General features: G+C 62.2%; 53 protein-coding genes, 1 tRNA gene and 1 pseudogene (1 of these 55 cut by a window edge). 31 read left to right on the top strand and 24 right to left on the bottom strand.

The genetic code is table 11. From position 1 onward, the window contains the following. Nucleotides 1-614, bottom strand: the beginning of a protein-coding gene (locus ACP7AL_RS16495) for a DEAD/DEAH box helicase (protein WP_425992901.1). 1,396 nt of this gene lie to the left of the window's left edge; the window shows 614 of its 2,010 coding nt (coding positions 1-614); it begins with the start codon at nt 612-614; its stop codon lies off the left edge, out of view. Nucleotides 615-865: 251 nt separating this feature from the next. Here ACP7AL_RS16495 and ACP7AL_RS16490 point away from each other — a divergent pair, with 251 nt between their 5' ends. Then, nucleotides 866-1,282: a DUF1236 domain-containing protein gene (locus tag ACP7AL_RS16490; RefSeq protein ID WP_425992899.1), complete on the top strand. Its 417-nt coding sequence runs from the start codon at nt 866-868 to the stop codon at nt 1,280-1,282. Nucleotides 1,283-1,349: 67 nt separating this feature from the next. Here ACP7AL_RS16490 and ACP7AL_RS16485 read toward each other — a convergent pair whose 3' ends face one another. The 3 genes from ACP7AL_RS16485 to ACP7AL_RS16475 all read right to left on the bottom strand — a co-directional run bounded on the left by ACP7AL_RS16485 (nt 1,350) and on the right by ACP7AL_RS16475 (nt 5,093). After that, nucleotides 1,350-2,150 carry an FAD binding domain-containing protein gene (locus ACP7AL_RS16485; protein WP_425992897.1) on the bottom strand — a complete coding sequence of 267 codons (801 nt, stop codon included), beginning with the start codon at nt 2,148-2,150 and terminating at the stop codon, nt 1,350-1,352. 17 nt (nt 2,151-2,167) lie between these two features. Continuing rightward, entirely contained in the window at nt 2,168-4,522 is a 2,355-nt protein-coding gene (locus tag ACP7AL_RS16480) for a xanthine dehydrogenase family protein molybdopterin-binding subunit (RefSeq protein WP_425992895.1), read from the bottom strand. Nucleotides 4,523-4,607: 85 nt separating this feature from the next. After that, complete coding sequence (locus ACP7AL_RS16475; RefSeq protein ID WP_006023062.1) at nt 4,608-5,093, bottom strand: (2Fe-2S)-binding protein; 486 nt, start codon at nt 5,091-5,093, stop codon at nt 4,608-4,610. Nucleotides 5,094-6,503: 1,410 nt separating this feature from the next. Between ACP7AL_RS16475 and ACP7AL_RS16470 the strand changes: the two genes are divergently transcribed. The 5 genes from ACP7AL_RS16470 to ACP7AL_RS16450 all read left to right on the top strand — a co-directional run bounded on the left by ACP7AL_RS16470 (nt 6,504) and on the right by ACP7AL_RS16450 (nt 12,597). After that, nucleotides 6,504-8,006 (top strand): MFS transporter, encoded by a 1,503-nt coding sequence (locus tag ACP7AL_RS16470; protein ID WP_425992892.1) that lies wholly within the window; start codon nt 6,504-6,506, stop codon nt 8,004-8,006. 47 nt (nt 8,007-8,053) lie between these two features. Further along, complete coding sequence (otsB, locus tag ACP7AL_RS16465; RefSeq protein WP_245258812.1) at nt 8,054-8,818, top strand: trehalose-phosphatase; 765 nt, start codon at nt 8,054-8,056, stop codon at nt 8,816-8,818. Continuing rightward, nucleotides 8,815-10,653, top strand: a complete 1,839-nt coding sequence (locus ACP7AL_RS16460; protein ID WP_425992890.1) for a glycoside hydrolase family 15 protein — start codon at nt 8,815-8,817, stop codon at nt 10,651-10,653. Before otsB ends, ACP7AL_RS16460 begins: the two co-directional genes overlap by 4 nt. A 268-nt stretch (nt 10,654-10,921) precedes the next feature. Further along, a complete protein-coding gene (locus ACP7AL_RS16455) occupies nt 10,922-12,418 on the top strand; it encodes an alpha,alpha-trehalose-phosphate synthase (UDP-forming) (RefSeq protein ID WP_425992888.1) in 1,497 nt (498 codons plus the stop codon). Between the two features lie 89 nt (nt 12,419-12,507). After that, nucleotides 12,508-12,597 (top strand) — tRNA-Ser (locus tag ACP7AL_RS16450). A gap of 4 nt (nt 12,598-12,601) precedes the next feature. On the opposite strand, the pseudogene ACP7AL_RS16445 reads toward ACP7AL_RS16450, so the two are convergent. Continuing rightward, nucleotides 12,602-12,786, bottom strand: a pseudogene (locus ACP7AL_RS16445) (recombinase family protein); the annotation flags it as partial. 293 nt (nt 12,787-13,079) lie between these two features. Here ACP7AL_RS16445 and ACP7AL_RS16440 point away from each other — a divergent pair. Next, the gene (locus ACP7AL_RS16440; RefSeq protein ID WP_425992886.1) at nt 13,080-14,111 is read left to right on the top strand and encodes a sensor domain-containing diguanylate cyclase; all 1,032 of its coding nucleotides are present in this window, start codon (nt 13,080-13,082) and stop codon (nt 14,109-14,111) included. A gap of 42 nt (nt 14,112-14,153) precedes the next feature. On the opposite strand, the gene ACP7AL_RS16435 is transcribed toward ACP7AL_RS16440, so the two are convergent. Further along, on the bottom strand, nt 14,154-15,176 hold the full coding sequence (locus tag ACP7AL_RS16435; protein ID WP_425992884.1) for a YheT family hydrolase: 1,023 nt from the start codon (nt 15,174-15,176) through the stop codon (nt 14,154-14,156). 22 nt (nt 15,177-15,198) lie between these two features. Here ACP7AL_RS16435 and ACP7AL_RS16430 point away from each other — a divergent pair, with 22 nt between their 5' ends. Both ACP7AL_RS16430 and ACP7AL_RS16425 read left to right on the top strand, forming a co-directional pair. Next, on the top strand, nt 15,199-15,654 hold the full coding sequence (locus tag ACP7AL_RS16430) for a hypothetical protein (RefSeq protein ID WP_425992882.1): 456 nt from the start codon (nt 15,199-15,201) through the stop codon (nt 15,652-15,654). A gap of 198 nt (nt 15,655-15,852) precedes the next feature. Then, nucleotides 15,853-16,581 (top strand): outer membrane protein, encoded by a 729-nt coding sequence (locus ACP7AL_RS16425; protein WP_425992880.1) that lies wholly within the window; start codon nt 15,853-15,855, stop codon nt 16,579-16,581. Between the two features lie 108 nt (nt 16,582-16,689). On the opposite strand, the gene ACP7AL_RS16420 is transcribed toward ACP7AL_RS16425, so the two are convergent. Beyond that, nucleotides 16,690-17,820, bottom strand: a complete 1,131-nt coding sequence (locus ACP7AL_RS16420) for a zinc-binding dehydrogenase (protein WP_425992878.1) — start codon at nt 17,818-17,820, stop codon at nt 16,690-16,692. Nucleotides 17,821-17,979: 159 nt separating this feature from the next. Between ACP7AL_RS16420 and ACP7AL_RS16415 the strand changes: the two genes are divergently transcribed. From ACP7AL_RS16415 to ACP7AL_RS16385, 7 genes are all read left to right on the top strand, one after another. Continuing rightward, complete coding sequence (locus ACP7AL_RS16415) at nt 17,980-18,891, top strand: LysR family transcriptional regulator (RefSeq protein ID WP_425992876.1); 912 nt, start codon at nt 17,980-17,982, stop codon at nt 18,889-18,891. Between the two features lie 198 nt (nt 18,892-19,089). Continuing rightward, complete coding sequence (locus ACP7AL_RS16410; protein ID WP_425992874.1) at nt 19,090-20,136, top strand: ABC transporter substrate-binding protein; 1,047 nt, start codon at nt 19,090-19,092, stop codon at nt 20,134-20,136. Between the two features lie 20 nt (nt 20,137-20,156). Continuing rightward, on the top strand, nt 20,157-20,864 hold the full coding sequence (locus ACP7AL_RS16405) for an isochorismatase family protein (protein WP_006023050.1): 708 nt from the start codon (nt 20,157-20,159) through the stop codon (nt 20,862-20,864). A gap of 53 nt (nt 20,865-20,917) precedes the next feature. Next, on the top strand, nt 20,918-21,310 hold the full coding sequence (gene rutC, locus ACP7AL_RS16400) for a pyrimidine utilization protein C (RefSeq protein ID WP_006023049.1): 393 nt from the start codon (nt 20,918-20,920) through the stop codon (nt 21,308-21,310). 2 nt (nt 21,311-21,312) lie between these two features. Further along, nucleotides 21,313-22,092 carry an ABC transporter permease gene (locus ACP7AL_RS16395; RefSeq protein ID WP_425992871.1) on the top strand — a complete coding sequence of 260 codons (780 nt, stop codon included), beginning with the start codon at nt 21,313-21,315 and terminating at the stop codon, nt 22,090-22,092. Nucleotides 22,093-22,138: 46 nt separating this feature from the next. Continuing rightward, entirely contained in the window at nt 22,139-22,981 is an 843-nt protein-coding gene (locus ACP7AL_RS16390) for an alpha/beta fold hydrolase (RefSeq protein ID WP_024920252.1), read from the top strand. Further along, complete coding sequence (locus ACP7AL_RS16385; protein ID WP_006023046.1) at nt 22,981-23,778, top strand: ABC transporter ATP-binding protein; 798 nt, start codon at nt 22,981-22,983, stop codon at nt 23,776-23,778. Before ACP7AL_RS16390 ends, ACP7AL_RS16385 begins: the two co-directional genes overlap by 1 nt. Before the next feature lie 28 nt (nt 23,779-23,806). Here the strand turns inward: ACP7AL_RS16385 and ACP7AL_RS16380 are convergent, their stop codons facing one another. Further along, nucleotides 23,807-24,706, bottom strand: a complete 900-nt coding sequence (locus ACP7AL_RS16380) for a LysR family transcriptional regulator (RefSeq protein ID WP_425992869.1) — start codon at nt 24,704-24,706, stop codon at nt 23,807-23,809. Between the two features lie 94 nt (nt 24,707-24,800). Here ACP7AL_RS16380 and ACP7AL_RS16375 point away from each other — a divergent pair, with 94 nt between their 5' ends. From ACP7AL_RS16375 to ACP7AL_RS16360, 4 genes are all read left to right on the top strand, one after another. Beyond that, complete coding sequence (locus ACP7AL_RS16375; RefSeq protein ID WP_425992867.1) at nt 24,801-25,775, top strand: NAD(P)H-dependent flavin oxidoreductase; 975 nt, start codon at nt 24,801-24,803, stop codon at nt 25,773-25,775. 70 nt (nt 25,776-25,845) lie between these two features. Further along, nucleotides 25,846-27,036 carry an ABC transporter substrate-binding protein gene (locus tag ACP7AL_RS16370; protein WP_425992865.1) on the top strand — a complete coding sequence of 397 codons (1,191 nt, stop codon included), beginning with the start codon at nt 25,846-25,848 and terminating at the stop codon, nt 27,034-27,036. A gap of 65 nt (nt 27,037-27,101) precedes the next feature. Next, nucleotides 27,102-28,622, top strand: coding sequence for an acyl-CoA synthetase (locus ACP7AL_RS16365; protein WP_425992863.1), 1,521 nt, complete (start codon nt 27,102-27,104; stop codon nt 28,620-28,622). Nucleotides 28,623-28,766: 144 nt separating this feature from the next. Further along, nucleotides 28,767-29,540, top strand: a complete 774-nt coding sequence (locus ACP7AL_RS16360) for a sulfite exporter TauE/SafE family protein (RefSeq protein ID WP_006023041.1) — start codon at nt 28,767-28,769, stop codon at nt 29,538-29,540. A gap of 12 nt (nt 29,541-29,552) precedes the next feature. Here the strand turns inward: ACP7AL_RS16360 and ACP7AL_RS16355 are convergent, their stop codons facing one another. Further along, nucleotides 29,553-31,673 (bottom strand): molybdopterin-containing oxidoreductase family protein, encoded by a 2,121-nt coding sequence (locus tag ACP7AL_RS16355; RefSeq protein WP_425992860.1) that lies wholly within the window; start codon nt 31,671-31,673, stop codon nt 29,553-29,555. A 207-nt stretch (nt 31,674-31,880) separates the two neighbouring features. On the opposite strand from ACP7AL_RS16355, the gene ACP7AL_RS16350 reads away from it, so the two are divergent. Next, nucleotides 31,881-34,211, top strand: coding sequence for a xanthine dehydrogenase family protein molybdopterin-binding subunit (locus ACP7AL_RS16350; protein WP_425992858.1), 2,331 nt, complete (start codon nt 31,881-31,883; stop codon nt 34,209-34,211). A 157-nt stretch (nt 34,212-34,368) separates the two neighbouring features. On the opposite strand, the gene ACP7AL_RS16345 is transcribed toward ACP7AL_RS16350, so the two are convergent. Continuing rightward, the gene (locus ACP7AL_RS16345; protein ID WP_425992856.1) at nt 34,369-35,244 is read right to left on the bottom strand and encodes an SDR family oxidoreductase; all 876 of its coding nucleotides are present in this window, start codon (nt 35,242-35,244) and stop codon (nt 34,369-34,371) included. A 76-nt stretch (nt 35,245-35,320) separates the two neighbouring features. Here ACP7AL_RS16345 and ACP7AL_RS16340 point away from each other — a divergent pair, with 76 nt between their 5' ends. From ACP7AL_RS16340 to ACP7AL_RS16330, 3 genes are all read left to right on the top strand, one after another. Next, nucleotides 35,321-35,587 carry a DUF7662 domain-containing protein gene (locus ACP7AL_RS16340; RefSeq protein ID WP_425992854.1) on the top strand — a complete coding sequence of 89 codons (267 nt, stop codon included), beginning with the start codon at nt 35,321-35,323 and terminating at the stop codon, nt 35,585-35,587. 141 nt (nt 35,588-35,728) lie between these two features. Beyond that, nucleotides 35,729-36,928 (top strand): ABC transporter substrate-binding protein, encoded by a 1,200-nt coding sequence (locus ACP7AL_RS16335; RefSeq protein ID WP_006023036.1) that lies wholly within the window; start codon nt 35,729-35,731, stop codon nt 36,926-36,928. Nucleotides 36,929-37,065: 137 nt separating this feature from the next. Beyond that, nucleotides 37,066-37,479 (top strand): DUF1496 domain-containing protein, encoded by a 414-nt coding sequence (locus ACP7AL_RS16330; RefSeq protein ID WP_425992852.1) that lies wholly within the window; start codon nt 37,066-37,068, stop codon nt 37,477-37,479. Between the two features lie 3 nt (nt 37,480-37,482). Here ACP7AL_RS16330 and ACP7AL_RS16325 read toward each other — a convergent pair whose 3' ends face one another. Further along, nucleotides 37,483-37,653 (bottom strand): WSC domain-containing protein, encoded by a 171-nt coding sequence (locus ACP7AL_RS16325; RefSeq protein ID WP_425992850.1) that lies wholly within the window; start codon nt 37,651-37,653, stop codon nt 37,483-37,485. 137 nt (nt 37,654-37,790) lie between these two features. On the opposite strand from ACP7AL_RS16325, the gene ACP7AL_RS16320 reads away from it, so the two are divergent. Continuing rightward, nucleotides 37,791-38,960, top strand: a complete 1,170-nt coding sequence (locus tag ACP7AL_RS16320) for a mandelate racemase/muconate lactonizing enzyme family protein (RefSeq protein WP_425992848.1) — start codon at nt 37,791-37,793, stop codon at nt 38,958-38,960. 27 nt (nt 38,961-38,987) lie between these two features. On the opposite strand, the gene ACP7AL_RS16315 is transcribed toward ACP7AL_RS16320, so the two are convergent. After that, nucleotides 38,988-40,211 (bottom strand): polyhydroxyalkanoate depolymerase, encoded by a 1,224-nt coding sequence (locus tag ACP7AL_RS16315; protein WP_425992846.1) that lies wholly within the window; start codon nt 40,209-40,211, stop codon nt 38,988-38,990. 187 nt (nt 40,212-40,398) lie between these two features. On the opposite strand from ACP7AL_RS16315, the gene ACP7AL_RS16310 reads away from it, so the two are divergent. The 4 genes from ACP7AL_RS16310 (at nt 40,399) to ACP7AL_RS16295 (ending at nt 44,390) form a co-directional block, all read left to right on the top strand. Next, complete coding sequence (locus tag ACP7AL_RS16310) at nt 40,399-41,052, top strand: glutathione S-transferase family protein (protein WP_006023031.1); 654 nt, start codon at nt 40,399-40,401, stop codon at nt 41,050-41,052. Nucleotides 41,053-41,330: 278 nt separating this feature from the next. Then, entirely contained in the window at nt 41,331-42,482 is a 1,152-nt protein-coding gene (locus ACP7AL_RS16305) for a hypothetical protein (RefSeq protein ID WP_425992843.1), read from the top strand. Between the two features lie 143 nt (nt 42,483-42,625). Beyond that, nucleotides 42,626-42,982 carry a nuclear transport factor 2 family protein gene (locus ACP7AL_RS16300; protein WP_425992841.1) on the top strand — a complete coding sequence of 119 codons (357 nt, stop codon included), beginning with the start codon at nt 42,626-42,628 and terminating at the stop codon, nt 42,980-42,982. Between the two features lie 145 nt (nt 42,983-43,127). Further along, entirely contained in the window at nt 43,128-44,390 is a 1,263-nt protein-coding gene (locus tag ACP7AL_RS16295; protein WP_425992839.1) for an MFS transporter, read from the top strand. Here ACP7AL_RS16295 and ACP7AL_RS16290 read toward each other — a convergent pair whose 3' ends face one another. Next, nucleotides 44,391-44,909 (bottom strand): VOC family protein, encoded by a 519-nt coding sequence (locus ACP7AL_RS16290; RefSeq protein WP_425992837.1) that lies wholly within the window; start codon nt 44,907-44,909, stop codon nt 44,391-44,393. A 56-nt stretch (nt 44,910-44,965) separates the two neighbouring features. Beyond that, on the bottom strand, nt 44,966-45,514 hold the full coding sequence (locus tag ACP7AL_RS16285; protein WP_425992835.1) for a carboxymuconolactone decarboxylase family protein: 549 nt from the start codon (nt 45,512-45,514) through the stop codon (nt 44,966-44,968). A gap of 196 nt (nt 45,515-45,710) precedes the next feature. Here ACP7AL_RS16285 and ACP7AL_RS16280 point away from each other — a divergent pair, with 196 nt between their 5' ends. Next, entirely contained in the window at nt 45,711-46,895 is a 1,185-nt protein-coding gene (locus ACP7AL_RS16280) for an acyl-CoA dehydrogenase family protein (RefSeq protein ID WP_425992833.1), read from the top strand. Nucleotides 46,896-47,022: 127 nt separating this feature from the next. Continuing rightward, nucleotides 47,023-48,162 carry an acyl-CoA dehydrogenase family protein gene (locus tag ACP7AL_RS16275; protein WP_425992831.1) on the top strand — a complete coding sequence of 380 codons (1,140 nt, stop codon included), beginning with the start codon at nt 47,023-47,025 and terminating at the stop codon, nt 48,160-48,162. 68 nt (nt 48,163-48,230) lie between these two features. Here the strand turns inward: ACP7AL_RS16275 and ACP7AL_RS16270 are convergent, their stop codons facing one another. The 10 genes from ACP7AL_RS16270 to exbB form a co-directional block, all read right to left on the bottom strand. After that, complete coding sequence (locus ACP7AL_RS16270) at nt 48,231-49,280, bottom strand: amino acid ABC transporter substrate-binding protein (RefSeq protein WP_425992829.1); 1,050 nt, start codon at nt 49,278-49,280, stop codon at nt 48,231-48,233. A 55-nt stretch (nt 49,281-49,335) separates the two neighbouring features. Continuing rightward, complete coding sequence (locus ACP7AL_RS16265; protein WP_006023022.1) at nt 49,336-49,929, bottom strand: L,D-transpeptidase; 594 nt, start codon at nt 49,927-49,929, stop codon at nt 49,336-49,338. 141 nt (nt 49,930-50,070) lie between these two features. Continuing rightward, the gene (locus tag ACP7AL_RS16260; RefSeq protein WP_006023021.1) at nt 50,071-50,202 is read right to left on the bottom strand and encodes a hypothetical protein; all 132 of its coding nucleotides are present in this window, start codon (nt 50,200-50,202) and stop codon (nt 50,071-50,073) included. 7 nt (nt 50,203-50,209) lie between these two features. Next, nucleotides 50,210-51,223, bottom strand: a complete 1,014-nt coding sequence (gene cydB, locus ACP7AL_RS16255) for a cytochrome d ubiquinol oxidase subunit II (protein ID WP_425992827.1) — start codon at nt 51,221-51,223, stop codon at nt 50,210-50,212. A gap of 5 nt (nt 51,224-51,228) precedes the next feature. After that, nucleotides 51,229-52,632 (bottom strand): cytochrome ubiquinol oxidase subunit I, encoded by a 1,404-nt coding sequence (locus ACP7AL_RS16250; RefSeq protein WP_425992825.1) that lies wholly within the window; start codon nt 52,630-52,632, stop codon nt 51,229-51,231. Nucleotides 52,633-52,745: 113 nt separating this feature from the next. Next, a complete protein-coding gene (locus ACP7AL_RS16245; protein WP_006023018.1) occupies nt 52,746-53,303 on the bottom strand; it encodes a thioredoxin family protein in 558 nt (185 codons plus the stop codon). Nucleotides 53,304-53,318: 15 nt separating this feature from the next. Next, nucleotides 53,319-54,014 (bottom strand): cytochrome c biogenesis CcdA family protein, encoded by a 696-nt coding sequence (locus ACP7AL_RS16240; RefSeq protein ID WP_024920272.1) that lies wholly within the window; start codon nt 54,012-54,014, stop codon nt 53,319-53,321. 158 nt (nt 54,015-54,172) lie between these two features. Further along, complete coding sequence (locus ACP7AL_RS16235) at nt 54,173-54,925, bottom strand: energy transducer TonB family protein (RefSeq protein WP_425992822.1); 753 nt, start codon at nt 54,923-54,925, stop codon at nt 54,173-54,175. A 20-nt stretch (nt 54,926-54,945) separates the two neighbouring features. Continuing rightward, nucleotides 54,946-55,377 (bottom strand): TonB system transport protein ExbD, encoded by a 432-nt coding sequence (gene exbD, locus ACP7AL_RS16230; protein WP_006023015.1) that lies wholly within the window; start codon nt 55,375-55,377, stop codon nt 54,946-54,948. A gap of 4 nt (nt 55,378-55,381) precedes the next feature. Then, nucleotides 55,382-56,299 carry a tonB-system energizer ExbB gene (gene exbB, locus ACP7AL_RS16225; protein ID WP_425992819.1) on the bottom strand — a complete coding sequence of 306 codons (918 nt, stop codon included), beginning with the start codon at nt 56,297-56,299 and terminating at the stop codon, nt 55,382-55,384. Between the last annotated feature and the right edge of the window lie 160 nt (nt 56,300-56,459).

Raw genomic sequence — 56,459 nt, 5'->3', positions numbered from 1 at the left:
CGGAAGGGGTTGTTCTGATATTGCTTGGTGATGGAGAGAATCGTGCGCGGCAGGGTCGCGGAGAACAGCAGCGTGCGGCGGGTGTCCGGCGTGGTCTCGAGGATGAATTCCATATCCTCGCGGAAGCCGAGATCGAGCATCTCGTCGGCTTCGTCGAGCACGACGGCTTTCAGTTCGGAGACGTCGAGGCGCTTGCGGCGGATGTGATCGCACAGCCGTCCCGGCGTACCGACCACGATGTGGGCGCCGGCCTCGAGTTCGCGCTTCTCGCGCTGCGGGTCCATGCCGCCGACACAGGACACGACCCGCGCACCGGCATAGGCGTAAAGCCATTCCAACTCTCGATGAACCTGCAATGCCAGTTCGCGTGTCGGCGCAACGATCAGGGCGAGCGGCGCACTAGCTCTCGGCAGGCGGTCGGCATTGCCCATCAGGTCGCTCGCGATCGCGAGCCCGTAGGCGACGGTCTTGCCCGAGCCGGTCTGGGCCGACACCAGAAGATCGCGGCCGATGGCATCTGGCGCGAGGACGGCGGTCTGGACCGGCGTTGCATCGGTGTAATTGCGCTCGGCCAGGGCGCGGGCGAGCGGGAGACTTGCGGACAGGGATTTCACGTTGAGACCTTGGCTGGCGTTGCCGCCATGAATGAGAAACGCCTCAATGCACGCACGACGCGCGCATCCGGCAGTTTCAAAGAAATCGATGAATTGGGGGTGCTTTAGGCCAGTTTTGGTCAAAGAGCCATCAATAAGTGCGGTGTCTGCCATCGGAATAAGGCCATTCCGCGATCTCGCTGCGCCGGGAGGAACTATTCGGCTGTGGGCTACTTGTGCTCCCCGAGAATTCTTAACCGGGAGATTTAGATATGAAGAGAACCATAGTTGCTTTGGCGATGATTTCTGCGAGCGCGCTTATTCCGGCCGCAGCCTCGGCTCAGGGTGTGCCGGGCGGCGTCGAACGCGGGGCTCGCGAGGGCGAACGCGTGGGCGGGCCGGTCGGGGCGATCGTCGGCGGGACCGTCGGTGGTGTTGTCGGCGGCGTGGCCGGCGTTCTCGGTGTCGATCAGCGCCCGCGCTTCCGCAGTTACGTGGTCGAGCAGCGTCGCCCGTCTTACCGGTATCAGAACGACCTCGCCGTCGGTGTCGTTCTTCCAGAAGAAGGCGTGACCTACTACGACGTCCCAGAGGAGTATGGCGTCCGCGATTATCGCTACACGGTGGTGAACGACCGCACGGTGCTGGTCGATCCGCGGACCCGGCGCGTGGTTCAGATCGTCGAGTAAGCTCCATCTCTCGTAAAAAACAGAAAGGCCGCCTCGCAGGGCGGCCTTTATTTTGCAGACGGACTTGTCAGCCCGCCGCGGCAACTGCGCGCTGCGCCATCACCTTGATGAGGTTGGCGCGGTAAGTGGCCGAACCGTGGATGTCTTCCATCAGCCCGTCAGCCGAAATCGTCACGCTGTCGATCGCGCCAGGGGACCAGTTGGCTTTCAGTGCCGCCTCGATGGCCGGGACGCGCATCACGCCGTTCTGTGACGCTCCGGTCGCGGCAACGCGCACGTCTCCCGATTTGGTCTTGGCGACGAAAACGCCGGTGAGTGCGAAGCGCGAGGCCGGATGGCGCATCTTCGAATAGGCCGCCGTTGCCGGAATCGGGAACGAGACTTCGGTGATGATCTCGCCGTCCTCCAGCGCCGTGGTGAACAGGCCCTGGAAGAAATCGTCGGCCTTGATGCTGCGCTTGTTGGTTTTCACCGTGGCGTCGAGCGCCACCACGGCTGCGGGATAGTCCGCTGCCGGATCGTTGTTGGCGATCGAGCCGCCGATCGTTCCGCGATAACGAACCGCGGGATCACCGAGCACCGAGGTTAGATGCACGATGGCGGGGATTGCCTTCTTCGCATCCGCGCTGGTGAGGATGTCGTAGTAGGTCGTCGCGGCCTTGATGACGAGCGCGTCGGCGGTGGCCGATACGCCGACCAGCGCAGGGATGCGGGCGAGGTCGATCACATCCGACGGCTGGGCGAGGCGCTGCTTCATCACCGGCAGCAAGGTGTGGCCGCCGGCGAGATACTTCGAATCGGAGCCCTTCTTGAACAGGGCCACGGCGTCATCGACGCTTGAAGGACGGTGATAGGTTGTCTCGTACATGATGCGTCTCCCCGTCCTTACTCTGCGGCCTGTTGCTGATGAATGGCGTGCCACACCCGGTCGGGCGAGGCCGGCATTTCGAGCTTGTTGTTTCCAATGGCGTCGGTGATCGCGTTGATCACCGCGGGTGTTGAGCCGATGGCGCCGGCTTCGCCGCATCCCTTGATGCCGAGCGGATTGCTCGGGCACGGGGTCATGGTGTGCGACACCTTGAACGAGGGCAGGTCATCGGCGCGCGGCATGGCGTAGTCCATGAACGATGCCGTCACGAGCTGACCGCTCTTGTCGTAGACCGCGCCTTCGAGCATTGCCTGCCCGATGCCCTGCGCGAGGCCGCCGTGAACCTGGCCTTCGACGATCATCGGGTTGATCAGGCGTCCAAAGTCGTCCGCCGCGACGAAGTTGACGATGTCGGTCTTGCCGGTGCCGGGATCGACATCGACCTCGCAGACATAGGCGCCGGCGGGGAACGTGAAATTGGTCGGGTCGTAGAACGCGGTCTCCTTCAGCCCGGGCTCCATGCCGTCCGGCAGGTTGTGCGCGGTGTAGGCGGCGAGTGCGACCATCGGCAGCGCGATCGCCTTGTCGGTGCCGGTGACTTTGAATTCACCGTTCTCGATGACGATATCGTTCTCGGAGGCCTCAAGTTGATGCGCGACGATTTTCTTCGCCTTGGCTTCGACCTTCTCCATCGCCTTGACGATGGCCGACATGCCAACCGCGCCAGAGCGTGAGCCGTAAGTGCCCATGCCGAACTGCACCTTGTCGGTGTCGCCATGAAGGATCGACACCTGACTGATCGGAATGCCGAGACGGTCCGCGACGACCTGGGCAAACGTCGTCTCATGGCCCTGACCGTGGCTGTGCGATCCGGTCAGGATCTCGATGGTGCCAACGGGATTGACCCGCACCTCGCAGGATTCCCACAGGCCGACGCCAGCACCGAGGCTGCCGACGGCTTTTGACGGCGCGATGCCGCAGGCTTCGATGTAACAGGAGAAGCCGATGCCGCGCAGCTTGCCTTCTGCCTTCGCCTTCGCCTTGCGGGCAGGGAAGCCGGCATAGTCGATGGCTTTCAAGGCTGCGTCGAGCGAGGCGTTAAAGTCGCCGGCGTCATAGGCCATGATGACCGGCGTCTGATGCGGGAAGCTGGTGATGAAGTTCTTGCGCCGCAGTTCGGCCGGATCGACCTTGAGCTGCCGCGCCGCGGTTTCCATCATCCGCTCCATCACGAAAGAAGCTTCGGGACGGCCCGCGCCGCGATAGGCATCGACCGGCGTGGTGTTGGTGTAGACGCTGACCACCTCGGCATAGATGTTCGGGATGTTGTACTGACCCGAGAGCAGCGTGGCGTAGAGATAGGTCGGCACCGACGACGAGAACAGCGACATGTAGGCACCGAGATTGGCGTGGGTTTTTACCCTGAGGCCGATGATCTTGTTGTCCTTGTCGAAGGCCATCTCGGCCCTGGTGATGTGATCGCGGCCGTGCGCGTCGGTGAGGAACGCCTCGGTGCGGTCGGACGTCCATTTCACCGGCCGGCCGGTGCGCTTGGAGGCCCACAGCGCCACCATTTCCTCAGGATAGATGAAGATCTTTGAGCCGAAGCCGCCGCCGACATCGGGCGCGATCACGCGCAGCTTGTTTTCCGCCGCGACATTATAGAACGCCGACAGCACGAGGCGCGCCACATGCGGATTTTGCGATGTTGTATAAAGAGTGAAATGCTCTTCCGCGGAATCGTATTCTGCAACCGCCGCGCGCGGCTCCATCGCATTCGGCACCAGCCGGTTGTTGGTGATGTCCATCGCCACGACATTGGCGGCCTTCTTGAAGGCCTCGCCGGTGGCGGCTTCGTCGCCGATGCTCCAGTCATAGATCACGTTGCCCGGCGCTTCGGGATGAAGTTGCGGCGCGCCGGGTGCGATGGCTGAGCGGATGTCTGCCACCGCCGGCAGTTCCTGGTAAGTGACCTCGACGGCTTCCGCCGCGTCGCGCGCCTGATTGCGGGTTTCTGCGATGACGACTGCGACGGCGTTTCCGACGAAGCGTACCGTTTCCGGCGCCATCGCCGGCCACGCACCCATTTTCATCGGCGAGCCGTCCTTGGAATGGATCATCCAGCCGCAGATCAGATTGCCGATCTTGTCATCGACGAGCTGCTGGCCGGTCAACACGTCAACAACACCCGGCATGGCCTTGGCGGCGTCGACATTGATGCTTTTGATCTTCGCGTGGGCGTGCGGGCTGCGGACGAACGACGCGTAGGTCATGCCATGGAGGCGGACGTCATCGGTGTATTTGCCCTTGCCCGTGATGAAACGCTTGTCTTCCTTGCGCGTGACCCGTGCGCCGATACCTTCAACACTCATAATCCCGACCTTTCCATAAGGGCTGCCTTGATCGCGCGAGCAGCGCGGGCAGTTGCACATCTGATTATTGGGTCGTCGCTGCGGATCATTCCGCGGCGGCGGCAACCTTCATGCGTCCGGCGGCGTCGAGCACCGATTTGACGATGTTGTGGTAGCCGGTGCAGCGGCAGATATTACCTTCCAGCTCGTGACGAACGGTTTCCTCGTCGAGGCCGGCGGGATGGCGCTGCACGATGTCGATGGCGCTCATGATCATGCCCGGCGTGCAATACCCGCACTGAAGGCCATGATTGTCACGAAAGGCAGCCTGCATCGGATGCAGGGTATCGCCCTTGGAAATGCCCTCGATGGTGGTGACGTTGGCGCCGTTGGCCTGGCCGACCAGGGTGGTGCAGGATTTAACCGCGCGCCCGTCGATGTGAACGATGCAGGCGCCGCACTGGCTGGTGTCGCATCCGACATGCGTGCCGGTAAGCCCAAGATGGTCGCGCAGCAGGTGGACCAGCAGCGTTCGATCCTCGACGTCGGCAGACACCGCCTTGCCGTTGACGGTCAGTTTGACTGTAGACACAAGCACCTCCCAGGTTATTCCGAAGTGATTTTCAGAAAACGGTTTTTGTAATTGTTCTAATTAACAACCGGCGCGCAAAACTTTGCAACGCCGATTTTCGTCGCGGATGTCATTGCACGATCATCTGAGCGTGAAACGCGTCGCGTGTTCGATGCGCGATGTCTCTCGGTGTTGATCTCGCAGATGCGAAAGGAATTGTCCGGTGACGGCTAACTTTGGATTGCGATGGCATGCCCAATCTCTCACCAGTCTTCAGCGGCTCATCGTCATTTGCCAGATTCAATTTTCAAACAGCATGCGCGTGTGGGGCTTGCCCCATTCGCGCCAACGAAAGGCGTGCGCAATCGCTCTCGCGCCTGATCGCGCGAGTTGAGCTTTGCGCCCCTCACAGCGCGCGCGAGGCCTGCCTCGTTCGCGCCCTCAATACGAGGGGCATGGAGCGCCGCAAGGCGCACCTTTGTATCGTTTCGCTTCCGGCATCGCGTGCGAGGCGATGTGAGGTCCGGAAGCGCATCGCCTTGCGGCGCTCCATTGCGGGACTTTGGGCGAGGGGACCGTGCTTCCGGGTGCGGACGGGGGAGGTTACTCGACCCCTAATCCGGACGGCTTTCGCCGCCTTCGTCCGCTCCGCGTCCAGCCGGCGAACGGCAGAGCCACATAGTTGGCCCGGACGGTGACCCCAGCCTCCCGGGCGCGTGTGTGCGAGACACGCGCGCAGGCGCCGCATCCTGCTCCGCTTCAAAGCGCCCTCGAGAAGCGCCCCTCACGAACAGGACGATGCGGACTATATTCCTAGATCGGGACATGTCAAGCGTCGCGTCATCCTGAGGTGCGAGCCGCGTTTGCGGCGAGCCTCGAAGGATGCGTGGCAAACTGCGGATCGCGCTGTCATCCTTCGAGGCTCGCAAATGCTCGCACCTCAGGATGACGATTCAGGATGTGCGGTCATTGCGAGGAGCGAAGCGACGAAGCAATCCAGTGTTTCGCGGCGACACGTGAAGATGGCTTGCTTCGCTGCGCTCGCAATGACAAGCGTGAGCGTTTAGGTCTCCCGCGCAATTTTCTCCGCGTCGTCCCCGCGCAGGCGGGGACCCGTGCCCCTAAGGACCGCGTGAGATTATTCGTGCGAAACGCCCGGAATGATGAACGGCCCTGTCGCGTGATCGGCCGGCGGTTCCAATTGGAACCTCCTTCCCATGTCGGTGTTGTCTGGGTGGACAGCGGCGGATGTACCCGCCGTCCGGCGGAGAGGCATGGAACCGGCGGTTCCAAGCCTTGCCCCTGAATCGTTGCCGTTTCGGGGAGGCGGGATTTCGGGTTCCAGAGCCATCCCTCCGCGGTTGCCTGCCATCGCCGGTTACGGCGTCCAATCGAAAGGTCGAGAGTGAAACCGGTGAAAAGGACGGCGGGATGTCAGTTTTGACAAACATCCAGATGTCCCCGGCGCAAGTCTCGCAGCAAGCAAGCGCTCCCGTTTCCGCCGCGCTCGCAAAGGGTGCCGTAGAGACGGATATTCCCGCGCGGCTGGATTCGCTGCCATGGGGCGGCTTTCATACCCGCGTGATCGCGGCACTCGGCATCACATGGATTCTCGACGGCCTCGAGGTCACTCTTGCCGGGGCATTGTCCGGTGCATTGAAAAGCAGCACGGTTCTGAATTTCAGCAACACCGACATCGGTATTGCGACCAGCGCCTATCTTGCCGGCGCGGTGTTCGGCGCCATCGGCTTCGGCTGGCTGACCGATCGCATCGGGCGCAAGAAACTGTTCTTCGTCACGCTGGCCGTTTATCTCACGGCGACAGCGGCAACAGCCTTCTCGTGGAATCTTGCGAGCTTCGCGCTGTTTCGGTTCATCACCGGCGCGGGCATCGGCGGCGAGTACACAGCGATCAATTCAACGATTCAGGAACTGGTGCCTGCGCGCTATCGCGGCCGTACCGATCTGATCGTCAACGGCAGCTTCTGGATCGGCGCAGCCATCGGCGCGGTGAGCGCCATTGTGCTGCTCGATCCCGCCGTGATCGATCCTGAACTGGGCTGGCGGCTGGCGTTTCTGACCGGCGCGGGCCTTGGTCTGGTCGTATTCGTGATGCGGTTATGGATTCCCGAAAGCCCGCGCTGGCTGATGATTCACGGTCAGCCTGAGCGTGCCCTGAAAATCGTCGCGGATATCGAACGTGCGGTGCCCGGCGGCGGCAAACCCGATCATCCGTTGCCGAAGATCAGGCTGACGATGCGGACGCATACACCGCTGCGCGAAGTTGCCGACACCCTGTTCCATACCTATCGTAGCCGCTCGCTGGTCGGACTGTCCCTGATGGTGGCCCAGGCGTTCTTCTACAACGCGATTTTCTTCACCTATGCTTTGGTTTTGACAGATTTCTTCGCTATCCCGGCCGCGAACATCGGCTGGTACATTCTGCCGTTCGCCGCCGGAAACTTTCTCGGGCCGCTGTTGCTCGGATCGTTGTTCGATACCGTGGGACGGCGCACCATGATCGCGCTGACCTACAGCGTGTCCGGTATTCTGCTTGCCGTGTCGGGCTACCTGTTCTCGATCGGCGTGCTCACTGCGCAAACCCAGACGATCGCCTGGATGGTGATCTTCTTCTTTGCGTCGCCGGCGGCCAGCGCCGCGTATCTGACCGTGAGCGAAACCTTTCCGCTCGAGGTCCGCGCTCTGGCCATCGCGCTGTTCTATGCGATCGGCACCGGCATCGGAGGCGTCGCGGGGCCGGCGCTGTTTGGAGTTCTGATCGATACCGGTTCGCGCGGCAGCGTGTTCGCCGGTTACCTGCTCGGATCGGTTCTGATGGTCGCCGCTGCGCTCATCGCGTGGCGCCACTGCATCGATGCCGAGCGCAAATCACTTGAGGAGGTTGCGCGGCCGCTTGCTGCGCAGAATAACTGATGGATCATCGCGTGATTGAAAAAATCCCGGCAACGGGCGCGGGCGACATGTTGTCTGCTCCGGCGGGAATTGTGCCGGACCTCGACCAGACGGCTCTGTTACTCGACATCGACGGCACCTTGCTGGAACTGGCGCCGACGCCGCGCGATGTCGTCGTGCCGCCAAATCTGGCAAGCACGCTTCAGGCGCTGCATGATCGGCTGGACGGTGCGCTGGCGCTGGTCAGCGGCCGCTCGCTGACCGATATCGATGTCATCTTCGCGCCGCTGCAGTTTCCCGCAGTCGGCGGTCATGGCGCGGAAATGCGGCTGTCGATCGAGAACGAGGCGGTTGCGTCGCATGCGCCGCCGATGGACAACGATCTGAAAAAACGGTTCATCGCGATCTCGCATCTCAGTCCTGGGATCCTGTACGAGGACAAGGGTTACTCGATCGCATTGCATTACCGGCTGGCGCCGCAGTTCGAGCGCACGATCTACGAAGCCGTATCCGCAATCCGGGCCGATCTTCCGCAGGCGCCGATCGAGGTGTTGCCGGGAAAGTTCGTGTGCGAGATCAAGCCCGCGGGTTTCACCAAGGCGACCGGTGTCCGCGAACTGATGAGCCATGCGCCGTTCTCCGGCCGCAATCCCATCTTCATTGGTGATGATGTCACCGACGAATCCGTGTTCGCCATCATGCCGGCGTTCCGCGGCGTATCCTTCTCGGTGGGCCGCCGCGCTCACGGGGTCGACGGGCAGTTCAGGGCCCCGAAGGACGTCCGCGCATGGTTGACACACTTGCTTGATGACGAGGCGATGGCGGCGCAATGAATATTCCCAAGGCAATGACGAAGTCCCAGATTGAAGCAGGCGCGAAGATCGACCATGGCCTCGATCTGGCGGTGATCGGCAACTGCAAGACCGCCGCGCTGGTCGATCCGACGTCGCGGCTGGTGTGGTGGTGTTTCCCGCGCTTCGATGCCGATCCGGTGTTCTCGCGCCTGGTTGCAGGCGACGAGGAGAAAGGTTTCAGCGACGTCGTGCTGGACGGCATGGTGGATTACAAGTCCGATTACGTCCGCAATACCGCGCTGGTTGAGACCATTCTGACAGATGCCAAAGGCAACGCGGTCCGCATCACGGATTTCGCGCCGCGCTTCCGGCAGTACGGCCGCATGTTCCGGCCGCCGCAGCTATTCCGGATCATCGAGCCGATTGCCGGATTGCCGCGCATCACCATCCGTGTCCGTCCCACGCATTCCTACGGCAAGCCGCTGAAGCGAAGCTCGCTCGGCAGCAATCACATCCGCTATGTCGAGGAAGAATCCACGGTTCGCGTCACCACCGATGCGCCGATCGCCATGATTGAGCATGAAACGCCGTTTGTGCTGACGCGGCCGGTGCATATGGTGTTCGGCCACGACGAGCCATATCCCGGTGATCTTGCGGCGACCGCGACCTCCTTCGCCGAGCAGACGAGGGCTTACTGGCTGCACTGGGTGCGGCGCCTCTATATTTCCTACGACTATCAGGAAGCGATCATTCGCGCGGCGATCACGCTGAAGCTGTCGAACTTCGAGGAGACCGGCGGAATCATCGCTGCGCACACCACATCGATCCCGGAAGCACCGGGTTCGGGCCGCACCTGGGACTACCGGTTCTGCTGGCTGCGCGACGCCTATTTCGTGGTGAAGGCGCTCAACCGCGTCGGCGCGACCCAGACGATGGAGGACTTCATCGGCTTCACGTTGTCGATCGCGGCCAACGCGGACGGTCCGCTGAAGCCGGTTTACAGCGTGGTGCCGAACCTGCCGCTCGACGAATGGATCGCGACCGATCTCAAAGGGTACCGCGGTGACGGTCCGGTGCGCATCGGCAACGCAGCCGTCGAACAGAGCCAGCACGACACCTATGGCAGCGTGATCCTCGCCGCCTTGCCGCTGTTCTTCGACCGCCGTCTGCCGACGCCGGGTGGCGAGAAGCTCTTTCGTCTGCTCGAGGATCTCGGACAGAAGGCCGCAAGCGTCGCGCTGCAACCGGACGCCGGCATCTGGGAGTATCGCGGTCGCCAGCGCGTTCATACCCATTCGGCGGCGATGTGCTGGGCGGGCGTCAACCGCCTCGCCTCCATCGCCACACGTCTCGGTCTGCATGATCGCGCGGCGTACTGGAATTCGGTTGCCGATCCGATTCACAAGGAGCTGCTCGACAAGGCGTGGAATCCGAAACGGGAAGCGTTCACCGCCGCCTTCGGATCGGACGATCTCGACGCCAGCGTCTTGCTCTTGCCGGATCTCGGTGTGTGTGAGGTCGACGATCCGCGTTTCATCAAGACGGTCGCGGCGATGGAGCGTGAGCTTCTGCGCGAGAAACACATGATGCGCTACGCGGCAGAAGACGATTTCGGATTGCCGGCGACGGCGTTTCTGATCTGCCGTTTCTGGCTGATCGATGCATGGTGGCAGCAGGGACGACGCGAGGAGGCGCGCGAGGCATTTGCCGATGCGCTGTCGCATCGCAATCGCTACGGGTTGTTGTCAGAAGATATCGATCCGAAAACCGGCGCGCTGTTTGGAAATTTCCCGCAGACCTATTCGATGGCGGGATTGATTCTCACCGGCATGAAACTGTCGCGGAACTGGGAAGATCGCTACTGGCGCAGTTAGTGTTGCTGCTATTGGAAAGCTGAATCAGATTTATTTTTATCGCGAGGAGATATGAAATACGCGACGGTATTTTGCATGGATACGCGTCGCGCGATTCCGAATGTGTCAAGACTAGGCAAATCGTTTTTAATCGGCCACGCTTCACGCAATGGAACTCGGTTCCATTTCTTGCCAACAAATTCGACGTCAATCGGTCTGAAGGATGGCGAGGAACCATATTGATGAACAAGCGTTGTTTTTGCGTTTGCAGAACTAGGGAGGGCACCCTGTGGATCTCGTCGTCGTCTCCAATCGGGTCGCACGCGCAAAAGCAAATGAGCCAATGACCGGTGGACTGGCAGCAGCGTTGCTGCCTGTGGTGGAAAAATCAGGTGCAATCTGGGTCGGTTCGTCCGGCCGCGTTCGTGATAATCTATCCAAGGATTCCTTTGCTGAAATCGAATCGCTTGGCGCAGGCGCGCTGGCGCTGCTCGATCTTCCTGCTGCGCATTACGGCGGATATTACGAAGGTTTCGCGAATTCCGCGTTATGGCCCGCACTTCATTCCCGCAACGATCTGATCCGTGTCTCGCAGGATGACTATCAGTCCTATCGAGAAGTGAACGCCTTCATGGCGCGCGCGCTGATGCGCTTCAACAAGCCGACGGCCGCGTTCTGGATTCAGGACTATCATTTCCTCACGCTGGGCGCGGAGATGCGCGAGCTTGGCGTCCGCAGTCCGCTGGGCTTTTTTCTCCATACGCCGTGGCCGGCGCGCCGCGTCTTTGCCGGCGTTCCGCATCACCGCGATCTGGTCGAGGCCATGCTCGCCTATGATCTGATCGGCTTTCAGACCGAGGACGATTGCGAAAATTTCACCGCCTATCTGCGCGCGGAGATCGGCCTCGACGTCGAGGACGGCATCGTCACGTCGCGGTTCGGGACCTCACGCCTCGCGGTATTCCCGATCGGCATCGATGTTGACGGTTTCGCAGCGCAGGCCCAGCGCGCGGCGTCGCATCCGGATGTGTCGCGGCTGCGCAAGAGCCTTCACGGCGAACGGCTCGCGATCGGTGTTGACCGCGTCGATTACTCCAAGGGCCTGGTCAATCGCATCAGCGCGTTCGATCGCCTGTTTGAGATCCAGCCCTCGCTGAAGCGGTCGGTCTCATTGTTGCAGATCGCGACCCCGTCGCGCGGCGGCATCGAGGCTTACAGCAATTTGCAGAACGAGTTGTCGAAGCAGGTGACGGACGTCAACGGCCGCCATGGCGAGGTGGACTGGACGCCGATCCGTTATCTCAACAAGGGTTTCAGCCAGACCGTGCTTGCGGGTTTCTATCGTGCCGCACAGGTCGGTGTCGTGACGCCGCTGCACGACGGCATGAATCTCGTCGCCAAGGAATATGTCGCGGCCCAGAATCCGATCGACCCCGGCGTGCTCGTTCTGTCAAAATTCGCCGGCGCCGCGAATGAACTCGACACCGCGCTGCTGGTCAATCCGCACGACATCGACGGCATGGCGCGGACCATTGCCGTGGCGTTGTCGATGCCGGCATCCGAGCGCCGGATGCGGTGGGAGGCGATGATGACCAAGCTGCGTGCCGGCACCATCCATCGCTGGTTCTCCGACTTCATCGAGGCGCTCGAAAACGCGCATGTGGGGGCGGGGCCGAGCATATTGCCGTCGGTCGTTCGTCCGTTGCGGGTCGCCGGCGCACCGCCTATGGGAGATGGCTGTATCCGCGAATCCACGCGTTTTCAGCCCCGGCCTATGGTCAATTAGCCTCAGAACTTCAAATATTTACGGAATATTTCCGGTCAGCGCCCGCGCTCTCTTGCAAAACGGCGCGGGCCCCTTCATGACAGGCGCGTGGAGAGGTGGCCGAGTGGTTGAAGGCGCACGCCTGGAAAGTGTGTATACGGGAAACCGTATCGCGGGTTCGAATCCCGCTCTCTCCGCCAGCGCCGAGAGTTCGCCTTTTGGCGCTTTGCTCTCGTCAACGAGCATTCGCCTGAGACCATAACCAACCGGGCCACCCTGGCGAAACCCGTGTTCAATCAAACGGCATTGTCAGCAAACACTTTGACCGGGAGTTCGCGGCTATACTCCCCGGCCAACACGCGCCTTACGTTCTTCAGCAGAATGGAGCCGTCAGTCACCAACGTGGACGTGATAACCAGCTCCATTGCGTACCGGCCGGTGGATTCGATGCAGGTATTGGCAATGAGACCGGTGAGGATAACTCTCTCGATACCATGTTTCGTAGCATCGCCGAACGCGCCAGGCAGCGCGGACTGGCGGCTTTTGGCGTTCGGCAAATGAATTTCGGACATTTCCTATAACGGTTTGGCGTCGCCACTTCCGTCAGGACGAACTGCTTGGACGAACTATCATTCGTTAAGCTGTGCAGATTACCGTTCCGTCAGATTCAGGGGAGGTGCACTTGTCCAGCGATACGAATGAGGACCTGCGTCTGCAGGCCCTCCGCCGATACGATATTCTCGATACCGCACCAGAGGAAACCTTTGACCGAATCACCCGGATCGTCGCGGCGGCCCTGCGGGTTCCGATGGCTGCGGTGTCACTGGTCGATGACCACAGGCAGTGGTTCAAGTCGCAAATAGGGCTGGCAGCCACAGAGACTCCCCGAAGCTCTTCCTTTTGTGCCCACACCATCTTGGCAAACGGCGCCATGGTCGTGACCGATACCACGCAGGATTTACGTTTCAACGGCAATCCGCTGGTCCTCGGCGATCCCCATATCAGATTCTATGCCGGCTATCCGGTGGTTTCCTCAGACGGGGTGCCGCTCGGCGCGGTCTGCGCCATCGACACGTCGCCGCGGGACATTAGCCAGCAGGAACTGGGGCTGTTGAAAGACCTGGCCGCTCTCGTCAACGAGCAATTGGAACTACGGCTCCTGGCCTCGATCGATGGCCTGACAGGCGCACTAAGGCGCAAGACATTCCTTAACATGTGCGAGCGCGAGCTCCTGCTGGGTCGCCGGGGCAAGACGCCGAGCAGTTGTCTCATGATCGATGCCGACCACTTCAAGGCGATCAACGATCAGTACGGCCACGACGTCGGCGATCAGGTGCTCAAGGCCTTGGTGGCCACCTTTAAAGCCGGGTTACGCGCCACCGACATCGTCGGTCGCCTAGGCGGAGAAGAGTTCGGCATATTCCTGCCCAGCACCGACCTGGCCGGATGCGTCGAAGTCGCCGAACGACTGCGTGGTATGGTGGAAAGCCTTGAGATCACCACGGCAAATGTGTCGGTCACCGTCAGCATCGGTGCTGCCGAAGCGGCGGCGACGGGCGAGGACATTCTCGGCCTGCTTCACAGAGCGGATACAGCCTTGCTCAAGGCCAAGCGGACGGGACGAAATCGCATTATCACCGAATGTGACTCGGAAACTCCATGTTGCGGATCGTCGGCGGGCTTCTTCACCCCCTCACGCAGCCTCGTCGGATGAACACCGAGGTCGTCTGCGGGCTAGGCGTACGACACGCCCTGATCAAGTTTGCTCGATGCTCTTCAAAAACCGGGCGGCGCAAACATCATTCCAGCGCGCATGAGAATCGGCCCCCCGAAATCCGCAATGCCCCCCGGATTGCGATAGCAGCCGAACCAGTTTTGGATTCCTGTCCCACCTGTATTGAAGATAAGCCTCGCTTGGGACGATCGGATCGTTAGCCGCGTAAATCACCAGCGTAGGGACAGCGATGTGCTCCAGAAATGAAGCGCAGGATGAGCGTGTGTAATAGTCCTCCGCACCGCTAAATCCGTTACGGGGTGCGGTGAAAGTCTGATCGAAGTCCCAGATGGTGCGCGCCGCGAGAGCCGCATTGCGCTCCTGCTTTGAAAGCTCTGCAGCGGGCTTGACGCTTTCCGTCCTCAATTGGGAAAGGATCGCGAACTGAAACAGCGCGTTGTCCCACCGCATGAACCGGCGCGACACGGCCGCCAGATCGAGAGGGGAAGAGACGGCAATGGCCGCTCTGAGAGGCGCTGACGAGCCGCGCTCGCCCAGAAATTTCAGCAGCACATTCGCGCCGAGGGAAAAGCCCATCGCTGCGATTCCGTTTGATCGCAGATCGGCCGGCACCATCGACACCAGATGGACGAGATCATCGGACGTGCCGGCATTGTACTGAAGCTTGCAGAGTGGACGCGACGGACCGGCGCCCCGCAGGTTGGCGCGCAGGACGGGATAGCCGAGATTCAGGAAGTAAGCCGCCGAGCGTAGAATGTAGCTGCTGTCTTCGCTGCCGCTCACGCCATGAATCAGCAGGACGACGCATCGGTCGATGCTCGGGCGCTCCGGACGATGGAGCATTGCAACCAGGGTGTCCCCGGTGCCGTCCAGAACGGGTGCGAACAGTTGCTCGCTGGGATACCGGTCGAGGTCACGCGGACTTACCGTGGGGAGCGCGCCGGCGATGGTCTGAAGGTAGCCGCCCCACCAGGGGGCGCCCGCTTCAAATCCTGGAAAATCGGGTTGCGCTGAAGCCTCGCGTGTCATCGAACTGAGCGTCATGCGATGCCCCCGGATGCGGTGCGTGCTGTCACGGCTTATAGTCCGCAAGTTATCGCCCGCGTCTGAACCATCCGCAATATTGTCCTGTCCGGTGATCCGCGGAATTGGCCCACAGCCTGAATGCTGTTCTGACGTCCTGCGGACGTCTATTGTCGGACAAACGTGGACTTCGCACCGTTTATTGCGTCATAAAGAATTCGGTATCGGCCATGGCGAGCACCCGATGAAACTTTTCCAGATCTCAATCACTGTGTTTGTGCTGGCCGGAATTTCCCCGGGCTTCGCAAAGGTTGAGCAATGCCGCTTCATCGATTTGAAGCCGGACCGGGAAGCCTGCTACGACCGTCAGGCCAGGGCGCTCGCCGCCAAAAGGGCGGAAGCTGAGGCGAAACCAAAGCCGGTGGATTCGTTACAGGAAATGAAGGCGGAGGACGAAATGCTGTCTCGCCGGCTGAAGAGCATCTGCCGGGGGTGCTGAAGGCGGCTGGGTTGCGGGCTGGATGATCGTCCCGGAAACTCCCCAGAATACGCCGTGCCCCCGCCGTGTCTTTTTTGTCACGTCGAAAGACAAAGCGACGGCGGGCTCTCTGTGCCGGAACCGATCCGGCCCTCTGTACATTTCTCATTAACTGGGGGGCCAATAGGGTTCGCCCAACTCAACATGGGGAGAAGAGAGATGGGTCATCGTTTCGCACTGGCAGCTTTTTCGGCTGCTTTGCTTGCTTCAACTGCGTCATTCGCCGCTGACATGGGTCCGCGCACCTACACCAAGGCGCCGGTTTACGCGCCTGCGCCGATCTACAACTGGACCGGCTTCTACGCTGGTGTGCACATCGGCGCTGCTTTCGGCGGCGACAACGGCTTCGCCACCACCGATCCGACCCTCGTCGGCAGCAACCGTGACGCAGCCTTCCTCGGCGGCGGTCAGATCGGCGCTGACTATCAGTTCGCTCCGAACTGGCTGGTTGGTATCGAAGGCCAGATCTCCGGCCTCTCGAACAGCGATCGTAATTTCACCAGCGGCGTGAACTCGTTCCGTGACCGCTCCGACTGGCTCGCTTCGGTCACCGGCCGCCTCGGCTACACCTGGGGTCCGGGCCTGATCTACGCCAAGGGCGGTGTTGCGTTCCGTGACGACAACGGCCTCGCAGCGACCGCTGGCTTCCTGCCGGCTGTGACCGATCGTCAGTCGACCGGCTACACCGTCGGTGGCGGTCTCGAATACATGTTTGCTCCGGCCTGGTCGGCGAAGGTTGAGTACCAGTACTACAACTTCGACACCACCAACGTTGCCTATACCAACGGTGGCGCTCAGGCTCTGTCCTACAAGGATGACCTCCACACTGTGAAGGTTGGTCTGAACTACCGCTTCAACTGGGGTGGCCCGGTCGTCGCGAAGTACTAAGAGATACCAATAATTTCTCCAGACAACTTAAGGCCCCGGTTTCCCGGGGCCTTTTTTGGTGGACGTCAAAAGATATCGAACGCATCCGTTGCCTGGAGGCCGGAGCGATCAGGCCTTGTTCGGATTGATGAGAAACTTCTCGCCCGTCGCCCGCTTCGCATAAGCTGCAATATTCGAGAGCTGCAGCGCTTCCTGAAGCGACACGACTTGCGTGTAGTGACTGGCAAATGTGGTCTTGAGTTCGGCGGCAACGCGTTCGCGCAGCTTCTGCGCCTCGGCGGGTCCGATTTTTTGCAGGAACGGAAACAGCAGCCAGCCGCCGATGCCCCAGGCCATTCCGAAATTCCGGTTGATCTCGGTCGGGCGCATGTCGAGGCCGCCGTAAATATAGACCTGCTTGTGAACGGTCGATCCGTAGCGGCTGTACACTTTCGCGGTCTTGTTGGCGGCAACTTCCATGCAGCTCAGGATCTGGCCCGCCAGCTTGCCGCCGCCGATCGCGTCGAATGCGAGCGTCGCGCCGGTTTCCACCAGCGCCTGGGTCAGATCGTCCATGAAGGTCGCGGCGGCGGAATTGCAGATGTGGGTCGCACCGAGCTTGCGGAGAATCTCTTCCTGTTCGGCGCTGCGCACGATGTTGACAAGGCCGATACCGTCCGCGAGGCAAATCTTGTTGAGCATCTGGCCGAGATTTGACGCGGCGGCGGTATGCACGAGCGCCTTGTGTCCTTCCCGCCGCATGGTTTCGGTCATGCCGAGCGCCGTCAGCGGATTGACGAAACTCGACGCGCCTTCTGCTGCTGTCGTTCCGTCGGGAAGCACCATGCAGTCGGCAGCCTTGATGCAGCGGTATTGCGCATACATCGCGCCGCCGATCATTGCGACCATCTTGCCCATCATCGCCTGCGCCCTGCTGGAGCTTCCAGCCGCGACGACGACACCTGCGCCTTCGTTGCCGACAGGCATCGATTCATCGAGCCGCCCCGCCATGGCTTTCATCAACGGTTCGGGGACGGATGCAGTCACGACGACACTATCGCCGGCACCGGATGATTTGGCCGTCGTCATGTCCGCAGTACCGACAAGGAGGCCAAGGTCGGAAGGGTTGATCGGCGAGCCTTCGACCCGGACGATGACTTCGTCGGCCGCCGGCTCCGGAATCTTGACCTTGACCAGCGACAGTTCGAGTTCACCGCTCTTCTTGATCAAAGAGCGAAGCTCAAGTCCCTCGAAACCCATGTTGATCTCCCGTGACAATTACGTTCTTGTTGAAAAGCTTCAGTTACGGCTGCACTTTGCGCTGGATTGAAGCCCGCAGGCAATGAGGGGATTCAAATATAAAATGTTTGGCGGCCGCAGCCCCATGAGCGCTTTCCGGCCGCGTCTTGCGGGGGCGCGATGCGTTTTCTGACGCTGAAATACTTCAACGCAGTTGCAAAGCTCGGTTCGATCCGCAAGGCAGCGGACCGGCTTCATGTCGCGCCGTCAGCGGTCAGCAGGCAGATCGCGCAGCTCGAGCATGAGCTCGATGCGGTGCTTTTCGAACGTTCCAAAAGCGGTGTGCGGCTCACCGCAGCCGGCGAAGTTCTGGCCCGGCAAAGTCATCGCATCTTCCGCGACCTCGACCGGGCACGTGCCGGGATCGATGATCTTCGCGGCTTGCGCCGTGGCGACGTCAGTCTCTGGGTGATCGAAGGTTTCGTCACCGGCTTGCTGCCCAATATCCTCGCCGACTTCCAGCGCCGTTATCCGGCTGTTGCGTTCAAGGTTCAAACCGCATCGACCGATCGGATCACCGAAGCCTTGCTGGAAGACGAGGCCGACATCGGCATCACCTTCAATGCATCACCGCGCGCCGAGATCGAAACCATCGCGGAGTTTCCGGAACCGGTTTCCTGTCTGGTTGCGCGTGATCACAAGTATGCAAATCGCAAGAACCTCAGTCTGGACGAAATCTGCAAGGAGCCTCTGGCGCTCCCCGATCACAGCTTCGGTATCCGGCAGTCGTTTGAGCGGACCGTCGCAAAACACAAGCTGAATCCACGGGTCCTGGTCACGACAAATTCGCTGGAACTGACCAATACGATGGCCGTGACCGGCCAGTTCATTGCGTTCAAACCGGCGATGGCGGTGATTACGCAGCTCGGATCAGGTCAGCTTCGCGCGATCCCTGTGGCGGACACTGAACTCGCATCCGCGCGATCGAGCATCAGCGTGCACCGGGACAGGCCGCTCTCTCGCGCGGCGCAGGAATTTCTCAAGCTTCTGACCACGACGATCAGGGCGTCAAAGGCGAAAACCCGGAAATAGGGGTGTTGCCTTTTTTGCAGGATCGCATGACAGATTCTCGACTTTTAACAACGATAAATGCTCCCTAGCCTGCATAAGCGAGCTTTCGGAGCAGAAGATACGGTTCTGTCGAGATGAACCGGAAAATCCATCTCCGGAGAGGCTTCATCTTCCCGTCGCGGTTGCCGGCGCGGCCATCCCACAAGGAGACCATGGAACATGACTTCGCCTAAACCTGAAGCGACATCGCTTGCGACGCCGACCCGCCGGAGCTTGCTGATAGGAACCGGTGCGCTCGGCATGGCTGCGGCATTTCCGATGCCGGGCATCGCGCAGGGCCGGACCAAGGTGGTCGTGTCCGAGGCCATCCACATCGCCCTCTATACCCCGCTCTATGTCGCGATGCGCAAAGAGATGTTCGCAAAACAGGGCCTGGACGTTGAGCTTTCCACCGCGGGCGGTATTGCGGTGCCTGTTTCCGTGCTGCTCGCCAACCGGGCGCAGTTCGCGCTGACCGGCACCGGCATGTCGGTCAACTCCACTCTCGAAGGCGGCAAGATGAAATGCATCGCCAAGGTCGCGGGCGGTATTTCACTCTTCGCGATCGCGAAGCCCGGCCTCAAGATCAATTCGCTGGCTGATCTGAAGGGCAAGACCATTGCCACCCTGCGCTTCCCGTCCAACACGATCTCCACACCGACTTATCTGATGCGCAGCGTCGGCGGGTTCGATCCGAAGGAAGCCGGCGTGAATTTCCTCGAACTGCCGCCCGGTGCACAGGCCGCCGCCGTCAAGGACGGCCGCGCCGATCTGGCGATCGCATTCGACTGGGACGCCAGTATCGGCGTCACCCAGTTCGGGCTGGAGGTGGTCTACTCATTCGCTGACATTCTCGGGCCGATCGCCTTCTCGTCCGTCTTCGTCACCGAGCCGTATCTCAAGAGCAACGGCGAAACGGTTCAGAAGTTCACCAATGCGCTCGCAGAAGCGATGAAGCTGCTGCACTCCGACCCGAACGCTTTCGAGGAGGTCAGCCGGCAGGAATTTCCGACCGTCGCGCCGGAAGTCGTCAAGCTCGGCGCGAAGAACTTCATGACCACGAAGAACGTGGTGCCACGCAATCCGGTCATCACCAGGGAAGACTGGGATGCGATCATGAAGCACGAAAGCGGCGCGGGAACGCTCAAGAAGACACTTCCCTACGAAGACATGGTCGATACGACGTTCGCCACCAAGGCGGCGTCCGACTTTGGCCTGAAAAGCTGACCTCAAAAGCGAACATAACCATGACTCTGCCTCAGACGTTGCCGCGTCACGACAACAGCCTTGTGCTCGGCGCCAAGCCGGACGAATTCCCTCTCTCGCCTGATGAGACCGCGCTCATCGTTGTCGACATGCAGAACGCCTACGCGTCGCCAGGCGGCTATCTCGACCTTGCCGGGTTCGATGTGACAGGCGCCAAGCCGGTGATCGCTGCCGTGGCGGAGACCATCGAAATCTCGCGCAAGCTCGGCTTTACGATTGTCTTTTTCCAGAACGGCTGGGATGCGGAAAAACAGGAGGCCGGCACACCGGACTCCCCGAACTGGTGGAAGTCGAACGCGCTGAAAACGATGCGTGCGCGGCCGGAACTCGACGGCAAGCTCATCACGCGCGGGACCTGGGACTACGAGCTGGTTGAAAAGATCAAGCCGCTGCCCGGCGAGATCGTTCTGCCGAAGCCGCGTTACAGCGGTTTCTCCGGCACCCAGCTCGACGGCATGCTGCGGGCGCGGCGGATTCGCAATCTGGTGGTGGTGGGCGTCGCCACAAACGTCTGCGTGGAATCCACCATCCGCGATGCGTACTTCCTGGAGTACTTCCCGGTCATGGTGAAGGACGCAACGCTCCAGGCCGGTCCGGTCTCCCTGCAGGAGGCCACGGTCTACAACGTCGAAACTTTTTTCGGCTGGACCACCACGGTCAGCGAGCTGCGAAGCTTGACCAACCGCTGACGTTTTCTGTCCCATCAATCATAACGATTCGCCAGGAACCCAAGGAGCCCGATATGCCCCGTAAGCCAGTTATTCCCGCCGGCTCGCCGCCGCCGATGGCGCCTTATTCGCCGGGTGTGGTTGCGGACAACATCCTCTATGTCTCCGGCGTGCTGGCCATGGATGGCAGCGGCAAGACCGTGGGTGTCGGCGACGCAACCGCGCAGACCCGTGCGGTTCTGGAGTCGATCAAGAGCATCGTCGAGGCCGCCGGCGGCACGATGGCCGACGTCACCATGAATTCGATCTTCCTCAAGGACCTCGGCGATTACGCCGCCATGAACGCGGTCTATAAGGAGTTCTTTCCGAGCGAATTCCCGGCGCGCTATTGCATTCGCGCGGATCTCGTCAAACCCGAATTCCTCGTGGAAATCGCGTCCATCGCGCATCTGCCCAAGGCCCGCTGAGCATGGTGGAACAGGCACAACAGCGCGGCCTTCTCATTTCGCCGTGGCTGCTGATCCTGCTCGGACAGATCGCGCTGACGGTCGGCTTCCTTGGTTTGTGGGAGATCGCCATTCGGGCCGAATGGCTGCCGGTCTATCTCTATGGCCAGCCGAGCGGCATCGCGAAGAAGTTCGTCACTCTTCTGGCGGACGGAACGCTGGTGCAGTCCACCCTGGTCACCGGCCTCGAATCCCTGATTGGATTCGTGATCGGTTGCTTTTTCGGCAGTGTCGCTGGTCTCGGATTGTGGCTGACTCCGCGATTGGCACTCATGCTGCGGCCGTTCATCGTGGCAGCCAACGGCCTGCCCAAGATCGCGCTGGCGCCGCTGATCATCGTCTGGTTCGGCATCGGGATTGAATCCAAGATCGCCATCGCCGCGATCATCACATTCATCGTGTCGCTGATGACCGCCTATAGCGGTGCGCAGGAGGTCGATCAGGATCTGATCCGGCTGATGCGGTCGCTCGGTGCGACCCGGTGGCAGACCTTTCGGAAGATCGTGGCGCCGGCCACCATGCCCTGGATCATCTCGGGCCTGCGGCTGAATGTCGGATTCGCCCTGATCGGCGCGGTGGTCGGCGAATACATCGCCGCCAAGCAGGGGCTCGGCTATCTCGTCTATTACGCCGGGACGCTCTACGACCTCAACGCGGTCTGGGTGGGCCTGTTCGCGCTGATGCTGCTGGCGCTGGTGCTCGACTACAGCGTCACGCTGCTCGAACGGTGGCTCAGCTACTGATGCCGGTCCCAACGACAAGACACTTGCAAGAACAACGGAGAGTTTGATGCCGGTAGCTCAGGTGAACGGAACCGAGATCGCTTACGAGGTGATCGGCAAGGGCGAGCCCGTCCTGCTGGTCGCCGGCATCGGCGGCGCAGGAAGCTATTTCAAGCCGAACATCGAGGCCATCGCCGCGAAACATCAGGTCGTGCTGCACGATCATCGCGGGACCGGCGGCTCGCGTCAGGACCGCATCACTTATTCAGTCCCGCAAATGACCGACGACATGGTCGCGCTGATGGACGAACTGAAAATCGAAGCCGCGCATATCGTCGGCCATTCGACCGGCGCGGCGATGGCGCACGACATGGCGCTGCGCTTTCCGTCGCGTATCAAGAGCGCGGTTCTGTACGCGGGATGGGCAACCTCCGACGCTTACTTCAGGCGGTGCTTCGAGGTCCGCAAGCGCGTTCTGCAGACAAGCGGTCCGCTGCATTACGTCAAGACCACGCCGCTGTTTCTCAATCCGCCGTGGTGGGTGAGCGCAAACATCGCGCGCCTTGAAGCGGAGGAGCCTGCCGCAGCCGCGGCGCTGGCGCCGACGGACATCATGCTGAGCCGCATCGAGGCGATCTGTTCGTACTCGCCGGGCGAAGAGCTGCGGAAGATCACGTGCCCCTGCCTGATCACCTGTTCCAAGGACGATCATCTGACCCCGCTGTTCTATTCGGAACGGATGGCGAAGGTGATGCCCAAGGCCGACACCTTCTATTTCGAGACCGGCGGCCACGCCGTCTCGGTGGTGCTGCCGGATCAATTCAACGCCGTCGTGCTGTCGTATCTCGACGCGGTAATTGCCGGGCGCAAATGGCAGGCGCCAGAATTGACCTATCCGGAGATCGCCTGATGGCTGATGCAGCCGCTGCCACCGGAGACGTCCTGACCGCCCATGAGGTGGGCATGGTCTTCAACGCCGAGAGCGCGAATCCGGTTCGCGCGCTGGGCAACATCTCCTTCGGTCTGCGCAAACGCGAAGTGCTTGCCATCGTCGGACCGTCGGGCTGCGGCAAGACCACCCTGTTCAACATTATCGCGGGGCTGATTTCGCCGACGATGGGCAGCGTGTCGGTCAACGGCGTGCAGGTGGCGGGCGCCAAGGGCCACGTCGGCTACATGCTGCAAAAGGACATGCTGCTGCCCTGGCGCAGCGTGCTGGACAATGTGACGCTGGGTCTGGAAGTACGCGGTGTGGCGCGCGCCGAGGCCGAGGAAATCGCGCATCGGCTGATCACATCCTATGGCCTCGGCGGTTTCGAGAAAGCCAAGCCCGCGACATTGTCCGGTGGCATGCGCCAGCGCGTGGCCTTCATGCGAACGCTGGCGTTCGATCCCGACGTGATCCTGCTGGACGAGCCGTTTTCAGCGCTGGATTTTCAGACCCGGCTGCTGCTGCAAGGCGAGGTGCAGCGGATTATCCGCGAGCGCGGCAAGAGCGTGATTCTGGTGACGCATGACATTGGTGAAGCGATCACCATGGCCGACCGCATCGTTGTGATGACCAACCGGCCCGCGACGGTGCGCAGCCTGCATACCATCGAATTGTCTGCCGCCGAGCGCGACCCGGTGACCATTCGCACCAACCCTCTCTACAACGAGTACTTCAACCGGATCTGGTCGGAGCTTGAGATCAGGCGCGAGGTGTAAGCCCAGCAGGGTTTCACGCTCAGGCAGCCTATGCCTTTGCCGCGCCGCTGAGCCGCACACGATCCGCCCGCGAGCGCTGGGTGACGAAATCAATCACTGCACGAACAGCCGGCAGATCGATCAGGTCCGGATGCGCCAGCAGCCAGATGTCGGAAATGCCGGCCAGCTTGTCCGGCGCGACGCGGATCAGGTCGTCATGGGCATCGGCGACGATGCAGGACATCGCGCAGATTCCGACGCCGGCGCGGACCGCCGCCAGCATGTCGGCCTGCGATGAGCAGCGCATCGCCACGGTCGCCTCCCGCGCGACATGATCGCTCCAGCGTCCGAGTTCGGCGTTTGAGGCACGGTCCGCGAAGCCGACGATATTGTGACGTTTCCAGTCGTCGCGATGCTGGGGCAGGGAATGGCGCGCGGCGTAGTCGCGCGAGGCATAGAAGCCGACGCCCAGCCGCGCGATCTTGCGGCCGACCAGGTTCTCGTCGCCGCTCTGATAAATGCGCAGCACGATATCGGCCTCGCGCTTGCGGACGCTGACGGGGAACGGGTGCGTGACGAATTCGATCTGAACGTCGGGGTGGGTCTCGATGAAGGACGCCATGTGCGGCATCAGCCAGTAGGCCGCCAGCGTCGGGCCGATCGAGAACTTGACGAGGCCGCGTGCTTTTGCGCCGGTGGCCGAGACCGCGGCTTCCGCCCGCAGTGCAGCGGCTTCCATCGCCGCAGTGTGCTCACGGAAGCGGCGGCCCTGCGCTGTCAGCGCCAGCCCGTCATTGGAGCGGACGAACAGTTTGGTCCCGAGCTGCCCTTCGAGGGCCGCGATCTCGCGGCCGACCGTGGGATGGCTCGAGCGCAGCCGCCGGGCCGCGCCGAGATAGCTGCCGGATTCGGCAACGGCGATGAAGGTCCGGCAAAGATCCCAGTCCATCTGTTCAATCCTGAAGCTGCGACTGTTCAATATTGGACATTGGGAGCGCCGGTCAAGATGTTATCGTTGCTCACATTCAAACAGGACAAATCCGATGCCGCTTCCCGCCTCGCTCAATGGTACGCTTGAACTGCCCGTTCTCGGCTCGCCGCTCTTTATCGTGTCGGGTCCTGAACTGGTGATCGCGCAGTGCAAGGCCGGCATCGTCGGCTCGTTTCCGGCGCTGAATGCGCGGCCGGTCGAGAAGCTGGGCGAATGGCTGACCCAGATCGAGGACGAACTCGGCGAATATCAGGCGCTGAACCCGCACAAGAAGGTCGCGCCTTACGCGGTCAACCAGATCTGCCACGCCTCCAACGACCGTCTGATGAAAGACATGGAAACCTGTGTGAAGCACAAGGTTCCGGTCATCATCACTTCGCTGCGTCCGCCGTCCGAAATCGTCGATGCCGCGCATTCCTATGGCGGCGTCGTGTTTCACGATGTCATCAATGTCAAGCACGCGCGGAAAGCCGCGGAGCAGGGCGTCGATGGCCTCATCCTGGTCTGCGCAGGCGCGGGCGGGCATGCCGGAACGCTGTCACCGTTCGCGCTGGTGCGGGAAGTGAAGCAGTGGTTCAAGGGCACCATCCTGCTCTCCGGCGCGATCTCCGACGGCTGGGGTATCGCGTCGGCGCTCGCGCTCGGCGCGGACATGGCCTACATGGGCACGCGCTTCATCGCGACCGCCGAGGCCAACGCTGATCCCGCCTACAAGAAGGCACTGACCGACTATGCCGCTCACGACACGGTCTACACCAACCTGTTCACCGGCGTTCATGGAAATTATCTTGGCCCGTCGATCGCTGCTGCCGGCCTCGATCCAGACAATCTGCCGGTTGCCGACAAGACCAAGATGAACTTCGGCTCCGGCGGGAACATGAAGGTCAAGGCCTGGCGTGACATCTGGGGCTCGGGACAGGGCATCGGCCAGATCACCGACATTCCGCCGGTCGCGGAACTGGTCGAGCGGCTGAAGACTGAATTCGCCGAAGCGCGAGGAGATTTCCTGATGCGCGCAAGCGCCTGACGGAAAATGGGGCACGCGCGTATAAGCGCGGCCCACCACAAGAAAACGAACAAATCAGGGAGGAGACACCATGAAGGCCTTATCACGTCTTGCGACGGCCATGCTGACGCTTGCCGCGTGCGGAATCACGCAGGCACATGCGGATACCAAGGGTGAAATCCGCATCGGGCAGACCTTGCCTTACAGCGGCCCGCTGTCGGGCTTCGGTATGATCGGCCGGGTGCAGGAAGCGTATTTCGAGAAGATCAATGCCGAAGGCGGCATCAACGGACGCAAGATCAAGTTCATCAGCATGGATGACGCCTACTCGCCGCCGAAGACCGTCGAGCACACCCGCAAGCTGGTCGAACAGGACGAGGTGCAGGTGATGTTCGCCTCGCTCGGCACCGCGACCAACAATGCGGTGCATCGTTATCTCAACGGCAAGAAAATTCCGCAGTTGTTCGTTCTCAGCGGCGCGACCAAGTGGGCCGATCCGAAGGGCTTCCCTTACACCATGCCGGGCATGGCGGCCTATGCCTCCGAGGGCGTGATCTACGCCAAGCATGTCCTGGCGACAAAACCGAATGCGAAGATCGCCATTCTCGCGCAGAACGACGACTTCGGCCGCGACTATGTCAGCGGCTTCAAGCGTGCGCTCGGTGACAAGGCCGCGACCATGATCGTGGCCGAGGCGAGCTACGAGGTGACTGCGCCCACCATCAACTCGCAACTCGCGACACTGAAGGCATCCGGCGCCGACGTCCTGTTCGGCGTCGTGCTCGGAAAGTTCACGTCGCAATTGATCAAGGGCATCGCCGAACTCGGCTGGAAGCCGGACATGACGTTCCTGCCGACTTCGGCGGCTTCGATTTCGTTCCTCGCGCCGGCCGGACTGGAGAATGCCGTCGGCATGATCTCGTCCAGCAACCAGAAGGACGTCAACGATGTGCAATGGGCGAACGACCCCGGCGTGAAAGAGTTCTTCGCGTTCATGAAGCAGTACATGCCGAATGCCGACCTGAACAACTCAAACTATTCCGCCGGCTATCACTACGCCCAGTTGATGGTGGCCGTGCTCAAGGCCTGCAAGGACGATTTCAGTGCCGAGAACATCAAGCGCCAGGCGGCGTCGCTCAAGAATGTGGAGCTGCCGCTGCTGTTGCCAGGCATCACGGTCAACACCGGGCCCGACGATTATCTGCCGTTCCAGCAACTGTTGCTGCGCCGCTTCGACGGCAAGAGCTGGGTTGGATTCGGCAAGGTTCTCGACGATCAGTAAACGTAACGAGGGCGCGCTGCGATGCCGCGGCGCGCCTGTTCTCTTTCTTCAGCCGGAACGACACCATGATTATCAGCGGCGACCGTCAGATCAGCACTCCTGAAATCCAAGAGCGCATCGCGCGGGCCGCCACCGGCTTCAAGGCGCTCGGCCTGCGTGACGGTGCGCCTGTCGGGCTGATGCTGCGGAATGATTTCGCACTTTTCGAAGCGTCGGCGGCTGCCGCGATGCTGGGTTCGCCGGTGGTGCCGATCAACTGGCACCTGAAGGCGGAAGAGGTCGCCTACATTCTGGCCGACAGCGGCGCGCACAGCCTCGTGTGCCACGCGGACCTGTTGCCGCAGATCAAGGACGGTCTGCCGAAGCGGTTGCCGCTGCTGGTCGTGAAAACGCCGCCGGAGATTGCCGATGCTTTCGGTGTGCCGCCTGAACTGGCGCGCGTGCCCGAGGGCCGGGTGGATTGGGACGTCTGGCGCGACGGATTTGCGCCGTCCCGGGAAGCGCCGGGCCGCGCAACGCCGATGTTCTATACGTCCGGCACCACAGGCCGACCAAAGGGCGTGCGGCGTCTGCCGATGCTGCCGGAACAGATGGCCGCGGCCGAACGGGTCAGCGCCATCACCTACGGCCTGAAGCCGAATGAAGATCAGGTCATTCTGATGAACGGGCCGATGTATCATTCGGCCCCCAGTTCCTACGGCATGCTGGCATTCCGCCACGACTGCACCATCGTTCTGGAGCCGCGTTTCGATCCCGAGGATCTGTTGCAGCTTATCGAGCGGCATAAGGTCACTCACATGCACATGGTGCCGACCATGTTCGTGCGGCTGCTGCGGCTGCCGGACGAAGTGAAAGCGCGGTACGATCTGTCGTCGCTGCGGTTCGTGGTGCATGGCGCGGCACCCTGTCCCGTTCCGGTCAAACAGGCGATGATCGCATGGTGGGGACCGGTGGTTCATGAGTACTTCGGCTCGACCGAGACCGGGATTCCGATCTGGCACTCGGCACAGGAAGCGCTGGCGAAGCCCGGCACCGTCGGGCGCGCGATCGAAGGCGGCATCGTCAAGATCTTCGGCCCAAACGGCGAGCCCTGCGGTGTCAATGAGATCGGCGAGATCTTCATGCGGCAGACCGCGATCCCGGATTTCGATTATCACCGCAAAGCCGGCGCGCGCGAGGAAGCCGGCCGTGAGGGTCTGATCAGTGTCGGCGATGTCGGCTATCTTGATGAAGACGGCTATCTGTTTCTCTGCGATCGCAAGCGCGACATGGTCATCTCGGGCGGGGTCAACATCTATCCGGCGGAGATCGAGAACACACTGATCGGAATGGAGGGCGTGCGCGACTGCGCCGTGTTCGGCATTCCGGACGACGAATTCGGCGAGCGGCTGTGCGCCTGCATCGAGCCCGATACCGGCGCCGCGCTGACGCCGAAGGACGTGCAGGATTATCTGCGGAAGCGGCTGGCGAACTTCAAGGTGCCGAAAGACATCAACTTCCTTGAAGCCCTGCCGCGCGAAGCCAGCGGCAAGATCTTCAAGCGCAAGCTGCGCGATCCCTATTGGGAAAATCGCCCGTCCGCGTAGCGGGCAGTTGCGTACCGGGTCGCCTTTCGGCCTGTTGAAAGTTGCGGAATTCGTCCGTTGCCGATGGTTCTGCGCTGAAATCGTGTCATGCTGCCCCGAATGAAACAGCCCGGCGGGACGAACCGCCGGCGGGGGGCGAGCGGTATGATCTCCTTGGCGCAGGGCTTGCTCGGAGCGGCATCGGGCTCGCTTGTCGGCTTTTCGCTCGGTGTGATCGGCGGCGGCGGGTCGATTCTTGCAGTGCCCCTGATGGTGTATCTGGTCGGCGTACCGAATGCGCATGTGGCGATAGGCACCAGCTCGCTCGCCGTTGCGGCGAGCGCAGCGTTCGGCCTTCTCATCCACGCACGCACCGGCACGGTAAAGTGGGGGTGCGCGTCGGTGCTCGCCGGCGCAGGTGTGATTGGAGCGTTTCTCGGTTCACTGGTCGGCAAGATGGTCGATGGGCCGCGTCTGCTGACGATGTTCGCGCTTCTGATGCTCGTGGTTGCTGTCTTGATGCGGCGTCGCCGCGATCACGACGGCAACAAGTCTGTCCAGTTGAACCGGGCCAATGCGCCGGCGCTTGCCGGCGTCGGGCTTGCCACCGGCTTGCTCTCCGGGTTCTTTGGCATCGGCGGGGGCTTTCTGATCGTGCCGGCGCTGGTGTTCGCGACCGACATGCCGCTGGTGTACGCGGTGAGTTCCTCGCTGGTGGCCGTGCTGGCCTTCGGTCTCACCACAGCAACGAGCTACGCGTTCTCCGGTCTGGTGAACTGGCCGCTGACCGCGGTCTTTATCGTCGGCGGTCTGGCCGGCGGATATATCGGCGTGAAGTCGGCGCATCTGCTGGCGAGCAGGCGGACACTGCTCAACGATGTTTTTGTGGCGGTGATTTCCTGCGTCGCGATCTACATGCTGATCCGAAGCTGGATGTAACGGCGAGCCTGCCTACGCCGCGCGCCTGATCCAGACGCGGTTGTCATGGAACGCCGCGCCGCCATAGGGCGCGATCGGATCGGCGCCCGTCAGCGTGTTGATGCCGCGGCCGTCTTCATAGGCATGGTTCGGCCAGATCGATTCCGCGATCAGCACGCCGCGCCGCATGCCATCGAAGGATTTGGCGTGAAGCCGGACTTCGCCGCGCTCGTTGCCAAGGATCACCTTGTCGCCGTCGGCGATCGACAGCGCCGACGCATCGTCAGGATGGATCATCACCGTCGGCCGCTGCTCGCGGCTGAGCGAGGTCGGCGTTTCGTTGAAGGTGGTGTTGAGGAAGTTGCGCGCCGGTGACGTGGCAAGACGAAACTTGTGATGCTCGTCGGCTTCCTCGATCACCGTCCAGTGATCCGGCAATTGAGGGAGATCGTCCACCGGGCCCGAAAGCCCCGGACTGCGGAACGGCACCGTCGGCCAGTCCGGCTTGAAACGGAATTTTCCGTCAGGCCACGCAAAGCCCTTGGTGTAATGCGCGGTCTCGAAATCCGGCTGGCAATCGATCCAGCGTTCGCGCTCGAGGTTTTCCAGCGTGCCCCAGCCGGATTTTTGCAGCGTCCAGTCGATGATCTCGCGCGGCGTCATGTTGAAGCCGCGATGTTCCGCGCCGAGACGTTTGGCGAGGCCGACGATCACATCGTGGTTGGAGCGGCACTCGCCCGGCGGCTCGATCAGTTTCGGGCCCGCGATAATGTATTGATGTCCGCCGCCCTGATAGACGTCGTCGTGCTCCATGAACATCGTTGCCGGCAGCACGAGGTCGGCGACCTTTGCGGTCTCGGTCATGAACTGTTCGTGCACGCAGACGAACAGGTCGTCGCGCGCGAAGCCCTGCTTGACGCGGGTCTGGTCCGGCGCGACCGACACCGGGTTGGTGTTCTGGATCAGCATCGCCGTCACCGGCGGCCCATTGAACAGCGCGTCGGCGTCGCCGCACAGGATCGCGCCGATGCGCGACTGGTCGAGCATGCGGATCGACGGATCGACCACATCGAGTCCCTCGATCAGCGAACGGTCCCAGTGATAGATCGCGCCGTTGTTGTGGAATGCGCCGCCGCCCTCATGACGCCACGCCCCGGTCACGGCTGCGATACAGCTTGCGGCATGCATGTTCGGCGCGCCGTTGCGTGAGCGGGAGAAACCGTAGCCGAGCCTGAAATAGGTGCGCGGCGTATTGCCCACCAGCGCCGCGAATTCCTCGATGGTCTCGACCGGGCAACCGGTGATTTTCGAGGCCCATTCCGGGCCCCGCCTTTGCAGATGCTGTTCGAGCTCATGCGGCGCATCGGTATGCTGCGCAAGAAAATCGCGATCCGCCTTGCCGTCGCGGAACAGGCAATGCATCACCGCGCAGGCAAGCGCGCCGTCGGTACCCGGCCGCACCAGCACCGCGAGATCGGCCTGCTCCATGGTGCCGTTCATGTAGACGTCGACCGCGACGATTTTCGCGCCGCGTTCCTTCCGCGCCCGCGTCGCGTGGGTCATGACATTGACCTGGGTGCTGACCGCGTTGGTGCCCCAAATCACGACGCAGTCGGACTTCGCGATCTCGCGCGGGTCCGGGCCTGCGAGCTTGCCGGTGCCGGCCACGAATCCGGTCCAGGCCGGATTGACGCAGATGGTGGAATGGAAGCCGGAGTACTTCTTGGCATGGCGCAGACGATGGATGCCGTCGCGCATCACAAGGCCCATGGTGCCTGCGTACTGATAGGGCCAGACCGCCTCGGAGCCGTACCGTGCTTCGGCCTCCAGGAATTTCCCGGCAACCAGATCCAGCGCATCGTCCCATGAAATCGGCGCGAAGGTGCCCGAGCCCTTTGCGCCGGTGCGGACCAGCGGGTTCGTCAGGCGGTCAGGATGATGAATCCGCTCGGCGTAGCGGGCGACCTTGGCGCAGATCACCCCCGCCGTGTAGCCGTTGTCCCGCGCACCGCGCACCCGCCCGATGGTGCGCTCGTCGAGCACGTCGACTTCAAGGGCGCAGGTCGAGGGGCAATCGTGCGGGCAGGCGGTCGCCGCGACCCGTCGAGGCACAGATCCGGGCGGCACGGATTTGGGGCGGATCATTTCATTCATTGCCGCGACCTTAATCTGCGCGGGCGGACATGCAAGGTCAGGGCTGTCCTGCGGGACCATGAAAGCCCCACTTCCGGCGCATGGCGGAAAACCATTCCACGGACTCAACTCCCCATGCCGGATTGTGCTAAGCGGAACCCGCATCGGGACCGGGTGCCGCCTGTCCGGCGGCTTCGCTCGCGTCCAGTCTGGTTTGAAGGAACACCGATGAACATTCTGCCCTCCAACCTGCGCTTCGGCGCGGGCCAATCCGTCAAGCGCCTCGAAGATCAGCGGCTTCTCACAGGGCAAGGACATTTCATCGACGACAAGGCGCAGGACGGCGCGTTGTGGCTTTACGTGCTGCGCTCGCCGCACGCCCACGCCAGGATCACCGCGATCGACACCAGCGCCGCACTGGCCATGCCGGGCGTTGCCGCCGTCTATACGGGTGCGGATCTCGTCGCGGACGATATCGGCACCATCCCGACCCTGCCGATCTTCAAGCGGCCCGACGGTTCGCCGATGGCCGCGCCGCCGCGGCGTCTGCTGGCGCACGATGTTGTCCGCTTTGCCGGCGAGCCGGTCGCGGCTGTACTTGCCCCATCACGTGCCGATGCGCAGACGGCCGCCGAGGCGATCGTCGTCGATTACGAGATTCTGCCGGCCGTTGTCAGTCCGGCCGATGCGCTGGCGCCCGGTGCGCCTGTGGTCTGGCCGGATGCGCCGGACAATATCGCCGCCGCCATGAGCTACGGCGATGCGGCTGCAACGGAAGCCGCCTTCGCGAAGGCCAAACACGTCGTCTCGCTCGACATCACCAGCCAGCGGCTGGTGCCGTCCGCGCTGGAGCCGCGCAGCACCATGGCGGAGGTCGACAAGAAGACCGGCCGTCTCACGCTGCATGTCCAGAGCCAGACGCCGACCGCGACGCGCGACATTCTTTCGGATGTCGTGCTCAAGCGTCCGAAAGACAGCGTTCACGTGATGGTCGGCGATATCGGCGGTGGTTTCGGCCACAAGGTCAATCTCTATCCCGAAGACGGCATCGTTGCTTATGCGGCCACGAAACTGAAGCGCACGGTGCGCTGGCGCGGCGACCGCATCGACGACTTCATCGGCGGATCGCATGGCCGCGATCTCACATCGACCGGCGAATTCGCGCTGGACGAGAAAGGCCGAGTGCTGGCGTTCCGTGTGCGCTCGCTCGGCGGCACCGGTGCCTATCTCACCGGCGCTGGCGTGATTATTCCGCTGGTGCTCGGACCTTTCGTCGCCACCGGCGTTTATGATCTGCCGCTAGTTCACTTCGACATCAGGGCGGTGCTCACTCACACCGCGCCGACGGGCCCGTATCGCGGCGCCGGACGGCCGGAAGCGGTGTTCATCGTCGAGCGATTGATGGATGCCGCCGCCCGGCAGATCGGCATGGACCCGCGCCAGATCCGCAAGGTGAATTACATCAAGCCGTCGCAACTGCCCTACAAGAACGCGGTCGGCGAAGTTTACGACAGCGGTGCTTTCGCGCACATGATGGAGCGCGCCTCGAAGCTCGCGGACTGGGACGGGTTCAATGCGCGCAAGAAAGCCGCGAAGAAAAAGGGCCTGCTCTACGGACGCGGTCTCACCAGCTACATCGAATGGACCGGCGGCCGTGTGCACACCGAAAAGGTCACGTTGTCGGCGACGGCAGAGGGCCGCATCGTGCTGCAGTCGGGCACCCAGGCGATGGGGCAGGGACTTCAGACCAGCTACTCTCAGATGGTGGCGGGCGCGCTCGGCATTCCGCTCGACCGCATCGATGTTATCCAGGGCGACACCGACAAGGCGACGGGCGGCGGCAGCGTCGGTTCGCGTTCGCTGTTCGTCGGCGGCACTGCGACCGTCGTGTCGGCCGGCGATCTGATCCAGAAGGCGCGCGAGAAGGCGTCGCATGTGCTCGAAGCTTCTGTCGGCGACATCGAATACGGTGATGGCGTGCTGACGGTGGTCGGCACCGACCGGCGTGTCAGTCTGTTCGATCTCGCCAAGGACGAGAAGGACTCGCGTCTCAGTGTCGAGAGCAAGGGCGAGGTGGACGGTCCGACCTGGCCGAACGGCACGCATATCTGCGAAGTCGAGATCGATCCCGAGACCGGCGTGACCCGCGTGGTGCGCTACACCACGGTGGATGACGTCGGCGTCGCCATCAATCCGATGCTGGTCACCGGTCAGGTTCATGGCGGTGTCGCGCAGGGCATCGGACAGGCGCTCTATGAAGGCGTGGTGTACGATTCCTCGGGCCAGTTGCTCACGGCGAGCTATCAGGACTATTGCATCCCGCGCGCCAGCGACATGCCGCATATCGACGTCACGCTCGATGATTCCGCGCCGTGCAAGACCAATCCGCTCGGCGCCAAAGGCTGCGGCGAATCCGGCGCCATCGGCGGTCCGCCCTGCATCGTCAATGGCGTGATGGACGCTCTCAGCGACCTTGGCATCACGTCGCTGCAGACGCCGCTGACACCGGTGAAAATCTGGAATGCGATCCAGCAGGCCAAAGCCACGAAGGCGGCGTGAGGCGGATTGTTTTCACCTCTCCCCGTTTACGGGGAGAGGTCGGATCGTGAAACGATCCGGGTGAGGGCGTAGGATCTCCCGATGGATTTAGATCCCCTCTCCCCATGGGGGAGAGGGAAAGCACCGCGGATGCGCCGACATTTTTACCAAAGCTGCTCTAGCCCGGCCCTTCACCGGCCGCGCGCAAGGCGGTCAATCCTTCGCGGTAGGTCGGATAGGCCAGCGTGACGCCCAGTTCGTTGCGCAGCAGATCGTTTCGCACGCGTTTGCTCTCGGCATAGAACGAGCGGCCCATCTCAGTCAGGCCGGCGTCATCGAGGCTGATTTCGCGCGGCGGCTCAATGCCGCAGAGCGAAGCCGCGAAGGTGACCACATCCTGCGGCGGCGCGGGCTCGTTGTCGGTGACATTGTAGATCGCGCCCGGCCGCGGCCGGTCGAGCGACGCGTCGACCGCGCGCGCGATGTCCTCGACGTGAATGCGGTTGAACACCTGTCCGGGCTTGACGATCCGGCGTGCGGTTCCCCGCGCCAGTTGCACGAGCTGGCTCTGGCCGGGACCGTAGATGCCCGCGAGCCGGAAAATCTGGACGGCGATGTTGTTCGCGGGGCCAAAGGCAAGCCACGCCTGTTCGGCGGCGGCGCGCTCAATCGAGCGCGCACTGGTCGGCGTCGCGGGCGTTTGTTCATCGACCCATGCCCCGCCGTGGTCCCCGTAAACGCCGATGGTTGAGAGATAGCCGATCCAGCGCAGGTTCGGCGCGGCGGCGATTTGTCTGGCGTAAGCGGCAAGCACGGGATCTCCGCCGGTGCCCGGCGGAACGGAAATCAGCAGCGCTTCGCTCCCCGCTAGATCGGCATCGATGGCGCCGTCGCGGCCGTCCGGTCCAAACACCCGCGCGGGAATGCCTGCGGCGGACAGGGCCTGCGCCTTGTCGTGTGACCGCACCGTCCCGGTTACGATGTCGCCACGCGCGAGGCGGCGTTCGGCGATGGTTCTGCCGCTGAAGCCGAGGCCGAAGATAAACAGATTCACGAAAAGCCCTGTTCAAGAGAGGCGATGCGACGTACCTATCGGCTCAGACACCGGTTTTCAATGACGGAGCCCGCAGTTGGGCGATTACGATCCGCTCCGCGAGTATCTCTCGCGGCAGACCAAGACTGAACTCGTGCTGAGCTTTGAGGAGATCGAAGATCTGCTGGGGTTCGCGCTGCCGCGCGCGTCGCAGCGGGCGTCATGGTGGGAGAAGGAGCGCAACCCCGAAAACGCGCGCCCGCAACGGGACGCGATCCGTGACGGAGGTTATGAGGCGACCCGGCTCGCGGATGGAAAGGGCGTGCGTTTTCGCAAGCTTTCCGCCGGCCGGTTCAGGGGCTGAATCCGCAGGCTGCGAATATTCCTTGTGCGCCGCAAAATCTTTTGCATGTCCCGCACGGAGCCGATGCGAAAGTTCAATGCCCCGCGCAAACCCGATCCAGCTATAAAGGCCTTTCAAACAAGAAATAACTGGGAGCGCAATATGACATCGAAGTTTTGGGCCGCAGCGGTCGCGGCGTTCAGCCTCACAACGGCACTGCCGGCCTTCGCGCAGCAGGGCGTCAAGATCGGCATTCTCAACGATCAGTCCGGCGTCTATGCCGACTACGGCGGCAAGTGGTCCTTTGAAGCAGCCAAGATGGCGGTCGAGGAGTTCGGCGGCTCGGTGCTTGGCCAGAAGATTGAAGTCGTCTCCGCCGATCACCAGAACAAGCCGGACCTCGGCGTCAGCATTGCGCGCCGCTGGTATGAAGTCGAGAACGTCGACATGATCACCGAGCTGACCACGTCGTCGGTTGCGCTCGCGGTGCATGATCTCTCCAAGCAGATGAAGAAGATCGACATCGTGGTCGGCGCTGCGACCTCGCGTCTGAGCGGCGATGCCTGTCAGCCTTACGGCTTCCACTGGGCGTATGACACCCGCGCGCTCGCATACGGCACCGGCGGAGCGCTGGTGAAGGCCGGCGGCGACACATGGTTCTTCATGACCGCGGACTATGCGTTCGGCCATGCGCTGGAAAAGGACACCGGCGACTTCGTCACCCAGCAGGGCGGCAAGGTCGTGGGCGCGGTCCGCATTCCCCTGAATACCGCCGACTTCTCATCGTTCCTGCTGCAGGCGCAAAGCTCGAAAGCGAAGATCATCGGGCTCGCCAATGCCGGTCTCGACACCACGAACTCGATCAAGCAGGCGGCTGAATTCGGTATCGTCAAGGGCGGCCAGAAACTCGCCGGACTGCTGCTCACGGCGGCAGAAGTCCACGGCCTCGGTCTGGAAGCCGCGCAGGGCCTGGTGCTGACCGAAGGCTATTACTGGGATCGCGACGCGCGCTCGCGCAATTTCGGAGAGAAGTTCTTCAAGCGCACCGGCCGGATGCCGAACATGATTCAGGCTGGCACCTACTCTGCGACCTTGCAGTACCTGAAGGCCGTCAAGGCGGCGGGCACCAAGGACACCGAAGCGGTGGCCAAGAAGCTGAAGGAACTGCCGGTCGATGACGACTTTGCGCAGGGCGGCAAGGTGCTCGAAAACGGCCGTATGGTTCACGACCTCTACCTGTTCGAGGTCAAGAAGCCGTCCGAGTCGAAGAAGCCCTGGGACTACTACAAGGAGCTGGCGGTGGTGCCGGGCGACAAGGCGTTCCCCACGGCGAAGGAAAGCGGCTGTCCGCTGACCAAGTAAGACGACCACGATATCCGGTCCGGCTTGTTGCCGGACCGGATACGATCCTTCAATTGGCGATATTTGAAGCTGTTTTCCTTAAGCCTTTTCGCGGCGGTCGCCTTCTTTGCCGGGCCGCCCTGCGCTAAAGAGAGAGAATGATCCGCGCCCTCTGCATTCTTGTCCTGCTCGGTGTGCCTGCGGCTGCGCAAACACCGCCGGAGCAAAAGCCATCGACTGAACAAAAGAATACGGTCGAGCAAAGGCCGTCCGCCGAGCCGAAGCCTGCTACGCTGTTGTGTGTCTACAACAACAGAAAATACAGCGAGGGTGCGAACGTCTGTGTGCAGAAGGCCATGATGCAGACCTGCACCATCGATGGGGCCAAGGCTGTGTGGATCAATGTCACGGACGAACACCTCAGCAGCCGCTGCACGGCGCCTGCGCCGCGCCTTTCAAAATATCAGCGGCGCGCGATCTGGAATCGCCGGAACATCGCCCGGGAAATTTCGCCGCCGACGGATAGTTCGCCGTTCTGCTTTTATACCGACGGAAAGCGGTTCTGCGAGTAGAGATCAGTTGACCTTGTAGATCGCATTGGCCCGGGTGCCGCCGCATGTCTCCTCGCGGTTGCCGGTGCACGGGGCGTTGCAGCCATCGGGCTTGCCGAATTTCCCGAAAGTGTTGCCGCAGAAGCAATAGGATGCGTCCTGCGTTCCGGCGTGGCGTCTCCGGGCTTTCGGCACGTTCTCAACCACGCGGGCGGAACCGCGGAAAAGAGCCCGGCTGTGGCAAAAAATCGGTGTTTCGCTTGAACTTTCCGCCTTCTGGCGTAGACATCGCGCGCAAGAGAGCGAAGGCAAAAGACCGGAGTTAGCTGTCCATGTCCGTCCGTATCGTCGATGTCCGCGAAATCACCAAGCCGATCTCGTCCCCGATCCGCAACGCCTACATCGACTTTACAAAGATGACGACCAGCCTCGTCGCTGTCGTCACCGATGCGGTTCGCGACGGCAAGCGTGTGGTCGGCTACGGCTTCAATTCCAACGGACGTTACGGGCAGGGCGGGCTGATCCGCGAACGTTTCGCGCCGCGGCTGCTGGAAGCCGATCCGAAGACGCTGCTGGATTCCAGCGGCGACAACATCGATCCCGACAAGGCGTGGGCGGCGCTGATGTCCAACGAGAAGCCCGGCGGCCACGGCGAGCGTTCGGTCGCGGTCGGCACCATCGACATGGCGATCTGGGATGCAGTGGCGAAGATCGCGGGCAAGCCGCTGTTTCGTCTGCTGGCGGAGCGCCACAATCGCAAGGCCGATCCGCGCGTGTTCGTCTATGCGGCGGGTGGCTACTACTATCCCGGCAAGGATTTATCGGCGCTACGCGGCGAGATGCGCGGCTATCTCGACCGCGGCTACAATGTCGTCAAGATGAAGATCGGCGGTGCATCGATCGCGGAAGATCAGGAGCGCATCGAGGCGGTGCTGAAGGAGATCGGCAATCAGGCGCAGCTTGCGGTGGATGCCAACGGCCGCTTCGATCTGGAGACCGGCATCGCCTACGCCAAGATGCTGCGCGAGTATCCGCTGTTCTGGTACGAAGAAGTGGGCGATCCGCTGGACTTCCAGTTGCAGGCTGCGCTCGCGGAATTCTATCCCGGCCCGATGGCCACGGGCGAAAATCTGTTCAGCCATCAGGACGCGCGCAATCTCATTCGCTACGGCGGCATGCGGCCGGATCGCGACTGGCTGCAGTTCGATTGCGCGTTGTCGTACGGGCTCTGCGAATACCTGCGCACGCTCGATGTGCTGAAGACCCATGGCTGGTCGCCGTCGCGCTGCATCCCGCATGGCGGGCATCAGATGTCATTGAACATCGCAGCAGGTCTCGGCCTTGGCGGCAACGAGAGTTATCCGGATCTGTTTCAGCCTTACGGCGGCTTCCCGGATGGGGTGCGGGTCGAGAACGGCCATATCACCATGCCCGACCTGCCGGGCATCGGCTTCGAGGGCAAATCCGATCTCTACAGGGAGATGAAAGCGCTGGCGGAGTAGCGTGGGCCCGCCCCTCCGGCGAAGCCGTCACGCATTGACGTGAATGAAATCCCGCAGCAGCGGATAGATTTCGGTATTCCACTTGCGGCCGCTGAAGACGCCGTAATGGCCGACGCCGGCCTGCATGTGATGCACCTTGCGGTAGGCGCGCACGCCGGTACAGAGATCCTGCGCCGCCAGCGTCTGCCCGATCGAGCAGATGTCGTCCTTCTCGCCTTCCACCGTCATCAGGCCCATCTTCTTGATGGAGGCCGGGTTCACCGCGCGCCCCTTGTAGGTGAGCTTGCCCTGCGGCAGCAGGTGTTCCTGAAAGACATCGCGGATGGTGTCGATGTAGAAATCCGCCGGCAGATCCATCACCGCGAAATACTCGTCGTAGAAGGTCTTGATGGTGTCGGCCTTCTCGACTTCACCCTTCGCCAGATGCTCCAGCAAGTCCTTGTGCGACTTGACGTGCCGTTCGAGATTCATCGACACGAAGGCGGTGACCTGAATGAAGCCGGGATAGACCTTGCGGAAGGCGCCCTTGCACTGCATCGGCACGTAGTTGATCAGATTGTCCTCGAACCACTTCAGCGGCTTCGAGGTTGCGAATTCGTTGACCTTGGTTGGCGCAATGCGCGTATCGATCGGTCCTGCCATCAAGGTGAGGCTCGCCGGGCGCGCGCGATGATTGTCCTCCGACATGATGGCGCAGGCCGCCAGCGCCGACACCGACGGCTGGCACACCGCCACCATGTGAGACTTCGGGCCGAGCTGATCCATGAAGGTGATGAGATGCTCTGTATATTCGTCGAGGCCGAACTTGCCCTGATCGAGCGGGATGTCGCGCGGATTGTGCCAGTCGGTGATGTAGACATCGTGATCCTGCAACAGTGTCTGCACCGTGCCGCGCAGCAGCGTCGCGAAATGACCCGACATCGGCGCGACCAGCAGAACCTTCGGCTGGTCCGGCGCGCCGTCCTTCTTGAAATGCAGCAGCGAGCCGAACGGCGTCGCGAACGGGATTTCCTCGATCACCGGCCATTCCCGGTTGCCGACCGCCACCGGCTTGATGTCGTATTCCGGCCGCTTGTAGGTCAGCGAGCTGCGCGACATCAGTTCGAGCGTGGCGGCGAGGCGGCCGAACACCTTGTCCGAAAAACCCTCGGGGAGCATTTTCAGATAGGACAGCGCTGTTGAAGCCCCGTTTCGCCACGGGGCCGTCATGTCCATGGTGTTCTGATAGGTCTGGTACATCATTGGAGACATCCGGCACATTCCCTTGCTTTGTGCCATGCAAACTTGACGCCAGAGCCCCGTCAATCGGCCATTCGGACTGGCATGTCGTTTGCTGTGTGTAAAAGGAGCAAGCGCTTAAACAACAGGCAGGCGCGGGCATGACCGGGCGGAAAAGTGCGATCCGCCTCTTTGATGTGCAGGCGTTAGGAGAGCGACCATGGCCAAGGCCACGTTGACCATCAGCAGCAAGAACTACTCCTCATGGTCGCTGCGCGGCTGGCTGCTGACCAAGTTCTCGGGGCTCGAGTTCGACGAGATCATCACGGCGGCGGACGATCCGTCGGCCCGGGCGGAAATCCTTTTGCTGTCGTCTTCGATTCTGGTGCCGTGCCTGCGTCATGAGGGGGCGGTGGTCTGGGACACGCTGGCGATCGGCGAATATCTCAACGATCTCATGCCGGAAGCGGGTTTATTGCCGTCGGAACGCATTCCGCGGGCGCATTGCCGGTCGATCTGCGGCGAGATCCATTCGGGCTTCACGGCGCTGCGCTCGTCGCTGCCGGTCAACATCAAGGGGCACTTTCCCGGCTTCAAGATCTGGTCGCGGGCGCAGGCGGACATCGATCGGGTCTGCGCGATCTGGAGCGACTGTCTGGAAAAATCCGGCGGCCCGTTCCTGTTCGGGCATCGGTCGATGGCGGACGCCATGTATGCACCGGTTGTCACGCGCTTCCTGACCTACGATGTGCAGATCAGCCCGTCGCTGGCTGCTTACGCAAAACGGGTGATCGCCCTTCCTGAAATGCAGGAGTGGATTGAGGCCGCGCGGCAGGAGCCGGCGGAAATCGAAGAGCTCGAGGTGGAATATTAGGCAAAGGCCCCGCGCAACTGCCTGATCGCTGGGCCGGTTGCGGCCGCGCGTGCCTGCCTGAACGGGCGCTTTTCTGGGATGCCAGAGGCGGCGCGTTGCGCGACCGCCAGGCCCCAGATCGCCGCCAGGCCGAATCCCGCACGGACTCAGCCACATCCTTGATTGCGCAAAACTTCCTCACGCTGTGACCGCTCGCGATGCGGGCGCTGGCGTGGAATTCGCATGATGCATTGCAGAAGCAACTGCGCCGGCGCACGTCGCCCGGATTGGAGGATGCTATGAATGTACATGCTGCGGTCGGTTCAAAACCGTCTGGTCTCACGCGCCCGAACGGTGCCCCCATTCGTCTGAACACCCAGAGCTTCGTCGCCATCGATCGCCACAAGGATACGACATACGAGGCGACGTATCGGCCGCAGGCGCTCTACAGCCGCGCGGACGAAGGCTTCCATGCGAACAACGAAGCCTTCCTGCTCCATGAGGTCGCGACAAACCTGCCGATCTATCTCCCGGATACAGGCCCCACCGATTTCCATCTTCATCTTCCGCCGGGCGGCTTCCAGCTCGTGCTGGTCACGTCGGGCATGTTCACCTTCGATTACGACGGACGCTTCTACAACGTTGGCCCCGGCGCGGTGATGCTGCAAAGTGCGATCGTGCATCGTCAGCTCTTTTACACATGGTCGGGGTTGTCGACGGAGGAGAATCTGAAGACGCCGCAGACCGTGGCGCCCGATCCGATTTCGATGGGCTACTCCGGAAAATTTCTCGAAGCCTTCATTACCGATCCCACGACATTTCCCAATCCAACCATCGTGGGCCCGGATCAGATCAATGAAGATGAAACGCCGCGTGTGGCGTGGAGCCATCCGCTGCATGATCGCCCGGCCGATGCCGGCTTCTGGCTTCAGGACCCATTGGCGCTGGATGCGCTGTTCAAGCCGCTGGCGGCTGGCTCATCCGACAGTCTCATCAAGTCGGCCATGCCTGTTTATGTGCGCGATATCGGAATCGAGATTCCGAGCGGTCATCTTGTCACCGGCCACATCGTCGCAACCGATCCGCGCGGCCACTCGCTCCTGCCCAAGAGTACGTCCGCAACAGCGGACGCAGCCTCTCTCGCGAAGGGCGAGGTCGTGATCTATCGCGTCATTCGCGGCACGGCCGAATTCAAGGACAGTGCGGGCAAGACTTTCGAGCTTGCGGCCGGCGATGTGGTGACTGCGAGCAAGAACACGATCTCCCTCGTCGGTGTCGGCGAAAATACGCAAGTCCTGCGGCTTGGCCTTCTCAAGGGGATGGACAGTCTTCGCAGTTGGACGCCGACGCAGCGTGACGAGATTGATGGTCTGGCCGGTCAAATCATCACGGGCAGGGATGTCCGTCCTCTCCGCACCGAAGGCCAGCCGGTCGGTTATCTATACAAGTAGGCCGTTGGCTGAACGCGTCACTCGCCAACGCCAGGCCTGTGCGTGTGATGCACACGAAACTGCAACAAACACGGAGCGTCGTCCCGTAGCGTTCTGTACATTGCGTGCTTAAGTGTTTCCGGCTGATAAACCGGGGAACACAGATGCCGACACGTGCGCGCGTTGACGAATTCATTGCAGTGGTCGAGAGCGGCGATCACGCCGGCGCCATCGAGCGCTATTACACCGACGATGCCAGCATGCAGGAGAACACCGCGCCGCCGCGGGTCGGCCGCGACGGGCTGGTGGCGCATGAGCGCGGCATCCTTGCGCAAATGAAAGAGGTCCACTCCAGGGCACTGGTGTCGGTGGTGGAGGGCGATAACGTCATGATCCATTGGAACTTCGATCTTGTTGGTCTCGATGGCAAAACTCGCCACGTCGATGAAATCGCCATGCAGGAATGGCGCGGCGACAGGATTTTCCGCGAGCGGTTCTTCTACAACGCGGCGAAGGCATAAGCCCCACGCGTGACATGACCGGCTGTCATGCGGGCGATGACGATGTCTCGCTTGACGCCGCGATCCGCATCCTGACAGATGACGTCATTGCTGCCGGAATCGGCAGAAAAGAAGAGCGCCAAGCTCCTTCAGGGAACGCCGGACTATGAATGCACCCCACGCGGGTCCCGCCGCCGACGGGAAGATCGTCGACGAGTCATCGATCCGCTATGAGGGCTGGCCGGTCGTCGGGGTCTGCTTCCTTGTCGCGACATTCGCCTGGGCTGCCGGTTTTTATGGTCAGGGCGTCTACCTTGCCGAACTGCAACGCCTTCATGGATGGCCGGCTTCACTGATCTCGACGGCGACCACCTGTTACTATCTGTTCAGCGCGGTTCTGGTCGTGTTCGTCAGCGAGGCGATCCGCACGCTCGGACCGCGCCGTCTTCTCATCGGCGGCATTGTGACCATCGCGGCAGGCACCGTGATGGTCGGGCAGATCACATCGCCTTGGCAATTATACGTTGCCTATGCGCTGATCGCGTTCGGCTGGGCGGGGACCAGCCTCGCTGCGATCAACAACACATTGGGGCTGTGGTTCGACAAGAAGCGCGGCATGGCGATCAGCCTTGCCCTGAATGGCGCAAGCTGTGGCGGTGTGATTGGCGTGCCGCTGCTGGTCGGCGCCATCGGCAAATTCGGCTTCCCTGCAACGTCGATCGGCGCAGCGCTGGTCATCATGGCGCTGGCGATCCCCGCCATCCTGATCTGGGTGGGCCGGCCGCCGAAGCGCGCGCTGCCCCCGGCCGATGTGTTTGCCGCCGAGCCCGCGCCGGCCGTGCGCTCGATCGCGGAGATACGACATGCTGCCTTCGGCAGCCTCTCGTTCTGGACCATCACGGTGCCGTTCTCGCTGCTGCTGGTCGCGCAGGTCGGCTTCATTGTGCATCAGATTTCGTTTCTCGATCCGATCATGGGCCGCGAACGCGCCAGCATCGCAGTAGCGCTGATGACCGCGATGGCGGTGATCGGGCGGGTCCTGTTCGGTCTTGTTGTCGATCGCATGGATCAGCGCAAGGCTGCGGCGGCCTCGGCGGTCAGTCAGGCGCTCGCACTGATCGTGATGATCAATACCCGGAACGAAGCTGCGCTGTTCACGGCCAGCGCGGTGTTCGGCTTCTCGGTCGGCAACATGATCACGCTGCCGTCGATCATCGTACAGCGGGAGTTCAGCGCAGTCGCCTTCGGCGTGCTGGTCAGCCTGGTGACGGCAATCTGCCAGTTCACCTATGCGTTCGGTCCGGGAATGATAGGGCTGCTCCGCGATGCGTTCGGCAGCTACACCGTGCCGTTTTATGCCTGTGCGTCGCTGCAACTGATTGCTGCGGCGATTGTGCTGGTTCGCGCAAAAGCGCCGAAGGCGATTTGATCAGCCCTCGCGCTCGCGCAGCAACGCCTCGACGTCGAGGCGGCGCGTGAACATCGCCAGCGTTCCGTCCGGGTGTCGTGGCCACTCGGCCTCGGGCCTGTCGCGGTAAAGCTCGACGCCGTTCTCGTCAGGATCGCGCAGATAAAGCGCCTCGCTGACGCCGTGATCGCTTGCGCCGTCCAGCGTAATGCCGGCGGACAGCACCCGGTGCAGCGCATCGGCCAGCGCCGCGCGTGTCGGATAGAGGATCGCGGTGTGAAACAAGCCGGTGGTGCCTTCCGGCGGTGGGCTTCCGCCCTTGCTGTGCCAGGTATTGAGGCCGATGTGGTGGTGATAGCCGCCCGCGGAAATGAACGCGGCCTGATCGCCGTAGCGCTGCATCAGTTCGAACCCGAGCACGTCCTGGTAAAAGCCGAGCGCGCGGTCGAGGTCCGCGACCTTCAGGTGCACATGGCCGATCCGCGTGCCTGCCGCAATCGGTTTGAAAGACTTTGATACCGCCTTGGTTTCTCCGGACATCCAGGTCTCTCCGATTGTATCGATGCGCTGCTCTTATCGATGTATGAGTGCCTTCCTCATGGTACAAGATCGGAGGTCTCGCCCTCGGGCAATTCGACCTGAAAGGTGTTGAGCGTCATCGACACCAGCGCGTAGTAGCCGAGCAGGCCAACCAGTTCGACCACGCCGGTTTCGCCGAGCATTTCGATGGCTTCCGTGTAAAGCAGCTTTGGCACGTTGTGATTTTCGTGCAGCGATTCGCTGAATTCGTAGACGAGCTGTGCCTTCCGGTCGTTGAAATCCGGAACGTGACGATGATTGATGGCGGCGATGATGTTCGGATCGAGTCCCGCCGCGAGCGCCATCTTCTTGTGCGCATACCATTCGTACTGCGCGTTCCAGTGCCGTGCGGTCACGAGGATGGCCAGCTCGGACAGACGCGGCCCGAGTGTGGTGTCGTAACGCAGGAACGCGCCGAGCCGGCTGGCGTGCCGCGCGACTTCAGGCGCGTAGATCCATGCGCGCAGCGGCGGCGTGACGGTGCCGCGTTTGCCTGAAACCGATTCTTCAAAGATGCTTTTTTGATCGTCGCTCATTTCGCTAGGCGAAAGCGTTTTCAGGCGCATGGCGGCTCCTCTGTTTTAAACGCGGCAGCGCACAGGTATGGGCGGGGCTGCCGTGCATGGCTACCATATCGTACCGAGTGAGGCTTTCGCGCCGGCGAGATATTGAAATCCGCCAAGCGGACAGTACAGTCCGGCCCGGAAAATAAACAAAGCCGCGCCCATTGCGCCGCGGCCCATCAGCCCGAGGAACGATCGAATGGCCGATATGGAAAAATTCCGCAGCGAAACGCGGGCCTGGCTGGAAGCGAATTGTCCGCCCGAGATGCGCAAGCCGGTGACGGGCGAAGCCGACGTGTTCTGGGGCGGCCGCAACACCACGTTCTCATCGGAGCCGCAGCGCCTCTGGTTCGAGCGGATGCGCGACAAGGGCTGGACCGTGCCGGACTGGCCCAGGGAGTATGGTGGCGGCGGTCTCAATGCGGAGGAAACGAAAATCCTGCGTCAGGAAATGTCGGCGATCGGCGCGCGGCTTCCGCTGTCGAGCTTCGGCATCTGGATGCTTGGACCTGCGCTGCTGAAATACGGCACCGATGCGCAGAAGCGCGAGCATCTGCCGAAGATCGCCGCGGGTCTGATCCGCTGGTGCCAGGGTTACTCTGAGCCGAACGCGGGTTCGGATCTGGCATCGTTGCAGACACGCGCCGACGTCGACGGCGACGACTACATCATCAACGGCCAGAAGATCTGGACCTCGATGGCGAATTTCGCCGACTGGATTTTCTGTCTGGTGCGGACCGACTTCAGCGCCAAGAAGCATGACGGCATCAGCTTCATCCTGTTCGACATGACCTCGAAGGGCGTCTCGACCAAGCCGATCCTTCTGATCTCGGGCAAGTCGCCGTTCTGCGAAACCTTCTTCGACAACGTCCGCGTGCCGCGTTCGCATGTGGTCGGCACCGTCAATCGCGGCTGGGACGTCGCGAAATATCTGCTCCAGCACGAGCGCTCCATGATCAGCGAAGTGGGCGAGCGCCGCGGCGCCCGGCCCTTGGGTCAGGTGGCGGCGAATTCCATCGGCGTCGACGAGCGCGGCCAACTGGACGATCCCATGCTGCGCAGTCAGATCGCGGCGTTCGATATCGACGAGGCCGCGATGGCCTGCGCCGCCGAGCGCGCGGTCGATCTTGCGAAAGCAGGGCAGGGCCATCCGGCCTACTCATCGGCGCTGAAGTATTACGGCACCGAGTTGAACAAGCGCAGGTACGAGATCCTGATGTCGGCCGGCGGCGTCGATGCGCTGGAATGGGAAAGCGAACGCTCCCGCGAGGGACTTACGGCGCGGACCTGGCTGCGCACCAAGGCGAACTCGATCGAGGGCGGCACCAGCGAGGTGATGCTCGGCATCGTCGCCAAGCGCATTCTCGATCTGCCCGGCGCCTAAAACACTTCGTCATTGCGAGCGAAGCGAAGCAATCCATCCTTGAGCAAAGCGGGATTGCTTCGTCGCTTCGCTCCTCGCAATGACAGTCTGCTTCAACTCAGGTTTATCTGTATCGATTGGAACACCTATGGCTCTCGTCCTCAACGAAGAACAGTCAATGCTGCGTGACAGCGCGCGCGGTCTCATCAGCGACAAGGCGCCGGTGGCGCATCTGCGCAAGCTGCGCGACACCAGGGACGAAACCGGTTTCTCGCGCGAGTTGTGGAAGACATTCGCGGAGATGGGTTTCGCGGGTCTGCTGGTGCCGGAAGAATTCGGCGGCAGCGGGCTTGGCTATGTCGAGGCCGGCGTGGTGATGGAAGAAATCGGCCATACACTGATGCCGTCGCCGTTTCTGTCGACCGGTGTCGTCGCCGCGGCCGCGTTGACGCGCGGCGGCAACGGTGCGCAGAAGTCGGAATACCTGACGAAGATTGCCAAGGGTGAGCTGATTGCCTCGCTCGCAGTGGACGAGGGCGCCAAGCATCGTCCTTCCAAGACGGCGATGAAGGCCGTGCGCTCCGGCAATGGCTTCAAGCTCAAGGGCGCGAAAGCCTTCGTGGTTGACGGCCACGCCTCCGATTTGCTGATCGTCGCGGCCCGCACCGCGGGCGAGAGCGGCGATCGCGAGGGATTGACGTTATTTCTGGTCAATCCCAGGAGCAAAGGCATCGAGATCGAGCGCACCGCGATGGTCGATGCGCACAACGCCGCGCGCATCGTGTTCAACGATGCCGAGGTGACGGCGGACGGCGTGCTCGGTGAGGTCGATCAGGGCGGCGTGCTGCTCGAAGGCATTCTCAATGTTGGCCGCGCCGCCGTGGCGTCGGAAATGGTCGGCGTCAGCGAGGAAGCCTTCGCGCGCACCGTGACGTATCTCAAGGAGCGCAAGCAGTTCGGCAAGCTGATCGGTGAATTCCAGGCGCTGCAGCATCGTGCCGCGCATCTCTACACCGAGATCGAAATCACCAAGGCCGCCGTGATGAAGGCGTTGCAGACACTGGATAGCGATTTCGATGCGGCGGGTGCTGCGGTGGCCGTCGCCAAGGCGAAAGCCGGGACGACCGCGACCCTGGCCGTTCAGGAGGCCGTGCAGATGCATGGCGGCGTCGGCATGACGGACGCCTTCGACATCGGCTTCTTCATGAAGCGTGCGCGTGTATGTCAGGAGCTTTTCGGCGACAGTGCCTATCACGCCGAGCAACTGGCGCGGATGAAGGGTTACTGAGCAGGCCGCTCAAAGAAAATGGCCGGGACAAACCCGGCCATCACAACCTATCTCAAGGAGAGTGCGCGTTACCGGATCGGCGGCGCGTACTGGATACCGCCGGCGTTCCAGAGCTGGTTAAGGCCGCGCGGAATCTTGAGCTTCGATCCCTCGCCGACGTTGCGGTCATAGACCTCGCCATAGTTGCCGACGTGGCGGATGATGCGCGCGGCCCAATCCTTCGTCAGATCCATTTCCTCACCGTAGGCGCCTTCGGTGCCGAGCAGACGCATGATGTCGGGCTTCTTTGACTTCAGTGCATCGTCGATGTTCTTGGACGTGACGCCGAGCTCTTCGGCGTTCAGCATGGCGTAGATCGTCCACTTCACGATCAGCAGCCACTCGTCGTCACGCTGGCGGACCACCGGCGCCAGCGGCTCCTTGGAGATCACGTCCGGCAGGATGGCGTGTTCGGCCGGCTTGGTCAGGCGCAGCCGCAGCGCATAGAGCTGCGAGACGTCGGTGGTGAGCACGTCGCACTGGCCGGAATCATAGGCCTTGAGAACATCGTCCAGGGTCGGGAAATTCAGTTCCTGATACTTGATGTTGTTGGCGCGGAAATAGTCCGCGAGATTGAGCTGGGTCGTGGTGCCGGCCTGGACGCAGACCTTGCTGCCGTCAAGTTCGAGGCCGGAGGCGATGTTGCGCGACTGGCGCACCATGAAGCCTTCACCGTCGTAATAGGCGACGGCTGCGAAGTTGAGGCCGTACTCGGTTTCGCGCGACATGCTCCAGGTGGAGTTGCGCGAGAGGATGTCGACCTTTCGATTGCGCAATTCCTTGAAACGCTCGCTCGCGTCGAGAGGGATGAACTTCACCTTGTTCGGATCGTTGAAGATCGCGGCGGCGACGGCGCGGCAGATATCGACGTCGAAGCCGGACCAGTTGCCTTTATCGTCGGGGATCGAGAAGCCCGGCAGTCCGGTGTTGACGCCGCAGAGCACGGCATCGCGTTTCACGGTCCGCTTCAATGTCCGCGTGTCGTATCGCTCGTACGCGATCGCGGCAGCGGCGACGGCAACCGCGATGACAACTCCGAGCGTGAGACCGGAGGCAAAGGTGCGCGGAAAAAGGGACATGTATGAATCTCGCTTCCAAGTATGCGTGCGAAAAGGAAAGAGCGTTATCGGGGGATCAGATTTCGGGCCGCTGGCGGATGATGACCTTGGTGCCAACGGGGATGCGGTCGTAGAGGTCGGTCACGTCGGCATTGACCAGGCGGAAGCATCCCGACGACACGGCGCTGCCGATGGTCTGCGGCTGGTTGGTGCCGTGAATGCGATAAACCGTGGCGCCGAGATAAAGCGCGCGCGCGCCCATCGGGTTGCCCGGTCCGCCTGCCATGAAACGCGGCAGGTAAGGCTGACGGGCGATCATTTCCGGCGGCGGCGTCCAGTCCGGCCACTCCTGCTTGCGGGAGATCTTCTGCAATCCCTGCCACTGGAATCCTTCGCGGCCGACGCCGATGCCGTAGCGAAGCGCGCGGCCGTTGCCCTGCACCAGGTAGAGGAAGCGCTCGGAGGTGCTGATGATGATGGTGCCCGGTGCTTCCGTTGTGCGGAAGAAGACCGCTGTACGCTTGAATTCCGGCGAGACTTCTTCGTCATCGGGAATGTATCCCGGCTGATCGCCGATGTTCATCTCGCGGCCCTGCGCGAAGGCGTGAGGCGCCGCGAACAACAGGCTGGCGGCGACCGCCGCCAGAGCGAGAGAGCGGATGATGTTCATGTCGAGAATCCCGCGTTAATTCGTGCCCCGCGCGCATCAAACCTTAGCCGTGCTCCGCTGGCAAGTGACACGCGCTCGAAGGCGGGCGACCATGCGCCGTAAATCCTTAAAATATATCCGAAAATCGGCGATCGTCCGCGATCAGTGCGGCGCGATCCAGAGCCGCAGGACGTAGGCGAAAGCGGCAACGGTGCCGGTCCCCAGCAGCCACAGCGCCGCGAACCACAGCAGACGCTGCGCCAGGGGGCGAGGCTGTTCGGGCGGCGAGGTCATACTCACCTTAATGATAGCCGCTGTCGGCGTGCACCTTGCCGCGGAAGACCCAGTACGCCCACGCGGTGTAGGCAAGAATGGTCGGCACGAGGATCGCGATGCCGTAGATCATGAAGTTGAGACTGTTGGCGGGCGCCGCCGCCTGCCAGATGGTGACGCTCTGCGGCACGATATAGGGATACATGCTGACACCGAGACCGGCATAGGTGATGCCGAACAGGACCAGTGAGAGAATAAACGGCCGGTAGTCTTGCCTATTGGCGAGACTCTTCAGCAGCAACAGCGTGATCGCCGCCACCGCAATCGGAATCGGCGCCGCGAAGATGATGTTCGGCCATTCGAACCAGCGCCGCCAGTAGTCAGCCTGAAGGAACGGCGTCGCCGCGCTGACGGCGACGATGGCAATGATCGTCGCGAGCAGCAGAATCCGGCTCAGGCGATAGGCATGGTCGCGCAGCTCACCCGCGGTTTTCATAAGCAGCCACGTCGCGCCGAGAAGGCCATAGCCGGCGACGACCGCACAGCCCGTCAAAATGCTGAAGGGCGTCAGCCAATCCCACCAGCCGCCTGCGTAATGACGCCCTTCGACATGGACGCCTTGCAGGATCGCACCGAGCGCGATGCCCTGCGCCATCGCCGCGACCAGCGAGCCGCCGGCAAAGGCGATGTCCCAGCGGTTGCGCTCGCTCTGGGTGCGCCAGCGGAATTCAAAGGCGACGCCCCGAAATACAAGCCCGATCAGCATGGCGATGATCGGGGTATAGAGCGCCGGCATCAGGATCGCGTAGGCCAGCGGAAATGCGGCCATCAGGCCGCCGCCGCCAAGCACCAGCCATGTCTCGTTGCCATCCCACACCGGAGCGACCGTATTCATGATGACGTTGCGGTCTTCCGTTTTCGGGAAGAAAGGAAACAGCATGCCGAGGCCGAGATCGAAGCCATCCATCACGATGTACATGAAGACGGCAAAGGCGATGATGAAGGCCCAGAGTGTTGCGATGTCGAATGTGAACCCGGCCATGGCGTTCACCCCTGGCCTGCGTGAGCGGCCTGCGCGGGCGTAATGCCCGCGGCGCGGGCGGGCGTGTCCGCGCGGGGACCTTCTTCGCCATGATGCGGCGGCTCATGCATCAGTCGCAGAATGTAGAACACACCCATGCCGAACACGATGAAGTAAACCACAATGAAGGCGATCAGCGAGGTCGCAACCGCAGGCGCGTCCAGCGGCGATGCCGAATCCACTGTACGGAGCAGGCCGTAAACCGTGAACGGCTGTCGCCCGGCTTCTGTCGTCACCCAGCCGGCCAGGACAGCAATGAATCCCGCCGGGCCCATGGCGAGCGCGTAGCGATGCAGCCAGCGCGACTCGTAAAGGATGCCGCGCCAGCGCGCGTAGAGACTGAACAGACCGACGCCCAGCATCAGAAATCCGATTCCGACCATGGTGCGGAACGACCAGAACACCAGTCCGACCTTGGGCCAGTTCTCGCGCGGCACGGTGTCGAGGCCCTTCAGCGGCGCATCGAGCGAATGCTTGAGGATTAGCGACGAGGCCTTCGGGATTTCGATCGCATATTTCACCTTCGCTTCGTCCTGATCGGGAATCCCGAACAGGATCAGCGGCGCGCCGTTCGGATGGCTCTGGAAGTGTCCTTCCATCGCCATCACCTTCACCGGCTGATGCTCGAGCGTGTTGAGGCCGTGCTGGTCGCCGGCGAGAATCTGGATCGGGGCCACCAGCGCGGCCATCCACATCGCCATCGAGAACATCACACGGGCTCCCTCGAGCCGCGTATTCTTCAAAAGATGATAGGCGCCGACGCCGCCGACCACGAAGGCGGTGGTGAGATATGCCGCCAGCACCATATGGACGAGGCGATAGGGGAAGGACGGATTGAAGATCACCTTCCACCAGTCGGCGGCGACGAACTGTCCCTGCGAGTTCATCGCAAAGCCGGTCGGCGTCTGCATCCACGAGTTGGCCGACAGGATCCAGAACGCGGAGATCAGCGTGCCGATGGCCACCATCATGGTCGCGAAGAAATGCAGCCTGTGGCCGACCCGTTTGAGCCCGAACAGCATGACGCCCAGAAAGCCTGCTTCCAGGAAGAACGCGGTCAGCACCTCGTAGGCCATCAGCGGACCGATGATCGGGCCAGTCTTGTCCGCGAACACCGACCAGTTGGTGCCGAACTGGTAGGACATCACGATGCCCGAGACGACGCCCATGCCGAAGGCGACGGCGAAAATTTTCAGCCAGTAATTGAAAAGGTTGATGAAGACTTCGCGGCCGGTCCATAGCCACAGCGCTTCAAGGACCGCGAGATAGCTTGCAAGGCCGATGGAGAAGGCCGGAAACACGATGTGAAAGCTCATCGTGAACGAAAACTGCAAGCGCGCCAGAGTGATGGCGTCGAAACCCTCGAACATCGCGGACCTCCGGTATGCTCAATCCGGAAGTTCTATAGCATGTGCACCGCGATGTTGATAACAGCCGCGGTGCACAAAGTTGCATGGCTCAGGCGCAATCGCGCCTGCGGCATTTAGCTGCTGGCGTTCAGCAGCTTGCCGACGGTGCGGTCGATCTCATCGTAGGCGCCTTCACCGGCGTGGCTGTAGACGATCCGGCCGGACTGATCGACGATGTACTGTGCCGGCCAGTATTGATTGCGGTAGGCATTCCATGTCGCGGACTTGTTGTCCTGTGCGACCGGATAGGTGATGCCGTGCCGTTTCAGTGCCGCCTGGACGTTGTTCGACGAATGCTCGAACGGAAATTCCGGCGTGTGGATGCCGACGATGACGAAGCCCTTGTCCTTGTACTTGGAATAGAGCTGCGTGACGTGCGGCAGGGTGTTGACGCAGTTGACGCAGCCATAGGTCCAGAAATTCACCAGCACGACCTTGCCGCGCAGGCTCGCGAGCGTCAGCGGTTGCGAGTTGAACCAGTTGCCGAGGCCGGTGAATTCGGGCGCAGTCGTTGTGGCTTCCGCGACTTGAACAGCGCCACTGGTCGCTGCGGCTTCATCGCTGCGGCCGGGCAATGTCGAGGCCATCAGCGCGAGTGCGGCCACCGAAAGCATTCTGGTGAAATGTCGCATGGTTCTCTCCTTGAGTTACAGGCCGGTCTGGCCGTTTGGATAAAGCTGGGTCAGCCACGCCACGGCGAGCGTGTCGTATTGAAAGTAAGTGGCTGCGGCGAACGCGATCACGATCACCCCGAAGCCCTGCTGCAGGCGCGGCGCGATCCGCGCGAGGCTGCGCACGCGTGCGGTCACGGCCTGTCCGCCGTAGGCGATAACGAGCATCGGGATCGCAGCGCCGATCGCATAGGTCACCAGCAGCAGCGAGGCCCATGCGGTGTCCTTGGAGGTCGCGACGACGGTGAGGATCGACCCGAGCACAGGTCCGGCGCACGGCGTCCACACCAGCCCCAGCGTTGTGCCGAGGATGAAGCCGCCGAGCAGCCCCTGGCGATCGCGCGGCGTGGCGCTCTGCTGCGTCAGTCCGGCAAACCGGATCGAGAGCCACTCGAATGGCGCGGGCCAGATCATCAGCAGTCCGAAGATTGCAAGCAGCACGGCTGCGCCGTCACGCAGGACGCTCGGATCGAAATCGAACAGGCGCGTCAGCGCAGAGAGCGCCAGCGCAACGATGGAGAATGCGACCACGAAACCGGCGGCGATGAATGCCGGGCGGAGCGGGCTTGTCTGTCCGACCGAAGCGCCGAGAAGGATCGGCAGCACCGGCAATGTGCAGGGCGCCGCGATGGTGATGACGCCGGCAAGCGCCGCGAGAAGAAGATTGAGCACGATGAGATCCGCCGAAAGTCGAAGCCGCCGCATGATGGCGCGGCCGCAAAAGATGGGTTCGGGGGAGTCTTCGGGGAGGCGGCCGGGGATGTTACCGGCGGCCGGCGTCACGTGTTCGTGACATCAGCGATCGAGGCAATCACGCCACGGAGGATGCCTCAGTGCACGGAAAACCGCATCGGCAGGGTGAAGCTCAGCGAGGTTTCCCTGATTTCCGGCGGGAACGACGGCAGCGGCTGGGCGCGGCGGATCATCGCCATGGTCTCGGCATCCAGCGCCGCCGAGCCGGACGATCTGGCCAGCCGCGCGCTCAGCACGCTGCCGGTCCGGCTGACGGTGAAGCTCAGCATCGCGACGCCCTGCTCGCCGGCGGCCTTGGCGGCCGACGGATACTGCTTGTAGCGCTGGAGATGCGCCGAGAGGATGCCGTTGTAACTCGCGCGCGCGGCCTGCGCGGCGCGCGGCGTCGCTGTGGTCTGCGGCGCGGGATTCTCGGTCGGCTTCTTCGGCTTCTCGACGACGGGCTTCGGCTTCTGCTTCACCGGTTCGGGTTTGGGCTTTGGCTTCTCCGGAGGGGCAACGATCTCCGCCTTCTCCTGCAACGGCGTCGGTGCGATCTGTTCCTCGACAACGTCCGGCTGCTTTTCGGGTTCGGGGGCGGGAGGTTCGGCCTCCTGCATCTGCGGACCGGGTGCGATGTCCTGTTGTACGGGATCGGGCGTTTGCGGCGCGGATTCCAGATCGAGCATGATCGGCTCGGACGCCGTGCCGATCGCATCCGGCATCGACGGCGTGTACAGAACAAACCCCGCGATCAGCGCTGCATGCGTCGCCACCACCAGCGCCGCCGCGAGACCCCAGCGGCGGACGTCGGATATGTCGGGTGGTCCGTGCAGGACGAGTGTGTTCATTGCAGCGCGGCTCTCTGCCGTTAGTTTCTTGCGTCGAGCCCGACGAGCGCGACCTTGAGATAGCCCGCGTTGCGCAGCAGGTTCATCACGTCCATCAGCTCGCCGTACGGCACGCTTTTGTCGGCGCGCAGATAAACCGGATCGGCTTTCTTGCCGCTGGTGGCAGCGTCGAGCGCCCCGATCAGCGTCGTGCGCGGAACGATGTCCTCGCCGACCGCAACCGACAAATCGGGCTTCACGGTGATGAAGACCGGCTTGTCGGGCCGCGGCGGCGGCGTCGCCGTCGAGGCCGGCAGTTCGACGCCGAGGTCGACGGTCGCCAGCGGTGCGGCCACCATGAAGATGATGAGAAGGACCAGCATCACGTCGATGAACGGCGTGACGTTGATTTCATGGGATTCAGTCAGATCGTCATCTGCACCGGCGACTTTTCCACCCAGACGAGCGCCCATGATTTTACTCCGCCGCGCGCGCAATGCGCAGGGAACGGCGGCCCTGATCGCGGCTGATGAGCAACATCACCTGCGCGGTCGCATCGCCGAGCAGCGCGCGATAGGCGGTGATCATGCGGACCAGATGGTTGTAGATCACAACCGCGGGGATCGCGGCGATCAGGCCCATCGCGGTCGCAAGCAGCGCTTCGGCGATGCCGGGCGCGACCACGGCAAGATTGGTGGTGTGTGCTTCGGAAATGCCGATGAACGAATTCATGATGCCCCACACCGTGCCGAACAGGCCGACGAACGGTGCGGTTGCGCCGATGGTGGCGAGCACGCCGGTACCGCGCGAAATCCGCCGCGACATCGCCGCCTCGACGCGGCTGAGCCGCAGTTCGACACGCTCCTTGAAACCCTCGTCGTTGACCGTGTCCGACAGTGCTGCTTCCGCCGCGGCTGATTGCACAAGCCGGGACACAGCGTCCTTGCCGTTGCGGGCGTCACGCTCGGCTTCCATGAGGGAGATGTCATTGCCGAGAACCTTGATGCGTTTTTTCGCGCGCCGGGTCTCGTGGCGGAGTTCGAGCAGTTTCGCGACGCAGATCGTCCAGGTGATCAGCGATGCGATAGCAAGACCGATCATCACGAGTTTGACGACAATGTCCGCGCCCATGAACATGCCCCACGGGGACAGGTTGTGCGGCAGCGTGGGATTTTTCGCGGTCTGTCCCACGACCGGGGTCTGGACGGCGGGAGCCTGGGCAGGCGCCGCGATCGCGGCCGGTGCGGGCGTTTGCGCCACAGGTGCTTGCGCAGCCGGGGCCTGTGCGGGCGGTGTTGGCGAAACGGGAGTTTGCGCGAAAGCCTGCGCGATCATCAGAGACGTTGCAGCGGCAAGCAAGACCAGTAATCCGGCAGCCTTCTTGGGGTTGGTCATATGCTCTCCGCTTCTTCAAATCGCGTTTGCAGCCGACATCGGGGGAACGTCGGATTGATAGCTGTTTCGCAGTTTTCGCCGTCTTGCAGTTTTGGTCCGAAGCTCTCGCCGATAAATCCGCAGTGAGGCACTGCGGCCATAGCCGTTCGCCGAGAGGCAG

This window comes from Afipia sp. DC4300-2b1, from assembly GCF_049895725.1.
GTDB classification, from domain to species: Bacteria; Pseudomonadota; Alphaproteobacteria; order Rhizobiales; family Xanthobacteraceae; genus Afipia; species Afipia broomeae.
This window is presented reverse-complemented; position numbering and strand designations above follow the sequence as displayed.

Bases quoted from the DNA above. Each gene is read 5' to 3' on its own strand.
- ACP7AL_RS16490 (WP_425992899.1), top strand. From the start codon at position 866: ATGAAGAGAACCATAGTTGCTTTGGCGATGATTTCTGCGAGCGCGCTT.
- ACP7AL_RS16485 (WP_425992897.1), bottom strand. From the start codon at position 2,150: ATGTACGAGACAACCTATCACCGTCCTTCAAGCGTCGATGACGCCGTG.
- ACP7AL_RS16480 (WP_425992895.1), bottom strand. From the start codon at position 4,522: ATGAGTGTTGAAGGTATCGGCGCACGGGTCACGCGCAAGGAAGACAAG.
- ACP7AL_RS16470 (WP_425992892.1), top strand. From the start codon at position 6,504: ATGTCAGTTTTGACAAACATCCAGATGTCCCCGGCGCAAGTCTCGCAG.
- otsB (WP_245258812.1), top strand. From the start codon at position 8,054: ATGTTGTCTGCTCCGGCGGGAATTGTGCCGGACCTCGACCAGACGGCT.
- ACP7AL_RS16460 (WP_425992890.1), top strand. From the start codon at position 8,815: ATGAATATTCCCAAGGCAATGACGAAGTCCCAGATTGAAGCAGGCGCG.
- ACP7AL_RS16435 (WP_425992884.1), bottom strand. From the start codon at position 15,176: ATGACGCTCAGTTCGATGACACGCGAGGCTTCAGCGCAACCCGATTTT.
- ACP7AL_RS16425 (WP_425992880.1), top strand. From the start codon at position 15,853: ATGGGTCATCGTTTCGCACTGGCAGCTTTTTCGGCTGCTTTGCTTGCT.
- ACP7AL_RS16420 (WP_425992878.1), bottom strand. From the start codon at position 17,820: ATGGGTTTCGAGGGACTTGAGCTTCGCTCTTTGATCAAGAAGAGCGGT.
- ACP7AL_RS16415 (WP_425992876.1), top strand. From the start codon at position 17,980: ATGCGTTTTCTGACGCTGAAATACTTCAACGCAGTTGCAAAGCTCGGT.
- ACP7AL_RS16410 (WP_425992874.1), top strand. From the start codon at position 19,090: ATGACTTCGCCTAAACCTGAAGCGACATCGCTTGCGACGCCGACCCGC.
- ACP7AL_RS16405 (WP_006023050.1), top strand. From the start codon at position 20,157: ATGACTCTGCCTCAGACGTTGCCGCGTCACGACAACAGCCTTGTGCTC.
- rutC (WP_006023049.1), top strand. From the start codon at position 20,918: ATGCCCCGTAAGCCAGTTATTCCCGCCGGCTCGCCGCCGCCGATGGCG.
- ACP7AL_RS16395 (WP_425992871.1), top strand. From the start codon at position 21,313: ATGGTGGAACAGGCACAACAGCGCGGCCTTCTCATTTCGCCGTGGCTG.
- ACP7AL_RS16390 (WP_024920252.1), top strand. From the start codon at position 22,139: ATGCCGGTAGCTCAGGTGAACGGAACCGAGATCGCTTACGAGGTGATC.
- ACP7AL_RS16385 (WP_006023046.1), top strand. From the start codon at position 22,981: ATGGCTGATGCAGCCGCTGCCACCGGAGACGTCCTGACCGCCCATGAG.
- ACP7AL_RS16380 (WP_425992869.1), bottom strand. From the start codon at position 24,706: ATGGACTGGGATCTTTGCCGGACCTTCATCGCCGTTGCCGAATCCGGC.
- ACP7AL_RS16375 (WP_425992867.1), top strand. From the start codon at position 24,801: ATGCCGCTTCCCGCCTCGCTCAATGGTACGCTTGAACTGCCCGTTCTC.
- ACP7AL_RS16370 (WP_425992865.1), top strand. From the start codon at position 25,846: ATGAAGGCCTTATCACGTCTTGCGACGGCCATGCTGACGCTTGCCGCG.
- ACP7AL_RS16365 (WP_425992863.1), top strand. From the start codon at position 27,102: ATGATTATCAGCGGCGACCGTCAGATCAGCACTCCTGAAATCCAAGAG.
- ACP7AL_RS16360 (WP_006023041.1), top strand. From the start codon at position 28,767: ATGATCTCCTTGGCGCAGGGCTTGCTCGGAGCGGCATCGGGCTCGCTT.
- ACP7AL_RS16355 (WP_425992860.1), bottom strand. From the start codon at position 31,673: ATGAATGAAATGATCCGCCCCAAATCCGTGCCGCCCGGATCTGTGCCT.
- ACP7AL_RS16350 (WP_425992858.1), top strand. From the start codon at position 31,881: ATGAACATTCTGCCCTCCAACCTGCGCTTCGGCGCGGGCCAATCCGTC.
- ACP7AL_RS16335 (WP_006023036.1), top strand. From the start codon at position 35,729: ATGACATCGAAGTTTTGGGCCGCAGCGGTCGCGGCGTTCAGCCTCACA.
- ACP7AL_RS16330 (WP_425992852.1), top strand. From the start codon at position 37,066: ATGATCCGCGCCCTCTGCATTCTTGTCCTGCTCGGTGTGCCTGCGGCT.
- ACP7AL_RS16320 (WP_425992848.1), top strand. From the start codon at position 37,791: ATGTCCGTCCGTATCGTCGATGTCCGCGAAATCACCAAGCCGATCTCG.
- ACP7AL_RS16315 (WP_425992846.1), bottom strand. From the start codon at position 40,211: ATGTCTCCAATGATGTACCAGACCTATCAGAACACCATGGACATGACG.
- ACP7AL_RS16310 (WP_006023031.1), top strand. From the start codon at position 40,399: ATGGCCAAGGCCACGTTGACCATCAGCAGCAAGAACTACTCCTCATGG.
- ACP7AL_RS16305 (WP_425992843.1), top strand. From the start codon at position 41,331: ATGAATGTACATGCTGCGGTCGGTTCAAAACCGTCTGGTCTCACGCGC.
- ACP7AL_RS16300 (WP_425992841.1), top strand. From the start codon at position 42,626: ATGCCGACACGTGCGCGCGTTGACGAATTCATTGCAGTGGTCGAGAGC.
- ACP7AL_RS16295 (WP_425992839.1), top strand. From the start codon at position 43,128: ATGAATGCACCCCACGCGGGTCCCGCCGCCGACGGGAAGATCGTCGAC.
- ACP7AL_RS16290 (WP_425992837.1), bottom strand. From the start codon at position 44,909: ATGTCCGGAGAAACCAAGGCGGTATCAAAGTCTTTCAAACCGATTGCG.
- ACP7AL_RS16285 (WP_425992835.1), bottom strand. From the start codon at position 45,514: ATGCGCCTGAAAACGCTTTCGCCTAGCGAAATGAGCGACGATCAAAAA.
- ACP7AL_RS16280 (WP_425992833.1), top strand. From the start codon at position 45,711: ATGGCCGATATGGAAAAATTCCGCAGCGAAACGCGGGCCTGGCTGGAA.
- ACP7AL_RS16275 (WP_425992831.1), top strand. From the start codon at position 47,023: ATGGCTCTCGTCCTCAACGAAGAACAGTCAATGCTGCGTGACAGCGCG.
- ACP7AL_RS16270 (WP_425992829.1), bottom strand. From the start codon at position 49,280: ATGTCCCTTTTTCCGCGCACCTTTGCCTCCGGTCTCACGCTCGGAGTT.
- ACP7AL_RS16265 (WP_006023022.1), bottom strand. From the start codon at position 49,929: ATGAACATCATCCGCTCTCTCGCTCTGGCGGCGGTCGCCGCCAGCCTG.
- ACP7AL_RS16260 (WP_006023021.1), bottom strand. From the start codon at position 50,202: ATGACCTCGCCGCCCGAACAGCCTCGCCCCCTGGCGCAGCGTCTGCTG.
- cydB (WP_425992827.1), bottom strand. From the start codon at position 51,223: ATGGCCGGGTTCACATTCGACATCGCAACACTCTGGGCCTTCATCATC.
- ACP7AL_RS16250 (WP_425992825.1), bottom strand. From the start codon at position 52,632: ATGTTCGAGGGTTTCGACGCCATCACTCTGGCGCGCTTGCAGTTTTCG.
- ACP7AL_RS16245 (WP_006023018.1), bottom strand. From the start codon at position 53,303: ATGCGACATTTCACCAGAATGCTTTCGGTGGCCGCACTCGCGCTGATG.
- ACP7AL_RS16235 (WP_425992822.1), bottom strand. From the start codon at position 54,925: ATGAACACACTCGTCCTGCACGGACCACCCGACATATCCGACGTCCGC.
- exbD (WP_006023015.1), bottom strand. From the start codon at position 55,377: ATGGGCGCTCGTCTGGGTGGAAAAGTCGCCGGTGCAGATGACGATCTG.
- exbB (WP_425992819.1), bottom strand. From the start codon at position 56,299: ATGACCAACCCCAAGAAGGCTGCCGGATTACTGGTCTTGCTTGCCGCT.